Here is a 55,421-nt window from a genome sequence, read left to right as displayed (position 1 = left end):
CCCCCGACCCCGGCCCCCATCCCGAACCGTCGCCCGAACCGTCTCCCGCGAGGACCGAACCCTTGGACCGACCTTTGCTCACGCGCCGCTCCCTCGTCATCGCCGGAGCCGGCGGCATGGCTGCGGCCTCAACCGGCGCCCTCGCGCAGACGTCCCCGCCCGCGCCGCAGAAGCCCGGCGCGCTCACCGTCGCGCCGACCTCGCAGGCGGGCCTCGGACCCCGCCTGACGATGCATGCGATCGACAACTTCCACGGCACGCCCGGCGCCGGCATGGTCTGCGACCTGTCGATCCGCGACGGCGACGGCTACCGCCCGCTCAAGACCGTGACGACCTCGCCGACCGGACGGCCTGCGGACCCGCTGCTGGTGGACGACGCGCTCAAGGCCGGCCGTTACGAGCTGCTGCTGCATGTCGAGGCCTACTTCCAGGCGCTCGGCGTCAAGCTGCCGAGCCCGAACTTCCTCGGCCTGGTGCCGGTGCGCTTCGTCGTCCGCGACGTCACCCAGCGCTACCACCTGCCGATCCTGTTCTCGCCCTGGGGCTACTCGTACTACCGCGGAAGTTGAGGGCGCCCCGCCGTCTCCGACCCATCATCAGGAAAGTCGAAAACCATGGCCGGGATCAGCACGCACGTCCTCGATGCGCAGCGCGGGCGCCCCGCGGCAGGCGTCAGGATCGACCTCTCGATCAGGGAGGGCGACGGGTGGCGCTTCGTGAAGTCGATGACCACCAACGCCGACGGGCGCACCGACGGCCCGGTGGTCGCCGCCGCCGACGCGAAGGTCGGCGAGTACCAGCTCGAGTTCCACATCGACGACTACTTCAAGACGCTGCCCGACGCCGCCGAGCCGTTCGTCGACGACGCCGTCGTGCGGTTCGCGATCTTCGACGTGAAGCAGCACTACCACGTGCCGATGCTGTGCACGCCGGGCAGCTGCACCACCTATCGCGGCAGCTGAGGCCCGCGTGGACCCGATGCCGGACATCGCAGCCGTCGACGCCCTCGATCGCGACGGCTTCGTGGCGCTCCTCGCCGCCACGTTCGAGCACGCGCCCTGGGTGGCCGAGCGCGCCTACGCGGCCCGGCCGTTCGCGAGCGTCGCCGCCCTGCATGCGGCGATGGTCGCCGTCGTTCGCGCGGCGCCCGCGGCGGAACGGCTCGCCTTCCTCAACGGGCACCCCGAACTCGCGGGCGCCGCGGCGCGGGCACGGCAGATGACGGCGGACTCGGTCGCCGAGCAGGGCAGCGCCGGGCTGGACGCCCTCACCGTCGCCGACTTCGACCGCTTCGACCGGCTGAACGCGGCCTACCGCGAAAAGTTCGGCTTCCCGTTCATCATCGCGGTCCGCGGCCGGAGCCGGGAGGCGATCCTGGAGGTGTTCGAGCAGAGGCTGGCCCGCGACGCGGACACCGAGGCCGAGGCGGCGCTAAGCGAGATCGCGACGATCACGCGCATGCGCCTCGACCGGATCGTCGGCTCCGCCGGGTGACGGCGTCCGCCGGCGAAGGCAGCGACGGGGATGCAAACCGGGCGGATGTCGGCTAGGCCGGGCACGGTCCGGCCCCTGCCGCCGGGCGTTCCCGAGCCACGGCGCATGACGGCCTCCACCGCCTCGACCGCTCGCCTGATCCTGGTGCTCGCCGCGGCGGGCTTCTCCAGCACCTTCGCATGGCGCTCGGTCGAGCCGCTGGTCGGCGTGCTGGCGCGCGACCTCGGCAGCGACGCCCACACCGTGGCCCTGCTCTCGACCGCCTTCGCGCTGCCCTACGCGCTGATCCAGCCGATCCTCGGGCCGGTGGGCGACGCGGTCGGCAAGGAGCGGGTCATCGCCGCCTGCCTCGCGGTGCTGGTCGTGGCGCTCGCCGGCTGCGCCCTGGCCCAGGACCTGCGCCTGCTGTTCGGCCTGCGGATGGTGGCGGGCGCGGCCGCCGGCGGGGTGATCCCGCTGGCGCTCGCCCTGATGGGCGACCGGGTGCCGATGGAGCGCCGGCAGGTGGCGATCGGCCGGTTCCTCGTCGCGGTCATCCTCGGCCAGCTTTCCGGCTCGACCTTCGCCGGGCTGATCGAGGGGCGGGTCGGCTGGCACGGGGTGTTCGCGATCAACGCCGCCGTCGCCGTGCTCGGCTGCGCCGCGACGCTGTTCGGCTTCGACCGGAGCCAGCGCCTCCCGCCGCGGCGCCCCGAATTCGGCCTGGCGCTCACGCGCTACCGGACGATCGTCGCCGACCCCCGCGCCCGCGTGCTGTTCGCGGCGGTGTTCGTCGAGGCGATCGCGGTGTTCGGCATCTTCCCGCACCTCGCACCGCTGATCGAGGCCCGGGGGGAGGGCGGCCCGCGCGAGGCCGGGCTGGCGCTCGCGGGCTTCGCCGTCGGCGGGCTGATCTACTCCGCCCTGGTCGGGCTGCTGGTCCGGTTCCTCGGGATGCAGCGGATGCTGGTCGGCGGCGGCCTCGTCTGCGCGGCCGCGCTGACGACGATCGGCGTGGCCGGCCGCTGGCAGCTCGACGCGGCGGCGCTGGTCGCCATGGGGCTCGGATTCTACATGTTGCACAACACCTTCCAGGTGCAGGTGACCGAGGTCGCCCCCAAGGCCCGCGCCTCGGCGGTGGCGCTCCACGCGTTCTCGTTCTTCTGCGGCCAGGCGCTCGGCGTCGCGGTGCTCGGCGCGGCGCTGCAGGGCGTCGGCCAGTTCGCGGCCCTGGCCACCTGCGCCGTCACGATTTTGGCGGTGGGGATCGCGACGGCTGTGTTGCTGGCTCGGCCGGTGGTGCCGAGCGAGGTTTAGTTTCGCGCCAGTCCGATTCCGACGCGTGCTTCCCTCCGCCTTCTGCAGGCTATTGGGGTTTCGCCTCTCGTGACGGCCTCGGACGACGCGCGGGTTCCCCTCTCCCAGCGGGCGGGGAGAGGCCCGCACCGACCTCGTCGTCCGTGCGGGAAGCGAAGGCGAAGCCGAAGCGGCGGTGAGTGGGGGGCGAACGGAGGAGCCTCCTCCGGGGCGCGCCCCCTCACCGTCGGCTGCCGCCTCGCTTTGCCGACGACGAGGTCGGCAAAGCCCTCTCCCCCACCGAAGTCGGGCCTGCCCGATTTCGGCAGGTAGGTTCGGATCTCGGGCAAGCCCGAGATCCATGCGGGGCGAGCGGATGCGCGCAAAGCGAACCGCCAGAACCAGGCCTGTGTGAATCAGGAAGCCTCCGCAGGGGAGGGAGGACGCCGCAGCGGTCAGGCCGGCACGCGCGGCCGGGTCCGCGCCGCGAGGTTGCACGAAGCCGTCTCGCGCAGGGTCTGCTCGATGGCGGCGTTGGCGCGGCCGCGCAGCAGCTTGGTCGCCTCCGCCTCGTCGAACGTGTCGGGGAAGCGCCGCGCCAGCCAGAGGTAGGCGGCGGCGAGCTTCACCGTCCGCTCCAGGTATTCGAGCTCGCCGCCGACGTTGGCCCGCAACGCCGCGACGGGCGCGCCCGCCGCCCGCGCCTGGACCCAGCGGTCCAGCATGGCCGTCGAGGCCGGGTCGCGCCGGTCGATCGGGCAGACCGCGAAGGCGAAGGCCTCGCGGATCGGCAGGTGCGCCTTGTCGACCGCCCGCGCCGCCTCCAGCGCCTCCTCCATCGCCGAGGGCTGGAACGGGGAGCCGTCGTAGAAGGTCGCGCGCGAGAAATGCGTCAGCACCTCGGCGAGCGCGTCGGTGCCGAGTTCGGCCGCCGCCGCCTCGATCGCGATCAGGTCCGGCCGGACGTAGAAGCGGGTGTCGGCGGCGGGCGCCGTCGGCGCGCCGGCGAGCGCGTCGCGGATCGGGCCGAGGCTGGCGTCGTCGGTGGCCGAGACGTGGCCCTCGTCCTGATGTCCGAAGCGGCCGGCGCGTCCCGCGATCTGGCGGATCTCGGGGTTGGTGAGCGGGCGGGTCGCCGTGCCGTCCCACTTCGCGACGGCCGAGAAGATCACGCGCTTGAGCGGCCCGAGGTTCAGGCCCATGCCGATCGCGTCGGTGGTGACCAGCACCTCGGCCTCGCGGTCGCGGAAGCGCCGCGCTTCCGCCCGCCGCACCTCCGGCGAGAGCGCGCCGTAGATGGTGGCGACGCTGCGCCCGGCCGCCACCAGCGCCTCGCGGTTCTCGTGCACGGCCCGGCGCGAGAAGGCGACGACGGCGTCCCCCGGCTGCACGGATTCGAGCGGAACGGGCTCACCGAGCGCCACCAGCGGGGTCTTGCGCACGAAGGTGACCACGTCGAGGGATTCGCCCGCGGCCTCCGCCGCTCGGCGGACATGCGAGAGCGCGTCGTCCGAGCCGCAGACGATCACGGTCCGCGCCGGAATCCCGAACAGCGCGTTGGTCCAGGCCCAGCCGCGGTCGGGGTCGGACAGCATCTGGATCTCGTCGATCACCGCGACCTCGACCGGGCGGCGCAGGTCAGCGGTCTCGATGGTGCGCGCGGTGTGGCTCGGGTCCGGCTCGCCCAGGATCTCCTCGCCGGTGACCATGCCGGCGCGCAGGCCCCGCTCCAGCAGGGCCTCGTAGTTCTCCAGCGCGAGCAGGCGCAGCGGCGCGAGGTAGGTCCCGGTCGGCGCCTTCGCCAGCATTTCGAGCGCCGCGTAGGTCTTGCCGGAATTGGTCGGGCCCATGTGGAAGACGATGCGCCGGTTCAGCCGGCGGGCGGGCACGAACTTGTCGATGTAGGAGCCGAACCCGACCCGGTCGCGCAGGCGCCGCCGTCCGGATTCCTCGCGCGCCACCACCTTCGCCCGCGTCCGCACGGTCTTCAGGGTGTCGAGGATCGCGTGGGCGAGGTTCGGGGAGGGCGTGAAGACGCGGGCGCGCAGCGACCGGTCGAGGTGGGCGATGTAGGTGGGCGCGTCCGCCCCGATCTCGTGGAGGTCGTCGCGGATCTGGTCGCGCAGGCGCGCCACCGTCCGGTGGAGCGTGCGCGCGAACCCGGCCGCGGTCTCGGCAAGCGCCGCCCGCAGGTCGTCGAGCCGCCAGGCCGGATCGTTGCCGAGCGCCATCTCCTCCAGGATCTCGGCCGCCGCCTCGCCCGGCGGCGCGTCGAGGCGCAGGTCGAGGCGGCCGTCGTCGAGGAGCGGCAGGCTCACCCGGAGATGCCAGGCGAGGGCGCCGTCCCGCGCCGGCTCGGCCCGGAGCGCCGGCAGGGCGAGCCGCAGGGCCGCGACGCCGCCCTCGGTGAAGGCCCGCCGCGCGTCGCCGTCGCGGAGCGCGGCCGCCACGGCGGCGTCCTCGACGAACCCGTCCTGCTCAGGGAGCCCCAACGCCCGGCGCAACGCCTCGCGATCGACCGCGGCCGCCGCGATCCCGAGCCGGTGCAGGGCGTCGGCGAGGATGTCGGTGGTCAGGTGGATGCGCTTGCGAGCCATGCCCTACCTTCTCGGCCGCGGCCCACGGGATCAAGCGCGGCGACGGGTTCTCAACGGTTGCGCACCAGAAGGCGGGCGATGCGCGGACGCAGCGGCAGGAACGCGCGATAGGCGATCTCGGCCAGCGGCATCGCCAACGGAAGCCGCGCGAGCCCCGCGAGCCAGCGCCAGCCCGGCAGCGCGCTCCAGAGCCGGGCGAACCCGGCGGCCCCCGACCGGAGCCGGCCGTCGGCGTCGCGGACATGGAAGCGGGCGCGGGCCGCCGCCCGGTCGAGGTCCGGCCCGAGGGGCGCGCCGTCGGGCGCCACGTCGACGAAGGCGATGCGATCGGCCCCGCGGCAGCGGCGGTAATGCCCGATCTCCGCCCGGCAGAGCGGGCAGGCCCCGTCGTAATAGACGGTCAGCGTCTCGTCGGGCACGGAACGGTCCTCCTGCGATGTTTTAGGAGATAGGGGGCGGGGCCACGACGGCAGCGCGGCCGGACGCCGCGAGGCCGGGGTCGCAGATCCCGCTCAGGGGCCGGAGTTCAAGCGCGGGTCCCTTCTCCCGGGGGGAGAAGGACAGGATGAGGGGCGTGACCTTTCCAGGATCGCGCTGAGCACGGCGCGGCGCGCCCCCCCTCTCCCGTTCGGGAGACGTGGCGAGATGCGTGAAGACGATGGCGTCCGCCCTACCGGCGGTCGTAGGGGTCGAACGGCGCCAGCGCGTCGTCGAGCGCCTTCGCGGCCGGATCGCGCCGGAGGTCGAGTTCGCGGTCCAGCGCGCGCACGAAGCGTTCGCGGCCGGCTTCGAGTTCGCGGCCGAGGCCGCCGAAGGCCTCCGCGACCTCGACATGGGGCGGGCCGTCGGTGACGAGGTAGTCGATCCCGCAAGCCGGCTCGGCCGGGCGTCCGGCGGGGCGGAGCCAATAGCAGAGGCGGACGCGGGTGAACGGCTCGCCCGCACGCCGCTCGACCCGGGCCCGCGCCAGCCGGAAGCTTTGGGGCCGGGCCCGCTCGGCGTAGGCGAGGCTCTGGCCGACGGTGACGAAGCCGTGCGTGCGGTGCCCGCGCACCAGCGCCAGCACCCGCGCGTCGGAAACGTCCGCCGGCTGCGCGCGGGCGCCCGCGACCGACGCGAGCACGAGTGCGGTGGTCAGCGCCGCGCGCGGCGACCACGTCGCGAGTTGGCCGGCCTCGCCCGGCGTTGCGGCGCGGCTGCGCTTCACCATGTCTTGCTCCGAAATCCCGCTTCGCCTGCGTGAAGCCCCGATGCGTCCAGGAGCCTGTACCGTGCCGCGCTACTTCTTCAACACACGGATCGGCGACGATTGGGTGACCGACCCGGACGGCGCCGAGCTGCCGGACGCCGACGCGGCCTGGGAGACCGCCCGCGACACCGTCCTGGCGGCGCTCGGCGTCGGCCGGGACCAAGCCCGGCTGATGACGGCCGACCTCGTCGTCACCGACGCGGAGGGCGAGATCGTGCTGGAATTCCCCTTCGCCGAGGCGGTCGAGATCGACCCGGACCAAGGCGCGACGGTGCACTGAGCTCCGCGCCCTCCATCAGCGCTCGCCGCCCTTCTTGCGCAGCGGCCGCGTCATCCGGGTGCCGGCCGCGACGAAGCCGGTGGCCGCGCAGAAGGCTTCGAGGTCCGGCCGGTCCGGCGGCAGCAGCATCTCCAGCCCGTCGCATCCGGCGCTGCGCGCGGCTTGCGCCGCGGCCTTGAGCAGCAGGCGCCCGAGCCCGCGCCGACGGTCGTCGGGGGCGACGAGGAGCGTGGTGATCTGCGCGGTCGGCTCGGCCACCAGCGTATGATACCAGTGCAGCACGACGAGGCCGCCCGGCGGCCCCCATTCGACCGCGACGAGGGCCGCGCCGTCGCGGCCGCGCAGGGCCTCGATCCGCTCGGCGAGGTCGCGCACCGCGATGCCCCGCCCCGCCGCGCCGATCAAGGCGGCGAGCCCCGGCGCGTCGGCGGCGTTGGCTGCCCGGATCTCCAGCCCGTACCGTCCGCTCAAGCCCCGTCCCCATCCACGTCGTTCATCGTCATCCCACCGCCGATCGATGCGCAGCCTGCATCGATCCATTCAGCCTTTGAGTTGGACGCCGCGCCGAGCACGCCCTTAACCTGAGGTCGCAAGCGGTCGCCGGGACCCCGTCGAGGGGTCGTCAGAGAACGACCGCTGTCCGCACCGGCAACGGCCGGGCGGTCCGCCTTCAGGGAGAAGGTCGCCATGGGCGCGGGTCTCGCCATGACCGCGGTGAAGCGCAGCCGCGTGCGGCTCCTCATCGTGACGATGCTCTTCATCGCCACCACCATCAACTACGCCGACCGCGCCACGCTCTCCATCGCCGGGCCGTCGCTGGCCAAGGACCTCGGCCTCGACGCGGTGGCGATGGGCTACGTCTTCTCCGCCTTCGCCTGGTCCTACGTGCTGGCGCAGCTGCCCGGCGGCTGGCTGCTCGACCGCTACGGCGCGAAGTGGGTCTACGCCGGCGCGATCTTCCTGTGGTCGGCCTTCACGCTGATGCAGGGCGCCGTCGGCTTCTTCACCGGCTTCACCGCGGTGGCGGTGCTGTTCGGCCTGCGGCTCCTCGTAGGCCTCGCCGAGGCGCCGGTGTTTCCCGCCAACGCCCGGATCACAGCGGCGTGGTTCCCCACCGCCGAGCGCGGCACCGCCTCGGCCTTCTTCAACTCCTCGCAGTACTTCGCCACCGTGCTGTTCACGCCGCTGATGGGCTTCGTCGTCCACCATTACGGCTGGCACCACGTCTTCACCCTGATGGGCGCGCTCGGCATCGCCTTCGCCCTGCTGTGGACCCAGGTGATCCACGGCCCGAAGGAGCACCCCGCGATCAACCAGGGGGAGCGCGACTACATCGAGGCCGGCGGCGCCCTCCTCGACATGGACGGGCGCGACGCGGGCGTGGCCCAGGTCGACGCCGGCCGCACCATCCGGCAGCTGCTCGCCAACCGCATGCTGCTCGGGATCTATGTCGGGCAGTACTGCATCACCACGCTGACGTACTTCTTCCTGACGTGGTTCCCCGTCTACCTCGTGAAGGAGCGCGGCCTGTCGATCCTGCAGGCGGGGTTCGCCGCCGTGCTGCCGGCGCTCTGCGGCTTCGTCGGCGGCATCCTGGGCGGCTGGATCTCGGACCGGCTGCTCAAGCGCGGCTACTCGCTGACCGCCTCGCGAAAGATCCCGATCGTCGGCGGGATGCTGCTCTCGATGGTGATCGTCGGCTGCAACTACGTCGCCACCGACGCCCTCGTGGTCGGGCTGATGGCGCTCGCCTTCTTCGGCAAGGGCGTCGGGGCGCTCGGCTGGGCGGTGGTCTCCGACACCTCGCCGCGCCAGGGCGGCGGCCTCTCGGGCGGCCTGTTCAACACCTTCGGCAACACCGCCGGCATCACCACCCCGATCGCGATCGGCTACATCGTGCAGCAGACGGGGTCGTTCAACGGCGCGCTGGTGTTCGTCGGGCTGAACGCGCTCGTCGCCGTCTTCTGCTACCTCGTCGTCGTCGGCGAGATCCGGCGGGTGGAGCTGCGCTAGGGCCGGCTCGCGTCGGCAAGGCAACGCTTCAACGGCGACGTGTCTTCGGTCACGCGTCCCGATCGGTCGCAGGTTGCGCGGGACCGCACGGCACGCCTGCGCAACCTGCTCAAGCGGACCGCCGCCGCCACCCTTCGGGCGCGGGGTGGCGGGTATGCGCCTCGGCCAGAGCTTCGAGCCAGCGGGCGACATCGGGCGGGATCGCGGCATCCCCGGACGCCCAGCGGCGCACCAGGCGGTCATCGCAGGCCAGCGCCTGAGCAAAGCCCCGTTGCGACCAGCGCAGCCGGGCGAGCACGTCGCGGAGGCGGCTGGCGGTCACCCGCCCAGCACCTTGACGAAGGCGGCGTCCGCGCCGAACAGCGCAGCACCCGCGGCCATGCCGGACAGGGCGACCTGCCAGGGTGCCAAGGCACGCGCGCGCGCGAGCTTGTCCGCCTCGGCACGCAGCTTGGCCTGCTCCTCGATGAATTTTTGGGTCTCGGCGTTCGACCGGAGGACGCGGGCGACCTGCTCGGCGACGTTGAGGCTGTTCGGAGCGGACGTGCCGGCCATCGGAGTCATCCCGTGATGCGCCCGGGGAACCCCCGCGAACATGTCCGCAAAATGAGGGAGGCTCGGACGACCGTCAACGACGGCGACGACCGTCAAGCGCATCGCGGGGCAAGCCGACAGGACCGATCGGCGCCTTGCTGGCCTCGTCCGTCTGGCCGCGACCGTCAGCGCGATGCAAGGAAGTCCGGTACGCCCGAGAGCCGGTGGGTCCCGTCAGGAGCACGCATGTTCGACTTCAGCCAGCTCCGGTGCTTCGCGACCGTGGCCGAGGAGCTGCATTTCGGCCGGGCCGCCGCCCGGCTGAACATGACCCAGCCGCCGCTGTCGCGGCAGATCCAGGTGCTGGAGCGCGTTCTCGACGTGCAGCTCCTCGACCGCACCAGCCGCTCGGTGCGCCTCACCGCCGCCGGGCGCAGCTTCCTGCCCGAGGCGCAGCGCATCCTGCGGCTCGCCGAGACCGCGACCCACGTCACCCGCCAGGTCGCGGCCGGCCGGGCCGGGGTGCTGAAGCTCGGCTTCACGGCGGCCTCGGCCTACGACTTCCTGCCGCGCCTCGTCATCGCGGCCCGGGCCGAGCTGCCGGACGTGACGCTCTCGCTGCGCGAGATGGTGACCAAGGACCAGGTCGAGGAACTCCTGGGCGGGCGCATCGACGCGGCGCTGGTCCGCCCGCCGGTCACCCATCCCGACCTCGCCTCGGTGCGGGCGCTGGCCGAGCCGATGGTGGTGGCCGTGCCCGCCGGCAACCCGCTGGCCGAGCGTGCGACGCTGACGCTGGCCGACCTCGACCGCGAGCCGTTCATCGCCTACGCGCCCAACGAGGCGCACTACTTCCACGACCTCGTGCGCGGCCTGTTCGCCGAGGCCGGCATCCAGCCGCGCATCGTGCAGCAGCTGACGCAGATCCACTCGATCCTGGCGCTGGTGCGCGCGGGGCTCGGCGTCGCGCTGGTGCCGGCGGCGGCCGAGCGCCTGCGCTTCGAGGAGGTCGCGTTCCGCCCCTTGCGCCTGCCGGCGCCGCGCCCGGCCGAGCTGCACCTCGCGTTGCGCCGCGACGGCGACGACCCGCTGATCGCACGCCTCATCGCGATCCTGGCGGCGCTGCCGCCGGGATGATCGATGCCAAGATCGATGCCAAGATCGATGCACGCCACGCATCGATCGATCCAGCCTTTGGCTTGGACCCGCATCGGCATCCTTGCGAGAACTTCGCGTAGACGGCGCGCCAGACGCCGGTCCCGTCAACGCCCCGGGAGGCGACCATGCAGGCCGACGCCGTCGATGCCCCGTCGCGCGGATTCTCGCGCACCCCCACCGTCACCGCGATGCGGGTCGTGCCGGTCGCCGGCCGCGACAGCATGCTGCTCAACCTCAGCGGCGCGCACGGTCCGTTCTTCACCCGCAACCTGGTGATCCTCGAGGATTCCACCGGCGCGACGGGCCTGGGCGAGGTGCCCGGCGGCGAGCGCATCCGCGGCGTTCTGGAAGAGGCGCGCGAGCTGATCGTCGGGCGCCCGATCGGCGCCTGGCAGGCGGTGCTCAACGCGATGCGGGCGCGCTTCGCCGACCGCGATTCCGGCGGCCGCGGGCTCCAGACCTTCGACCTGCGCGTCACCATCCACGCGGTGACGGCGGTGGAATCCGCCTTCCTCGACCTGCTCGGCCAGTTCCTCGACGTGCCGGTGGCGGCGTTGCTGGGCGAGGGCCAGCAGCGCGACGCCGTCGCGATGCTGGGCTACCTGTTCTACGTCGGCGACCGCCGCCGCACCGATCTGCCCTACCGCGAGCCGACCGCCCGCGACGGCTGGATGCGGCTGCGCGACGAGGAGGCGCTGACGCCCGACGCCGTCGCCCGCCTGGCCGAGGCCGCGCACGAGACCTACGGGTTCGAGGACTTCAAGCTGAAGGGCGGCGTGTTCGCCGGCGAGGACGAGATCGCCGCCGTCACCGCGATCCACAAGCGCTTCCCCGACGCCCGCGTCACCCTCGATCCGAACGGCGCGTGGTCGCTCTCGGAGGCGATCCGCCTGTGCAAGGGGCGGGGCGACGTGCTCGCCTACGCCGAGGACCCGTGCGGGGCCGAAGACGGGTTCTCGGGCCGCGAGATCATGGCCGAGTTCCGCCGCGCGACGGGGCTCCCCACCGCCACCAACATGATCGCCACCGACTGGCGCCAGATGAACCACGCGATCCAGCTCGGCGCCGTCGACATCCCGCTGGCCGACCCGCATTTCTGGACGCTGGCCGGCTCGGTCCGCGTGGCCCAGCTCTGCCGCGACCACGGGCTGACCTGGGGCTCGCACTCGAACAACCACTTCGACGTGTCGCTAGCGATGTTCACCCACGTCGCGGCCGCCGCCCCCGGCAAGGTGACGGCGATCGACACGCACTGGATCTGGCAGGACGGCCAGCGCCTGACGAAGGAACCGCTCACGATCCGCGGCGGCCTCGTGCGGGTGCCGGAGCGCCCCGGCCTCGGCATCGAGATCGACATGGCCGAGGTCGAGGCGGCCCACGCCCTCTACCTGGACCACGGCCTCGGCGCCCGCGACGACGCGGCGGCGATGCGGTTCCTCGTCCCCGACTGGACCTTCGACAACAAGCGCCCCTGCCTCGTGCGGTGAGGGCGACATCCTCCCCCCGTCATTCCGGCGCTCGCCGAAGGCGAGCGCCGGAATGACGGGGGTGGGGCGTCGAAACCGTCCGATTCAAGACCGATTCCAACAGGAGACCATCCGATGGACGTCCTCACCAACCGCTTCAAGGCGGCGCTCGGCCAAGGCCATCAGCAGATCGGCCTGTGGTGCAGCCTCGCCAGCCCGATCTCCACCGAGGTCGTGGCCGGCTCCGGCTTCGACTGGCTGCTCCTCGACATGGAGCATTCCGCCAACGACCTGCGGGACGTCTACGCCCAGGTCCAGGCGATGATGGAGAGCCCCGCCCACGCCATGGTGCGGGTGCCGAGCGACGAGGCGATCACCATCAAGCGCATCCTCGACACCGGGGTGCAGTCGCTGATGATCCCCAACATCGACGACGCCGACCAGGCCCGCCGCGCCGTGGCCGCCACCCGCTACGCGCCGCGGGGCGTGCGCGGCTTCTCGCAGGCGCCGCGCGCCGCCCGCTTCGGCCGCATCCCCGACTATCACGCCCGCTGCGAGGCCGAGATCTTCGTGGCGGTGCAGATCGAGTCGCGCCGCGCGCTGGACAACCTCGACGAGATCGCCGCCGTCGAAGGCGTCGACGGCGTCTTCGTCGGCCCCGGCGACCTCTCGACCAGCCTCGGCTACCTCGGCCAGCAGAACCATCCGGACGTGGTGGCGATCATCGAGGAGACCGTCGCCCGCATCGGGAAGGCCGGCAAGCACGCCGGCATCCTCACCGCCAACGAAGAGCTCGCCCACCGCTACATCGCCGCCGGCACCCGCTTCACCGCGGTCGGCTCCGACATGGGCCTGCTCGCCCGCCAGTCCGAGGCGCTCGCCGCCCGCTTCAAGGGCTGAGCCGAGATCCTCGCCCTTCGCGGGCGACCGGGCTCACACGTCTCGCCGCGCATCCCGAAGGCAGCGCGGGTTCCCCTCTCCCCGCGCGCGGGGAGAGGCCCGGCTGCCCCCCGTCGTGCAGCTGGGGAGCGGAGGCGAAGCCGAAGCGGGGGTGAGGGGGCGCGACCGGATGAGCCTCCTCCGGGGCGCCCCCCCCCGCCGTCGGCTGCCGCCTCGCTTCGCCGACGACGAGGTCGCCGAAGCCCTCTCCCCCACCGAAGTCGGGCCTGCCCGATTTCGGCAGGCAGGTTCGGATCTCGGGCGAGCCCGAGATCCGTGCGGGGCGAGGGGATGCGCGCAAAGCGAACCGCCAGAATTCAGGGATGCGTGAATCCTGTCGCCCACGACGGGCGAGGGAGGACGCGCCGCGCCATTCCAGGAGACACCACCATGAACATCGGATTCATCGGCCTCGGCATCATGGGCGCCCCCATGGCCGGGCACCTGATCGCCGCCGGGCACAGCCTGTTCCTGAAGAGCCGCCGGGCGGTGCCCGAGGCCCTGGTCGCCGCCGGCGGCACGGCCTGCGCCACCGCCGCCGAGGTGGCGAGCCACGCCGACATCGTCATCCTGATGCTGCCCGACACCCCCGACGTCGAGGCGGTGCTGTTCGGCGCGGACGGCGTCGCCGACGCGATCAAGACCGGCAAGACCAGCAAGACCGTGGTCGACATGAGCTCGATCTCGCCGATCGCGACCAAGGACTTCGCCGCCCGCATCGCCGAGCGCGGCGGCGCCTACCTCGACGCGCCGGTCTCCGGCGGCGAGGTCGGGGCCAGGAACGCCGCCCTCTCGATCATGGTGGGCGGCGACGAGGCCGATTTCGGGCGCGTACAGCCGCTGTTTTCGGCCATGGGCAAGACCGTGACCCATGTCGGCCCGGTCGGATCGGGGCAGGTGGCCAAGGTCGCCAACCAGATCATCGTCGCGCTCACCATCGAGGCGGTGGCCGAGGGCCTGCTGTTCGCATCCAAAGCCGGCGCCGACCCGGCCAAGGTCCGCGAGGCCATCACCGGGGGCCTGGCCACCTCGCGCATCCTCGAGCTGCACGGCAAGCGCATGATCGACCGGACCTTCGATCCGGGCTTCCGCATCGGGCTGCACCAGAAGGACCTGAACCTGGCGCTGGAGGGCGCCCGCGCTCTCGGCGTCAGCCTGCCGGCGACCGCGCTGGCGCAGCAGCTGTTCTCGGCCTGCGTCGCCAACGGCGGCGCGGCGTGGGACCACTCGGCGATGGTCCGCGCCCTGGAGCTCATGGCCGACCACGAGGTCGGCGCCGCCTGACCCTGGCTCGATCGATCGATGCCGCGACGGCATCGATCGATCCATCGTTTGGATTGGAAGGTATCGACCGGGCGGACTAGTCTCGAACCCTGACGAAAACCGACCGCGACGGGCACGCATCCGTTGGGCGATTCCGCAGGAGGAAACCATGTCGCTGGCGATTCCGGTGCAGGCGGCGACGCGATTCCGCGTCCGCTACGTCATCCTCCTCGTGCTGTTCGCGGTCACGGTGCTGAACTACGCCGACCGGGCGATCATCTCGATCGCCGGCGTGCCGATCGCGCAGGAATTCGGCATCACGCCCGTGCAGATGGGCTACATCCTCTCCGCCTTTAGCTGGTCCTACGTCGCGGCCCAGCTCCCCGGCGGCTGGCTGCTCGACCGCTACGGCACCAAGTGGATCTATGCCGGCGGCGTGTTCTTCTGGTCGTTCTTCACCTTCGTCCAGGGCTGGGCCGGCTTCCTCGGCGCGGCTTCCGCGGTCACGGTGTTCTTCCTGATGCGGATGCTGGTCGGCGTCGCCGAGGCGCCGTCCTTCCCCGGCAACGCCCGCCTCGTCACCGCGTGGTTCCCGGCGGCCGAGCGCGGCAAGGCCTCGGCCGTGTTCAACGCCGCCCAGTACTTCGCGCCGGTGCTGTTCGCGCCGCTCACCGCCTGGGTCACCCAGAGCTTCGGCTGGCGCTACGCCTTCTTCGCCATGGGCCTGATCGGCCTCGTGATGGTGCTGCTCTGGGTCTGGCTGATCCACGACCCCGAGGACCATCCGAACGTCACGCCGGCCGAGCTCGACGAGATCGCCCGGGGCGGCGCGCTGGTGCAGGTCGGCGCAAGCCCGGCGGACCCCGCCAAGGCCGCGCGGGCCGACGCCGCACCGGCCGCCGGCACCGCGACGGTGAGCACCTGGGGCACCATCAAGCAGCTTCTGGGCAACCGGATGCTGCTCGGCATCTACGTGGCGCAGCACTGCATCAACGTGATGACCTACTTCTTCCTGACGTGGTTCCCGATCTACCTCGTCAAGCAACGCGGCATGAGCGTGCTCCAGGCCGGCTTCACCGCCTCCCTGCCGGCCCTGTGCGGCTTCGTCGGCGGCATCCTCGGCGGCGTGATCTCGGACGCCCTCCTGCGCCGGACCGGCTCGCTGAACATCGCCCGCAAGGTGCCGATCATCGCCGGCATGGTGCTCTCGATGGTGATCATCGCCTGCAACTACGTCGATTCCCAAGCCCTGGTGATCGGCCTGATGGCGGCGGCCTTCTTCGGCAAGGGCCTCGGGGCGCTGGGCTGGGCCGTCGTGTCCGACACCTCGCCCAAGGAGGCGGCGGGCCTGAGCGGGGCCTTGTTCAACATGTTCGGCAACACCGCCGGCATCACCACGCCGATCATCATCGGCTATCTCGTCCAGTCCTCGGGCTCGTTCGACACGGCGCTGGTCTTCGTCGGGATCAACGCGCTCGTGGCGATGAGCGCCTACCTCCTCCTCGTCGGCGACATCCGGCGGGTCGAGCTGCGTCGCGCCTGAGACCGACCGCCACCAGGGAGCATCCGATGCAGGACGCCGTGATCGACGCCGTGATCGAAGCCCCGCCGGCCCAGCCGGCCGGGCCCGCCTTGGGCGACGCCCCCCGCACCATCCGCCTGCATGCGAGCGACAACGTCGCCATCGTGGTCAACGCGTTCGGCCTGCCGGCCGGCACCGCGTTCCCGGACGGGCTGACCCTCGTCGAGTTCGTGCCGCAGGGCCACAAGGTGGCGCTCGCGGCGATTCCCGAGGGCGGCGCGGTGCGCCGCTACGGCGAGGTCGTCGGCATCGCGACGCAGGACATCCCTCGCGGCGCCTGGGTCGAGGAATCGCGCGTCGCCACCCCGACCGCGCCCGCGCTCGACGCCCTGGAGATGGCGACCCGCGTGCCGGCGCCCCCGGCGCCGCTCCAGGGCTACACCTTCGAGGGGTTCCGCAACCCGGACGGGTCGGTCGGCACCAAGAACATCCTGGCGATCTCGATCAGCGTGCAATGCGTCGCCGGCACCCTCGACGTGGCGATCCGCAAGATCAAGGCGGAGCTGCTGCCGCGCTTCCCCAACGTCGACGACGTGGTCGGGCTGACCCATGCCTACGGCTGCGGCGTCGCGATCAACGCGCCCCAGGCGGTGATCCCGATCCGCACCCTGCAGAGCCTCGCCCGCAACCCGAACTTCGGCGGCGAGGTGATGGTGGTGGGTCTCGGCTGCGAAAAGCTCGTCTCCGAGCGCCTGCTGCCGGACGGCGACGCGGCCGAGGACGGCGGCGTCGTGCGGATGCAGGACGAGCGCCACCAGGGCTTCGCGATGATGCTCGACAGCATCATGGCGATGGCGGAAGCCCGGCTCGAGATCCTGAACCGGCGCCGCCGCGAGACCTGCCCGGCCTCCGACCTCGTGGTCGGGCTGCAATGCGGCGGCAGCGACGCGTTCTCCGGCGTCACCGCCAACCCGGCGCTCGGCCATTGCGCCGACCTGATCGTCGCGGCCGGCGGCACGGTCATGTTCTCCGAAGTCACCGAGGTCCGCGACGCGATCCACCTGCTGACGCCGCGGGCCAAGAACCCGGCCGTCGCCGCGGCGCTGGTGCGCGAGATGGCCTGGTACGACGACTACCTCGCCAAGGGCGAGGCCGACCGGCGCGCCAACCCGTCGCCCGGCAACAAGAAGGGCGGGCTGAACAACATCGTCGAGAAGGCGCTCGGGTCGGTCGCCAAGTCCGGCACCTCGGCGATCTCCGCCGTGCTCGCCCCGGGCGAGCGGGTGACGGAGAAGGGCCTGATCTTCGCGGCGACGCCGGCGAGCGACTTCGTCTGCGGCACGCTGCAGCTCGCCTCCGGGATCACGCTGCAGGTGTTCTCGACCGGGCGCGGCACCCCCTACGGCCTCGCGCAATGCCCCGTCATCAAGGTCGCGACCCGCACCGAGCTCAGCCAGCGCTGGTCCGACCTGATCGACCTCGACGCCGGCCGCATCGCCACCGGCGACGCGACGATCGAGGAGGTCGGCGAGGAGCTGTTCCGCCTGATCCTCGACGTGGCGAGCGGGCGCAAGAAACCCTGGTCCGACCGCTGGGGCCTGTTCAACGACCTGACGCTGTTCAACCCGGCCCCGATCACCTGACAGCCTTCGCGACGCACGCTTGAGGGCGGAGGAGGCGCACGCCATGCGCCGGGCCCGCCGACGACGAGACGACATGCAGGCCGGGACGACGCCGGCCGGGAGGATCACCATGGGCGCCCTCGATCGCCGGACCCTGCTCGCGCTCGCGGGCGCCGCCACCCTCGGCCCAAGGGGCCGGGCGCTTGCCGCCTTCGAGCCCTCCGAGCGCCTGCCCGATCCGGCCATCGAGATCCTCGACCCGTCGTTCGCCAAGTACCGGATCTTCTCCGCGACGGTGGAGCGGATCGCCACGGGGTTTCGCTGGGCGGAAGGGCCGGTCTGGTTCGGCGACATGCGCTGCCTGCTGTTCAGCGACGTCGCGAGCGACGCGATCCTGCGGTGGGACGAGGCGACAGGCGCGACGAGCGTGTTCCGCAAGCCCGCGAACTACGCCAACGGCAACGCCCGCGACCGCCAGGGCCGCCTGCTCACCTGCGAGCACAAGACCCGCCGGGTCACCCGCACCGAGCACGACGGCACGATCACCACCCTGTTCGACGGCTTCGAGGGCAAGCCCGCCAACGCCCCGAACGACGTCGTCTGCCGCTCCGACGGCTCGATCTGGTTCACCGACCCGCCCTTCGGCCCCAACCCCTACGAGGCGATGGCCAGGCCCGAACGGCCGGGCCAGGTGTTCCGCCTCGACCCGCGGACCGGACAGGCCACGGTGGTGGTGGCCGACATCGCCGGCCCGAACGGGCTGTGCTTCTCGCCCGACGAGACAAAGCTCTACGTCATCGAATCCCGCGCCCAGCCGAACCGGCTCATCCGGGTCTACGACGTGGTGGAAGACGGCACGCGGCTGACCGACGACCGGGTGTTCTTCGATTGCGGCAAGGGCACCGCGGACGGGTTCCGGGCCGACGCCGACGGCAACCTCTGGTGCGGCTGGGGCATGGGCGCCGACCTCGACGGCGTCCTGGTGGTCTCGCCCGAGGGCAAGGCGATCGGCCGCATCCGCCTGCCGGAGCGCTGCGCCAACCTGTGCTTCGGCGGCGCCGACGGCAACCGCCTGTTCATGGCCTCGACGAAGTCGCTCTACGCGCTGTTCGTCAACACGCGAGGGGCGGTGCGGTAGGGGGTGTTTGCGACTTGGCGTTGCTGGTTCAAGACTGAAGCTGGGTACCGTCTGATAGGGATGGTCAGCCGAAATTAGACAGCGGCTGGGAAGCAGACCTTCGGCTTCGGCGATCGTACTAAAAGTCCTTAAGCGGACGGCTCGCCGTACGCGTCCTCGTAGAACTCAGAGATGGACCTGCCCTGGTAGCTCCAGAATGGGCCGGGCGCGACGCTGTATTCCAGCTGCATGACTTCACGGGTTGCCGCGGTAAGCGATAGCTCGTCTGTTCCGAGACGGACCTTTCGAGATCCGACGACGAACACCACGGCATCGTTCCGCGTACATTGCAACTCTGCACCGATAGGTATGCCCAAGACCGTGAAGTCTAGGTTTGGTCGGCGCGCGCGAAGCGCCCGTGTAGCCCCAAGTTCCTGTTCGGAAATCGAGGACGCCTGATCCTCGACGACCTGCGTCGCGTCTTCGATGTGTAGGAGACGGAGGATTGCGAGTGCCTGCTCCGGTTCTATGCGAAAGAACTCCCGTCGCGCGTTAACGCGTTGAGGAGCAAAGGCAATGTGCAGGGCCTGCTCTACGCGAACCGCGTCCTCGACCCGGCAAGCAAAAACCAGCTCGAATGGCACTGGCACGCCCGTCGTGTAGAGCTGATCAAGCCGTGCCTGGGCTGTGTCCTGTGCCGTGCGGCCGATCTTAACGAGCCCAGGCATCGCGGGATTGGTTAGTAGGTAGACGATGCTGAGACCCGAGCCTGAACTTGTACGATCGATGCTATCCATAATCATCTGATACAGGAAATCTGCGGACAATGGCAATGGATCAGTTTGCTGCGGTGGTCTTGCAGGTCTCTGACCAAGCTGCTGTAGTTGATCTATTCGACGGCCCAAAAACAGACCGTCTGATCGTCCGCACTTGGTCGCAAGCCAACTCTCGCGCGCACACCCAGCCCCCGATCTCCCCGATCAAGTCAGCTCGACGAACGCGAGCCGGTCCGTCACCCCGACGGTCAGCGTCCGGAGGGGCGCAAGCGTCTCCACGCTCACGGAGCCGTCGTCGGCGAAGCGGTGGAGGCGGGCCGCCTTCGGCTCGGCCGACAGCGTCAGGGCGACGGCTTGCGCCGGCGCGTCGGGCCGGGCCCGGCGCTTGATGGGGTCCCAGCCGTCGATCCCGAGCCAGAGGGGCACGAGGACGGCGCCGTCGGCGCGCAGGAAGCGGACGGCCTGGAGGTCGCGCGGGGCCGCCTCAATCGCCACGTCGAGGGGGGAGGCAGGGGCCGCGGCTCCGGCGCGGAACAGGCGCATCAGGTTGGCGACCGCCCGGAAGGTCTGGGTCGGCGCGCCGTCGAAGCGCAGCAGGCCGAAATGGCCTTCCGGGTCGGCCTCGCCCCGGTCGACCGAGGCGATCAGCTCGTAGAGGTAGGTGCGGCGGATGCCCAGGAGGAAGCTCCACAGCAGCAGGCGCGGGGTGTAGCGCGCCCGCACGGCCTCCGAGACCGGGAAGTGGAAGCTCCTGGTGGCGAGCGCGGTGTGGTAGCCGTTCTCGGTGGCGAGCAGCGGGGCGCGGCCGAAGATCGGCCGGGCGGCGGCAATGAATCGGCGCAGGTCGCCGTTTCCGGTGGTCTCCGGGTGCTCCATGCCGGGGTACGGGTGGATGTTGCCGAAGTCGACGGCGTTAGCCAGCGACTCGGCGGCCGCGACGTTGGCCTGGACGTAGCTCGGCCCGGCGACCTTCAGCGCGCCGCCGGCGTTGCGCGCCGCCCGGTAGAGCGCGCGCTGGTGCTCGGCCGAGGCCTGCGGGCGGCCGGCGCCGGCGGCGATGTTGGGCTCGTTGCTGCCCTCGGCGATCTCGAGCCCGCCCGCGCACCAGGCGGCGACGTCGGGCAGGCGCCGGGGCGGCACCAGCGGCCCGACGTCGAGCCCGTCGTAGAAGACCAGGCTGAACCGGTGGCCGGCCCGCGCCAGCTCGGCGATCCGCTGGAATTGCGGCGGCGCCGACGCCTCCGCCCCCGGCAGCACGATGTCGTCGCGCAGGTGCCGGATCCCGAGCTCGTCGAGCGCCGCCGCGCAGCGTGCGAACCGGTCGACGTAGGGGGTCCCGCCGTGCCCGAAATGGGTGTTGACGCCGACGGAGCCGGTGAAGTCCGCGCAGGCGTGGGACGGCAGCGCGCCGGCAAGCGCAGGGCGCGCGGCCAGCGCCGACGCGCCGGCCGCCAGCACGAGGCGGCGGGTCGGCCCCGACGAGGCCGGAGGGCAGGGCAGGGCGGGCCCGCGTGGCGGCATCGATCGCACCTCACTGCTTAGACCATGTCTCATGGGTCAGATCCCATGAGGTCCGGCGGACTTCCGCCGCCCCGCAGTCGCGGGGGCCGAACCTCGATGAGCCGGGCTCACCGAGGTTCGGTGTTACGGCGTCGCGGGGATGGGTACCGCCTCGGCGCGCGGCGCGGCGGCGGTGGCCAGGGCGGCCTTGCGGTTCAGGATCAGCGCGACGCTCCGGCGCAGCGGCGCGCGCAGGAACAGAAGCGCGAGGATGCCGTAGACCAGGATGCCGAGGCCGATCGCCGCCGCGAGGCCCTCGTGGTCGCCGAGCTGCGCATAGAGCCGTTCCTGCACCAGCGAGACGGCGGCGCCCATCGCCACCGAGCAGGCGAGGATCGGCGCCAGCAGGGCCGCGATCCGAAGGTTGCCGAGCGGCACGAACCGGCCGGCGGACCGCACCACCAGCGGCGAGAACAGGTAGGCGCGCACCACGTGCCCGACGACGAGGGCCGACAGGCCGAAAGGCGCCGTCACCATCGCGGCCAGGATCGTGATCGTGAACTGCCCCGCCGACAGCACCAGGGCGGTGCCGGTCCGGTCGGAGGCGGTGAAGATCATCCACAGCATCGAGGTCGCGACGAATTCCGGCCCGAGCAGCGCCAGGATGCGCAGCACCGGCACCGCCTCGCGCCACTGCTCGCCGAACAGAAGCGGCACGAGGTGGGGCGCCACCACGGCCATGCCGACGAAGGCCGGCAGCGCCAGCACCGCCGACATCGCGACGAAGCCGTCGAAGGCAGCGGCCAGCTCGCGCGGCCGGTCCTGCAGCCGGGCGTAGGTCGGCAGCGCCACGGCGGCCAACGGGATCACCGCGACCTGGCTGATCAGGTCGATGCAGCGCCACGCCATGCGCAGCAGCCCGATGTCGGCGGTGGAGAGGAAGTAGGCGGCGACCACCTCCTGGCTGCGGATGCTCAGCGTCAGGAGCAGTTGGGTCGAGAACACGCGCGAGCCGAAGGCGAGCTGGCGCCGGGCGTGGGCGCGCACGAAGCGCAAGCCCGGAAGCCAGGGAAAGGCCGCCCAGGTCAGCAGCGTCGTCATGCTGGTGGCGAGCAGGCGCTGGATCACCAGGCTCCAGACCCCGAAGCCGTTCAGCGCCAGCGCGATCGCCACGCTGCCGCCGATCAGGTTGGCGACGAGCGCCCGGATCGCGAGGCTGCGGAAGCCGAACCGGCGCTGCAGCCGCGCCTCGTGGATCACGCCGGCCGCCGCGATCACGAAGGTGGCCGCCAGCGCCGCCAGCACCGGCTGGAGCTCCGGGATGCGCAGCATCCAGGCGACCGGCCACGACAGCGCGACGAGCGCCAGCCCGTAGAGGCAGCCGGAGGCCAATGCCACCCAGAAGGCGGTGTCCACGAAGCCGTCGTCGAGCCGCTCGGTCTGGACCACGAGGTCGGGCAGGCCGCCCCGCGTGACGATGAGCAGGATGTCGATGAACACGACCGCGACGGCGACGAGCCCGAACTCGCTCGGGTCGAGCAGGCGCGCGAGCACCAGGAAGACCACGAAACTCAGGACGACGTTGCCGACCGAGCTGACGGCGACCCACCCGGCCGCCCGCACGGAGCGGCCCGCCACGTCCTCCGGCGCCGCCGCGTCCGCTGCCGCGGCGGGGCCGAGGGGGCTAGGCGCCATGATGGAGGCCGTGCGCCGCCGACGGGTCCGGTGCGGTGCCGCGGCGCTCGGCGAGGAGCTCGGCATAGAGGTCGAGGTACTTCTCGGCGACGCGCTCGGAGGTCGATTCCCGCAGGACGTGCTGGAACGCGCGCTCGTCCGGCAGGTTCAAACGGCCGTTGGCCAGCACCGTGCGGATGCGGGCGGCGAGGTCGGGCGCGTCGCCCGCCCGGAACAGCCAGTCGGCGTTGCCCTCGCCGATCAGTTCCGGGATGCCGCCGGAATCGGCGCCGATCACCGGCACGCCCATGGCGTAGGCCTCGTAGACCGTGCGCGGGGAGGGCTCGGCCCAGAACGAGGGCACGACGAGGACGTCGATCTCGGTGAGGAAGTCCTTGGGGTCGACCCAGCCGACGAACTCGATCGGCAGGCCTTCGGCCTTCGCCTTGAAGCGCTCGATCGAGTCGTCCATCGCCTGGCCCGCGATCAGGCAGCGCCAGACCCCGGAGCCGTTCCCGATCGCAGCGCGATCGGGAACGGCTCCGGGGTCTGGTTCAGAGGCGCACGCTTTCGCCGAACCGGGATCCACTTCGGCGGCGCGCGCGCGTGAGCCGACCTCGGCCAGCGCGTCGATCAGCGTGCCGACGCCCTTCTCGACGTTGATCCGCCCGAGATAGCCGAAGGTCATCGGCTTACCCGTGCGGTCGATGCGGCGGCGCGCCTCCGGGTCGCCGTCGGGCACCGTGCAGGAATAGTAGATCACACGGCGCCGCTCCGGGGCGAGGTGGCGGAACAGGCCGTGGTCGACATGGGTCTGGAGGATGCGGGTGCCGACGCTCGCCACCGCGTCGATCCAGCGGTTGGTGAGCTGCTTGGAGGCGTTCACGACCTTGCAGCCGAGGTGCCAGTGCGTGCACGGCGCGCCGTGCTTGAACATCGCGGCGTTGCCGCAGATCAGGTCGTACTCGCAGACCGTGTGGACGATCGGGATGGAGCGCTTGGCCGCCTCGCGCCAGACCAGGGTCGAGATGTCGAGGAGCGAGTGGGTGTTGACCACGTCGGGCCGGAAGTCGTCGAGCACCCGGCCGAAATCGGCCGCGACCGCGAAATTCCACTGCTGCTTCAGCTTGGCGGCGTTGCGCGCGAAGCGGCCGTGCTGCGCCCAGTCCTCGAGCCAGAAGTCGTTGTGGTGGGCCATGCGGTAGACCGTGACGCCGTTGCGCACGGTCTTCGCCTCGGCCTGCCGCTCGATGCAGGCGGCGGCGACCGTGTGCCCGAGGCCGGCGAGCTCCTCCGCCAGGTGCTCGACGGACCGCTCGGCGCCGCCGACGATGTGCGGCGGGTAGAGCGAGCTAAGATGCAGGATGCGCATGGCGCCTTGATCCTTGGAGTCGCGATCCGTCGGCGAGGGCGGGCTCAGGGCTGAGGAGGGTGCGGTAGAGGTCGAGGTAGCGGGCGGCGACCGCCTGCGGCCGGGTCCCGGCGGTGACCGCCGCCGCGTTGCCGAGGCCGGACGCGAGGCGGGCGGGGTCGGCCACGACCCGCGCCATCGCGACGGCCAGCGCCTCCGCGTCGCCAGGCGGCACGAGCCAGGCGGGATCGCTCGTCCCGACCTGCTCGGCGATGCCGCCGACGGCCGTGCCGATCACCGGCACGCCGCGGGCGTAGGCCTCGGCGACCGTGCGCCCGAAGGCCTCGGGCCAGACCGGGGGGACCACGAGGCAGTCGAGGCGGTCGAGGAAGGCGTCCGGCGCCACGAACCCGTCGAAGGCGACGGGCAGGCCGGCGGCGAGGCCGACGTAGCGGTCGAGCCCGTCGGCGGCGCGCCCGGCGATGCGTAGGCGCCAGCCGCCGGGGGGCAGGCGGCGGCAGGCCTCGAGCAGGGTGTCGACGCCCTTCGACGCCTCGATCCGGCCCATGTAGCCGAAGGTGATCCCATCCGAGGGCAGGGCGCACGGGGCCGGCGGCGACCCCGCCTCGATCGGGTTCCAGATCACCTGCCGCAGGGCCTCCGGCACGTCGCGGAAGTACCCGGCCGCGAGGTGGCGGGCCAGGATGTCCGCGCCGACGCCGACCACCGCCTCGACCGGGCGCTGGCAGACCCGGTGCAGCAGCGCGTAGGCGCGGCACTTGGCGTGCTGCCGTTGGCAGGCCCGGCCGTCGCGCACCATCGCGCCGTTGCTGCACAGGCTCGTGAAGTCGTGCAGCGTGTGGACGACCGGAACCCCGAGGCGGCGCAGCATCGGCCAGATCCGCGGGGTCAGCTCCGACAGGGAGTGGGTGTTCACCACGTCGGGGGAAAAATCGCGGACCGCCGCCTCCATCGCGGCGAGCGTGCGCCCGTCCCACTGCACGGCGAGCTTGTAGCGCAGGCGGTCGAGCCGTCCGTGCTCGGCCCAGTCGAGGACGTGGAACGGCGTCCCGTGGCCGAGGCGGTAGATCGTCGCCGCGTCCGACCGCTCGGGCGGCTGGGCCCGGCGCGACAGGCAGGCGACGCCGACCTGCGCCCCGAGGCCCGCCTGCATCCGCACGAGGGTCTCCACCATCAGCTCCGCCCCGCCGACCTGTTCGGGCTGAAACAGCGAGGTGATGTGGAGAATACGCATCTGTTCGATCTGGCGGTGCTAGATCGACCCTAGTGCGGGGTTATTGCCAGTCGATGAAGCGAATCCTCCTCAACATGCCGAGCCAGTTCGGGGGCAAGCCGTCGGGCGTCGCACGGGTCGCGTTCGCGCTCGTCGAAGAGCTCGTCCGGCGCCCGGACCTGGCCGTCGTGCTGCGCTCGCCCTGGACCCGCGACGCGCTCCCCGCCGCGTTCCGCGACGCCGTCGAGGTCGTGACCGTGCCGCGCCCGCGCATCATGGTCCTCGACGTTCTGGCCCAGCTCGTCACCGTCCCGGCCTGCTGCCGGCGGCACGCCATCGACGTGGTGCTGAACGTCGACCCCTACGGCGCGGGCGCCGGGGGGCGGGCGCGGGTGGTCGTGGTCCACGACCTGTACTTCCGCACGATCCCCGAGAGCGCCGGCCCGCGCGAGGCCTTCACCACCGACTGGATCTTCCGGCTGATGCTGGCGCGCAACCACGCCGTCGTCGCGGTCTCGGATGCGACCCGGCGCGACCTGGAGCATCACTATCCCGCGGCGCGCGGGCGCGTCCGCGTGATCCCGTCCGCCTCCGTGCTCGACTCCTCGGCGCTCGCCGTGATGGACCCCGCGGAGGTGGCGGGGCACTACGTGCTGGCGGTCGGAAACGCCACGCACAACAAGAACTTCGGCCTGCTCGCCGAAGCGGTGGCCGCGCTCGGGCCGAGCCATCCCGACCTCGCCGTCGTCCACGTCGGCGAGGACCCGGCCGACGCCGTCGCCGGGACGCTCCGGCGGCTCGGGGCGGCCACCCGGGTGGTCCGCCTGTCGCGCATCGACGACCGCCGGCTCGCTGCGCTCTACCGCGGCGCCCTATGCCTGTGCGTGCCGTCCTTCGCCGAGGGCTTCTGCCTGCCGGTGCTGGAGGCGCAGGCTTTGGGCTGCCCGGTGGTGTGCTCGGACCGTTCGGCGACGCCGGAGGTGGCGGGGGAGGGCGCGCTGACCTTCGATCCCAGCGACGCCGGCGCGCTGGCCGCATGCCTGCGCCGGCTCCTCGACGAGCCGGGCCTGCGCGAGGCCCTGGTCGCAAAGGGCCGCCGCAACGAGGCCCGCTACACCTGGGCCGCCACCGCCCGCGGCTACGCCGACCTGCTCGACGCCGTGCTCGCCGACGCGCCGCCCCGCCCGCGCTGACGGCGAGGCCCAGGCCGGCGCACGCGCCGTCCGCGTTTCCCGATGGCACGCGGCCTCGAATTCACGGCGATCGGTATAGTTAAGATTTACCACGTCGGGGAAATAGGCAGTCTTACGCCTGTCCTGCGGCCTTTCAGCGGTCGATATTTCTAAAACCGCAAACATCTCAACCTAACGAAAGCATAGGTCGCGATCGTTCAGGGCACTCAACCTGACGGTCGCATCCGCCAGCGGCGTCCCATCGCCGTCCCTCTCCTTCGAGGTCTCGAAGATGCGCGTCGCGGTCGTCCATGATTGGCTCTACGTCGTCGGCGGCGCCGAGAGGGTGCTGCGCGAGATCCTGGCGATCTATCCCGACGCGGACGTCTTCACGCTGTTCGACTTCCTGAGCCCGGCCGACCGCGCCCGGATCGGCCTCGGCGCCACGCAGACGAGCTTCCTGCAGAAGATGCCGTTCGTGCGGACCCGCCACCGGTCGTACCTGCCGCTGATGCCGATCGCCGTCGAGCAGTTCGACCTCTCGGCCTACGACCTCGTCATCTCGAGCAGCTACGCCGTCGCCAAGGGCATCCTGACCGGGCCGAACCAGGTCCACGTCTCCTACATCCATTCGCCCATGCGCTACGCCTGGGACATGCAGCACGACTACCTGCGGGAGAGCGGATACGACCACGGCGTCAAGAGCATGGTCGCCCGCATGATCCTGCACCGGATGCGCCTGTGGGACACCCGCACCGCGAACGGGCCGGACGCGGTGGTGGCCAACTCCGCCTTCGTCGCCCGGCGCATCCGCAAGGTCTACGGCCGCACCGCGGAGGTGATCCATCCGCCGGTGACGCAGTCGGCGACCCGCGCGGACCTGCCGCGGAGCGAACACTTCCTCGTGGCGAGCCGCCTCGTCCCCTACAAGAACGTGCTCGCGGTGGTGCAGGCCTTCGCGCTGATGCCCGACCTCAAGCTCGTCGTCGCGGGGACCGGTCCCGAGGAGGCGCGCCTGCGCGAGGCGGCCGGGCCGAACGTGACATTCGCCGGCTACCTCGCCGACAAGGAGCTCCGCCGGCTCATGATCACGGCGCGCGCCTTCGTGTTCGCGGCGGAGGAGGATTTCGGGATCATCCCGGTCGAGGCGCAGGCCGAGGGCACCCCCGTCCTGGCGCTCGGCCGCGGCGGCGCGCGCGAGACGGTGGCGACGCTGGCGCCCAACCGCTCGGGCATGTTCTTCGCCGAGCCCGAGCCCGCGGCGATCGCGGCCTGCGTCCGCGAGTTCATCGAGCAGGAGGGCACGTTCTCGCGCGCCGCCTGCCGCGCCCAGGCGGCGCAGTTCGCCCCAGAGGTGTTCCGCGCCGAGTTCGCCGGCTTCGTCGACGCGCAGATGGCCCTCCACCACGACCTCGGCGCCGGCCGGGAGCGCTCCGGCCACCGCCTCAAGGCGCTCGCCTGAGGTTCTGGCCCGGGCCCGAGGCCCCGGCCCGACGGCATCCGCCACCCCCGGCCCGCGCGACGCGGCCGGACCTTTCGCTCACCTCGCACGGCTTCCGCGCCCCTGCCCGCGGACCGGCACCAGACCCGGTGGTCGACGATGACGACGTCCTACCTCAGCCCGATCCAGACGGCCGGCCCGGCCCCTTCGCGGGCGGCCGAGAACGGCCAAGGTGCAGGCCAAGGTGCAGGCCAAGCTGCAGGCCAAGCTGCAGGCCAGGCGACCAACCAGGCCGCCGGCCTGGTCGCGGCGATCCTGCGGCGGCGCGGCCTGTTCGCGGCGGTCTTCGCCTCCGTGATGGCCGTCGCGATCCTGCTGCTGATGGCGGCGCCGACGCAGTACCTCGCGGTCGGCTCGGTGATCGTGGCCGAGCCGGAGCCCGGCAGCAACAACCCCAACGCCTCGGTCGCCTGGATCCAGAAGCTCGGCGACCCGGCCGACATCGAGAGCCAGATGCTGGTGATCCGCTCGCCGCGGATGATGCGCCTCGTCGCCTCGGGCGACGTGGTCGAGAAGGTCGTGGCCGAATGCCGGCAGAGTGCGCGCGGGGGCCTCCTCGCGGGCCTGATGCCGCAAAGGGACGACGGCTGCGACAGGCTGCGCGGCAACGCCGACCTGGTGGTCGACACCCTGCAGCGGCGCTTCGTCGTCACCGGCGCGGGCCGCTCGCGCGTCATCAACATCGCCTACCGGTCGCCGAACGCCGAGACCGCCCAGGCGCTGACCAACGCGCTGATCACGACCTTCCTCGACGACCAGCGCGGCGTCCTCGCCAACAGCCGCGAGGCGGCCACCGAGTGGTTGTGGAAGGAGGTCCGCCAGCTCGACGCGTCGTTGCGCGCCGACGAGGCCAAGATCCAGGCCTTCCGCCGCAGCAAGGGCCTGATGTCGGGCGCCAACGCGCCGATCACCTCCGAGCGGCTGAGCACCATCACCCAGCAGCTCGCGGCGGCCGAGACCGCCAAGGCCGACGCCGCCGCGCGCCTGGCCGAGATCAACGCCGACCAGGCCCGCGGCTCGATCGACGCCCCGGCGGTGCTGGCGAGCCGCACCATCGGCGACCTCAAGCAGCAGATGAACGTGGTGGCCGCGCAGATCGCCAACGCCGGCACGGTGCTGGGGCCGAACCATCCGACGCTGCAGGCGATGCGCACGGAGCTGGCCGGCCTGAAGCTGCGCGTCGAACGCGAGGTCGCGAGCATCGGCGCCGGCCTGAAGAAGACCTACGACGCGTCGAGCGCGCTCGCCAAGTCGCTGCGCCAGCAGATGGAGGGCGCCAGGACCGACGCCGCCGCCGCGATGGAGAACGAGTCGGTCGCCGCCGGCATGGTGCGCAACGCCGAGATCAAGCGGGGCCAGTACGCCGACCTGTACAAGCGCGCCAACGAGCTCGAGACCGAGCGCCGCATCCTCGTCGGCAGCACCCGCCTCGTCAGCCTCGCGGACGTCCCGGCCGCCCCCGTCACCCCGAAGCCGCCGCTGTACCTCGGCGCCGGCTTCGTGCTCGCCGCGGCGCTGGCCGCCGCCGCCGCGCTACTCCGCGACCGCGCCGACCGCAGCGTGCGCACCTCGACGCAGGTCGCCGCGGTCGCCCACGCCCCGGTCTTCGCCCAGCTGCCGCACCTGCGCGCGGCCGGCGGGACGGCGCGCCTCGGACGGATCGGCGCCGCCGGAGCCGACCTGCCGCTCGCCGCCGCCCTGCGCGACGCGCGCGCCGACCCGCTGATGCAGCAGGTGCTGCGCAACCTCGGCGCCCGGCTGATGCTGGCCGGCGCCGACGGCCGCAGCCGCGCGATCCTGCTGACCTCGGGGGCGCCGGGCGAGGGCAAGTCCTTCACCACCCTCGCGCTGGCCCAGCTCAACGCGGCGAGCGGACGCCGGGTGCTCGTGATCGAGGGCGACCTGCGCCGCCCGGTCTTCGAGGCCGCCCTGGACCTGCCCGCCGGCCCCGGCCTCGCCGGCATCCTGCGCGGCGAGGCCCTGCCGCGGGAGGCCGTGATCGCGACCGCGACGCAAAACCTCGATGCCATCCCCGCCGGCACGCCGACCACGGATTCGACGGAGCTGCTGATGGGCGCGCGCATGACCGAGCTGCTGGTCTGGGCGCGCAAGTACGACCTCGTGCTGATCGACAGCCCGCCGGCCGCGATCCTGATGGACGCCCAGATCCTGGCGCGGCAGGTCGACGGCGTCCTGTGCTGCACCCGCTGGGGCCGCTCGCAGGTCTCGGCGATCAGCGCCACCGTCGCGGGCCTGCGCGAGGCCGGCGGCGACGTGTTCGGGCTCGCGATCACGATGGTGCGTCCCGACGACCACCCGTTCTACGACACCGGGCACGAGCCGGCGCGCCGCTACCTCGGAGCCGCGTGATGCGCCGCCCGCGGGTCGTGTTCGTCAGCCACACCGGCACGATGTCGGGCGCCGAGATGGTCCTGTGCGACGCCGTCGCCCCCTGGCGCGGCGCGACCGCCTTCCTGTTCGAGGACGGGCCGCTCGGGCCGGCCTTGCAGGAGCGGGGGCTGACGCTCGTGCATGCGCGCCACGGGGCCGGGCTGTCGGCGCTCCGCCGCGACGGCTCGCTCTGGCGGTCGATCCCGCTCGCCGGCAGGCTCCTGGCGACGGTCCTCGCGCTGGCGCGATGCGCCAAGTCCCACGACGTGGTCTACGCCAACTCGCAGAAGGCCTTCGTCCTTTCGGCGCTCGCCACCGCGCTGGTGCGCCGCCCCCTGGTCTGGCACCTGCACGACATCCTCGATCCCGCGCATTTCGGGGCGGCGCAGCGCGGGCTCCAGGTCCGCCTCGCCAACGCCCGCGCGACCCGCGTCGTGGTGCCCTCCACCGCCGCGGCGGACGCCTTCGTCGCATCGGGCGGGCGCCGGGACCTCGTCGAGGTGGTGCCCAACGGCCTCGACCTCGACGGCGACCCCGGCGACCCGGCCGACCTGCGCCGGAGCCTCGGGCTGCCGGACGGGCCGCTGGTCGGCGTGTTCAGCCGGCTCGCCCCGTGGAAGGGGCAGCACGTGGTGCTCGAAGCCCTGGCCCGTTCGCCCGGCACCGCCTGCCTCGTCGCCGGCACCGCCCTGTTCGGCGAGGACGCCTACGCGGCCGGCCTGCATGCGCTGGCGGCCGAGCGCGGTCTCGCCGACCGCGTCCACTTCCTCGGCCAGCGCGAGGACGTGCCGCGCCTGATGCGGGCGGTGGACGTGGTGGTCCACCCCTCCACCGCCCCCGAGCCGTTCGGGCGCACCCTGGTCGAGGCGATGCTGGTCGGCACGCCGGTGATCGCCACCGACGCGGGCGCCGCGGCCGAGATCCTCGACCGGGGCGCGGCGGGAACCCTGGTGCCGCCCGGCGACGCCGCCGCGCTCGCCGACGCCATCGCCCGCGTCCTGTCGGCTCCGCCCGAGATCGGAGACCAGGTCGCCCGGGCGCAGGCGACCGCCCGCGCCCGCTACGGCGCCGCCCGGATGCAGGCGCGCCTGGCCGACCTCATCCGCCGCGCCGCGGGCGGCGAGGGAGCCTCCGCCGCGATCCCGGAGATTTCGGCCGACGCGCCGGCGAGGACGACGCGATGAGCACGGGACGCGCCGGCACCCTCGACCGGCCGGCGCGGCTCCACCGCCGCGACGGCGTGCAGAACCTGCGCCTCGACGGCCTGCAGATCCTGCGGGCGGCGGCGGCCGTGATGGTCGTCCTGCTCCACGCCGAGCTGCTGGTGTCGCTCCAGGCGGAGGCGCGCGGCCTCGCCATGCCGCGCCTGACCGCCCTGCCGCTCGGGGCCGGCGTCGACCTGTTCTTCGTCATCTCCGGGTTCGTGATCGTCTACGCCTCGGAGCCGCTGTTCGGCGCGCCCGGCGGGGCTGCGACCTTCCTGAGGCGCCGCCTGCTGCGGATCGTACCGCTGTACTGGTTCGCCCTCGCCCTGCGGCTCGCCGTGCTGCTGGCCTTCGCCGCCGCCGGCCATGCCGCCGCGCCGAGCCTGGCGGACGTGGCGACCTCGTACCTGTTCGTCCCGTTCGACACCCGCGGCTTCGGGCCGGACTACCCGTTCCCGATCCTCGATCTCGGCTGGACGCTGAACTACGAGATGCTGTTCTACCTCGTCTTCGCCGGGGCGATGGCGCTCGCCGCGCGGACGACGCCGAGCATGACCGCGACCGCACGCGAGCGGGCGGCGCTGGCCGCCGTGGCCGTCCTCGCCGGCGGCGTGGCCCTGGCCTGGCTGTGGCCGCCGGCCCTCGACCAGCTCCGGTTCTGGCTGCGCCCGATCGTCCTCGAATTCGCCGCCGGCGTCGGCCTGGCGCTGCTGTTCCGCCGAGGCGTCCGGCTCGGGCGCGCGGGCGGCGTCCTGCTCTGCGGCCTCGGCCTCGCCGTGTGGGCGACGATCGACCTGTCCGGGTTCGCCGGGTCGGACGCGCCCGGCAATTACGGCTGGGCGCGCACCCTGGTCTGGGGCGGCGGCGCGGTGCTGGTCGTCGCCGGCGTGGTCCTGGGCGACCTGCGCTTCGATGCGCCTCCGTTCCGGGCGATCGCGCGGATCGGCGACGCGTCCTACGCGCTCTACCTGCTGCACCCCTTCGTCTTCCTCGCCGCCAAGGCGATCCTGCCGCGGCTGCCGCTCGGCGCCGGGCTTCTCTGGCCGCTGGCGCTGCTCCTCGTCGCCGTCTCGGTCGCGGCGACCGAGGTCTTCCACCGCCGCGTCGAGCGGCCGGTGCTGCGCTGGCTGCAGGGCGGACCGCGCAGGCCCGCCGCACCGGGCGTGCGGGTGGGAGCCGGCGCATGACGGCGCCCGCGATCCCGGCCCGGGCCGCGCCCGGCCACACCTTCGCGCTGCTCGACGGGCTGCGCGGCGTCGCCGCGATCCTGGTGGTGGTCCGCCACGCGCCGAACCTGTTCGGCCTCCAGCCCGGCGCGGTGGAGACGCATCTGGCCGTCGACCTGTTCTTCGTGCTCAGCGGCTTCGTCCTGGCGCACGCCTACGCGGCGCGGGTCCGCGACGGGCTGCCGGCGCGCGCGTTCCTGCGCATCCGGGTGATCCGGCTCTACCCGCTCTACGCGCTCGGGCTCGCGCTCACCGTCGCGGTGGCTCTGCTCTCCTTCGCGGTCGGGCAGGGCCCGGGCTTCTCCCCCTCGGCGCTGGCGCTGTCGACCCTGTGCTCCGCGCTGATGCTGCCGACGCCCCCAGCGGTCTCGACCCTGCCGGCTGCGATCTTCCCGCTGAACTTCCCGTCGTGGTCGATCTTCTTCGAGCTGATCGCCAACATGGCGTTCTTCTACGGGCTGTCGGCCCTGTCGGCCCGGCGGCTCGCCGCCTTCGTGGCGCTGGCCTTCGCGGGCCTCTGCGCCGTCGCCCTCCAGGCCGGCGACCTCGACGTCGGCTACACCTGGAACGAGGTCCACGCCGGGCTGATCCGGGTGATGTTCGCCTTCCCGGTCGGCGTCCTGCTCTATCGCCGCTGGATCGCGCGCGCGAGCGGCGCCCCGCGCCGCCTCGCGTCGGGCAACGCCGGCGCGGTCGCCTGCCTCGCGGCGCTGACGCTGGTGCTGGTCGTGCCGGTCCCGGCCCTGGTCAAGCCCGTCTACGACGTGCTGGTGGTGGCTTTCGTGTTTCCGGCGCTGGTCTACGCCGCCGCCGGGATCACGCCCGGCCCGCGGCTGGCCGCCCTCTGCCTCAAGGCGGGCGCGGCCTCCTATCCGCTCTACATCCTGCACGCGCCCTGCGTCGCCTGGGTCGAGGCCGTCGGCCGGCGCATGCCGGGCGTCGCCGACCGGATCGCCGCCCCCTATGCCGGGCTCGCCTTTCTGGTCGTGCTGCTCGCGGCCTGCCTCGTCCTCGTCCGCGTCTACGACGCGCCCGCGCGCCGACGGCTCGGGCGCCTCGCGATCCCGAAGCCTGACCAAACCTTGCGGGCGGACCGGACCTTGCGGGCGGACCGGACCTTGCGGGCGGACATCGCGCGGTCCTGAGAGCGGCCGGCCCCGGCGGCCAACCCGCGCAGGCGGCCGCGGGCGGGGCGGCCTCGCTTTCCCCATCCGGCGACGCGGCGTATGAGGACGCCCCCGAACCGTTGCGAGACCCCATGTCCGTCTCACCCGTCGCGGCCCCTTCGATCGCCCCTCACGCGACCGGTCCCGCGCGCGACCCGGCCGCCGACGAGGCCCTCGACCCCGACGCGATGCGCCGGCCGCTGCCGGACGCGTGGTACTGCGTCGGCCAGGCCTCGGAGCTGACGGGCAAGGCGCTGCGCGCGGTCGAGCTGAACGGCGAGCAGATCGTGATCGGGCGCGACGCGTCGGGCGCGCCCTTCGCGCTCCGCGACCGCTGCCCCCACCGCGGCATGGCGCTGTCCAAGGGCGGCTTCGACGGCGCCGAGCTGGTCTGCCCGTTCCACGGCTGGCGCTTCTCCACCGAAGGCCGCTGCCGCGACGTGCCGACGCTCTCCGAGCACGACGCGGCCGACTTCTCGAAGATCGTGGTGCAGCGCTTCCCCGTGGTCGAGAGCGCCGGCTTCGTCTGGGTCAACCCGAACCTCGGGGCGCCGGGCGAGACCGCTTCCCTGCCGGCCCTCGACTTCGACCCCGTCGGCTCCCTCGTGGTCGAGCTCGTGGTCGAGGCCTCGTTCGACCTGACGACGCTGAGCCTCGTCGATCCCGGCCACGTCGCCTTCGTCCACGATTCCTGGTGGTTCCGGCCGTCGAAAGAACTGCGCGAGAAGAAGAAGACCTTCCGGCCGGTGCCGCACGGCTTCGTCATGTCGAGCCACGCCACGACGACGAGCTCGCCGGTCTACCGCCTGCTCGGCGGGGTGCCCGACGTCGAGATCGAGTTCCGCCTCCCCGGCGTGCGCCTGGAGCGGATCACGGCGGGGCCCAAGCGCCTCGCGAACTACACCTTCGCGACGCCGCTGACGGCGAACCGCACGTTGCTGACCAACGCGCTCTACTGGAACATCCCCGGCCTCAACCTGCTGAAGCCCGTCGCCCGCCCGCTGATGCGCCAGTTCCTGACCCAGGACCAGCAGGTGCTCCAGCACGCCCAGGCCGGCCTCGACCGGAAACCCACCATGGTGCTGTTCGGCCAGGGCGACCTGCCCTCGCAATGGTATTTCCGCCTGAAGCGCGAGGCGCTGGAAGCCGCCCGCGCCGGCCGCCCGTTCGAAAACCCACTGGAGACGCGGGAGCTGCGCTGGCGCTCGTGAGGGATGTCGGGGGAGACCCACGGCGTGTTCAAGCCGGGCGGATGCCGGCTCGCGCGAAGAGATTCGACCCCACGACGAGATAGGGCGTCCTCCGTGATCCGGAGGCCCTGGACGATGCTCTCGCGCTCGTCTTCGGGAGCGGGCTCCGCGCCGTGCGGGAAGCGGCCTTCGGCCTGTCGTCGCGAGTCAGACCAAATCCGGTCGATCCCTGCGGGATGGCGGATCCGGGCTTCGCTCAGGCGCCGCCCGGGCTGGCCTGAGACGGGCTCCGCTTCGATCGAGCGGAGGCGGCCGTCTCGGACGTTCCGCCTGCGACCCCTGTCGACGTTCCATGGACCGGGCGGCGGCTTCACGGGCGTCGCAGGGTACGATCCGACGGGTTCACTCCAAACCGTCCTCCTGCGGAACGGTGTCGCCGAACGGCACCGTGAGCACCCGGTCGCCGGCCTCGTCGGTGACCTCGAACGAACACACCATCCAGTCGCGGATCATCGTCAGGCGGTCCTGCGCGATCATCTTCCGGGCGACCGACAGGGCGTGCTCCCGGGCCGCCGCCACGTCGGCGAGCTCGTCACCCTCTTCATCGATCGCCAATCCCGAGACGCCGTCGCGGTGTCGAACGTTGAAGAAGAACCGGGGCATCAGGTACTCTCGATCAGCCGCGCATACTCACGCTCGGGCAGGCCGTAGCCTTCCTCCACAACCGCCTCCATCGCCGGGCGATCCAGGATCGTGATGCGACCTCGCCGCGCACGGATCAGGCCGTGCCCCTCCAGGGCTTGGATGGCCAGGGTGGTGGTGCTGCGCTGCGCGCCCAGCATCGTAGCGAGGAACTCGTGGGTGAGCGCGAGGTCGTCGCCGTCCAAGCGGTCGTGGCACATCAGCAGCCAGCGGGCGAGGCGCACGTCGATGTTGTACGCGGCGTTGACGAAGGCGGTCTGCGCCGTCTGGAGGATCAGGGTCTGGACGTAGCGCAGCAGCAGCTTGCGCAACGATGGGCTCGCGTCGACGGCCGCTTCCAGATCCGCGATGCCGATCGCCAGCATCTCGCCCGCGGACTGGATGAAGTGGTGGAACGGCGTCCGATCCCCGCCGAGCAGTACGGGCGAGGCGCCGACGAGGCCCTCGCGGCCGATCAACCCGACCTCGACCTTGCCGGCGCTTCCGCTGACGATCGAGGAAAAGCCGTTCTCCGGGAAGAACAACGACCGGATCGGCTCGTCGGGCGCGATCACCGTCTGGCGTAGCTCGGCGGTGAAGCGCTGCAGGTGCGGCTGGAGCAGCGCGAAATCGTCGGCAGGCAGGGCCTTCAGCAGGCGGTTGCGGACGGTGGCTTGCTGAGGCTGGGACACGGCGCTCTCTTGCGCGGGAAGGGCAAGAGCACGGTGGTCTCCTAAGCGACTGCGCCCGGAACCACCGGCAGACGACGGACGAAGTATCCGAGCATCTTCGATCTAGTCAAATGTCAGGACTAAGCTTTAACTTATGTGAAACGCAGCTGGACGGTGTGTTGGCTACCACACCAAGAGCAAGAGATATCTATCAAATACGATGGAGCACCGTTTATAACTTAGGTGCTGGAACCATGCGATCGGCAATTGGCTCTGCGGCGCAGTGAACGGGAGCTATGCATGGATCCGATGAGTCAGCAGCCGTCCGTACTGCTCGCGGAACCGGATGCGGTCGTCGCCATGGATCTCAGCGAAGCGCTGGAGACGGCGGGCTACCGCGTGCTCGGCCCCTGCGCGACGACGGCGGACGCCGTGCAGATCCTCGAGCGCGAGCAGCCGACCTTGGCCGTCCTCGACGTGCAGCTGCGGGACGGACCCTGCATCCCCCTGTCGCGCGAGCTGCGCCAGCGGGAGATCCCCTTCCTCGTCCACACCGGCATCCACCGCGACGAGCCGGCGGCCACCAGCTTTCGCAACGCGCCGTGGCTGATCAAGCCCGCCCTGCCTTGGGACGTGGTGACCCTGTTGGACGAACTCGCCCTCTCCAGCGCCGCACCTGTCAGCGCCGAGGCGCCGACACCGCTCCGGCTGTCCAAGGCTGCGACCGGCTGGAACAATCCGCTCGTGCGCAAGCTCAAGGGCTTCGCGCCCCTGTCGGAGGCCGACATGGCGGTGCTGGAGCGGATCAGCGCTCCGTCCCGGATCGTCCCGTCGCAGACCGACCTCGTCCGCGAGGGCGACGCGCCGGAGGGCGTGTTCCTGATCCTGGAGGGCATCGCCTGCCGCCACAAGGTGCGGGCGACCGGCGCCCGCCAGATCACCGCCTACCTCGTGCCGGGCGACTTCTGCGACCTCGACGTGGCGTTGCTCGACAAAATGGACCACGCGATCACCACCCTGTCCGCCTGCCGCGTGGTCCGCATCGCACCGGAGACGGTTGCCGAGGTGATGGAGCATCATCCTCAGATCGCGCGTGCGTTCCGGGTGAGTACGCTGGTGGACGAGGCGACGCTGCGCGAGTGGCTGGTCAACGTCGGCAGCCGCTCGGCCTTGGAGAGGCTCGCGCATCTGCTGTGTGAGCTTCGGGTCCGACTCCAGGTGGTGGGACTGGTCGAGAACAACAGCTTCGACCTCCCGCTCACGCAGGAGGTCTTGGCCGACACCACCGGCCTGTCGAACGTGCACCTCAACCGGACGCTGCAGGAACTCCGGCGGCGGGGGCTGATCGAACTCCGCTATCGCCGACTGACCATCCTCGACCTCCCGCGCCTCAAGGCGTTGGCCGAGTTCAAGGCCAACTACCTGCATCTGGGGGAGCGTGTTGCGGCATGACCCTTCAGTTACAGCCTGTGCAGGTCGCCACGGGAAGCGACGACCAGGAAAGCCGGCTCGTCTTCGCCGACGGGTTTCTGGCTGCGATCCTGGTGCAGTTGTCGGAGCAGCATGGGGAGGACGCGGGCAAGTGGTTCCTGGAGGCGGGCTTCGGCCGCGTCGATGATTATCGAGCGCCGATCTTCGCCAGCCTCGACGCGGCGCAAACCTGGATCGAAGCGCGCCTCGCCGGCATCGGCGACATCGGTTCGTAGCGCCGATCGACAGGCCGGATCGGGCCAGCCCGCGCGGCGCCCGAGGGAAGCCCGAATCCGCCATCCCGAAGGGATCGACCGGATCGGGTCTCACACGCCCAGAAGCGTCGTGTGCAGCCGCTTCGTGGAACGGCTTTCAACCCGGCACGGCCGTCGGCTCGCATCCTCGAGACGCCCGGAAGCGGACTTGCGAGGCTCTGCGAGGGGTCGCGAAGCCGCCGTCTCGGCGGCCGAAGCCACCCCTATCGCGCCTTCCCTCGCGTCGCCTCGTCCTTGCACGGGACGATCGCCTTCGGGTCGGGCCGCTCGCCCGCCGCGGGCGCCGTGAACACCGCGAGGTAGCCGACGCCGCCGTCGAGCACCGAAAAACTCGTCTCGCGATATCCCGCGGCCGACAGCTCGCAGCGCAGGAGTTTCGGCGGCGTACCGTGGCGCGACGGGATGTCGTCGGCGTCCACGATCCCGACCCGGCCGCCGGGCTTCATCGCGGCGGCGAGGTTGTGGAGCAGGCCGTAGGGCTGGGTGATCTCGTGGTACATGTGCACCAGGATCGCGGCGTCGACGGAGTCGGCTGCGAGGCGCGGGTCGTGCGGCTCGCCGCGCACCACCGTGACGTTGGTCAGGTCCGCCTTGCGCAGGCGGGCCTCGAGGTCGGCGAGGTAGCGCGGCGTCACGTCCTCGGCGAGCACGCGGCCCTGCGGCCCGACCAGCGGGCTCAGCCGCGTGACGTAGTAGCCGCTGCCGGCGCCGACGTCGGCCACCGTCTCGCCGGGCTTGAAGCCCATCAGGCGGGCGACCTGCCCGAACTCGTCGGCCTTCTCGCGGTCCTTTTCCAGCGCCCATTGCGCCGCCACGATCTCGGCCACCGGCCGGTCGGGTTTCGGGAAGGCCGCGGCCGGCGCGCCGGGGGGCCCGAGGGGTTCGGCGGCCTGCGCCGCGAAGGTCAGGGCGAGGAGGGCGGCGCAAGCGGATCTGATCATCGCAGTCCGAACGCGCGAGGGCGGCACCAAGTGCCGTGGTGTCGGCCGCGGCGTTGACCGCGCAGGCGTCGCGGCGCCATCAAGCGGCCATGACCGCCCCGACCATGACCACCTCGACCATGACGACCCCGACGCCGAACGCGCGCCCCTGGCGGGCGACGATCCTGACGCTCTATCCCGAGATGTTTCCCGGGCCGCTCGGCGCCTCGCTGTCGGGGAGCGCGCTCGCCCGCGGCGACTGGGTCTGCGAGGCCCGCGACATCCGCGAGCACGGGCTCGGCCGCCATCGCAACGTCGACGACAACCCGGCCGGCGGCGGCGCCGGCATGGTGCTGCGCTGCGACGTGCTCGCCGCGGCGATCGACGCGGCGACGGGCCCGGACGACGCGCGGCCCCGCCTGCTCATGTCCCCGCGCGGAAGACCGCTGACGCAGGTGCGGGTGCGGGCCTTGAGCGCGGGGGAGGGCGCGGTGATCGTCTGCGGCCGGTTCGAGGGGGTGGACGAGCGGGTGATCGCGGGGCGCGGCCTCGAGGAGGTCTCGATCGGCGACTACGTGCTCTCGGGCGGCGAGATCGCGGCGATCACCCTCGTCGACGCCTGCGTGCGCCTGCTGCCCGGCGTGATGGGCAAGGCGGCCTCGGGCGACGAGGAAAGTTTTGAGGGCGGACGCCTCGAATACCCGCACTACACCCGGCCCCGCGACTGGGAGGGCCGCACGATCCCGGACGTCCTCACCGGCGGCGACCACGGCGCGATCCGCGCCTGGCGCCGCGCGGAATCCGAGCGGATCACCGCCGAGCGCCGGCCGGATCTGATGGGGAAGCCGCGCGGGTAGTGCGTCCGTCACGTCCGAATGGTCGAAGAACCGAGATCGCGTGCCGATCTTTCGCATCGTCGGTTGCGAGTCCGACGGAGATCTCAATAGGACCTCAGGCTCGCCGGACCTTCCTCTGCCAAAAAACAAAAACATTAAGAACGACCAGCATTCCGATCAGCTGCTTCGGTTTTTGGACTGCGCCGTCATCAACCACCTTCACGCATGATCGATCAATCGTGCGACGAAGACTTGGACCTCGAACCCTACGATACGGTGAGGGGAATTTTTACCGAGGGCGGCGAACTCTATCCCGGGTCGGGATTCAAGCAAAAGAGCCATACGCAGATCGCGGTGCGAAATCCGCGTTGTATTCGTGGCCTCTTCATTCCGGTATCCGAGCCGATCTGATGCCGGACCGGCGTCGGGGGCGCCGAACCGGGACGCCCGGTGAAGATTTTTCCAAGCCCCCCATGATTGCGCCGATGCTCGGATCGGCGCATCCCGGCGGCGGGACACGCCTCCCCGACGAGGTGCGCCCATCTGTAAGGATGGATCTGATGTTGCGCCGACCCGACACACGCCCGCGCTTACCCCATTTCTCGTCCGGCCCCTGCGCCAAGCGCCCCGGCTGGACGCCGGCGGCCTTGGCCGACGCGCCGCTCGGCCGCTCGCACCGCTCGCCCGCGGGCAAGGCCAAACTGAAGCAGGCGATCGACCTGACGCGGGCGGTGCTGCGGGTGCCGGCCGACTACCGAATCGGCATCGTCCCGGCCTCCGACACCGGCGCCGTCGAGATGGCGATGTGGTCGATGCTCGGGCCGAAGACCGTGGAGGTGGCGGCCTGGGAGGCGTTCGGCTCCGAATGGGTCACCGACACCCTGAAGCAGCTCAAGATCAGCCCCCGCATCCACCAGACGCCCTACGGCGTGCTGCCCGACCTGTCGGCGATCGACACGAAAGCCAACGACGTGGTCTTCACCTGGAACGGCACCGCCGCCGGGGTGAAGGTGCCGGACGGCGACTGGATCGCCGCCGACCGCGAGGGCATCACGATCTGCGACGCGACCTCGGCCGCCTTCGCGCAGGCGCTCGACTGGGACAAGCTCGATGTCGTGACCTTCTCCTGGCAGAAGGTGATGGGCGGCGAGGCGGCGCACGGCATGCTGGTGCTCTCGCCCCGCGCCGTCGCCCGCCTGGAGAGCCACGTCCCGGCCTGGCCGCTGCCGAAGGTGTTCCGCCTCACCAAGGGGGCTAAGCTGATCGAGGGGATCTTCTCCGGCGACACCATCAACACGCCCTCCATGCTCGCGGTCGAGGACTACCTCGACACGCTCGCCTGGGCGCAATCGCTCGGCGGGCTCGACGCCCTGCACGCGCGGGCCGACGGGAACGCGAAGGTGATCCACGATTGGGTCGCGCGCACGCCCTGGATCGCCAACCTCGCGGTCGACCCGGCGACCTACTCCAACACCGGCGTGTGCCTCGTCATCGCCGACGCGGACGTGCTCGCGCTGGGCGACGCCGTGGTGGAGCGGGTCGCCAAGGGCATCGTCGAGACCCTGGAGCGCGAGGGCGTGGCCCTCGACATCGGCGCCTACCGCGACGCGCCGCCCGGCCTGCGCATCTGGTGCGGCGGCACGGTGGAGCGGAGCGACCTGGAGGCCCTGACGCCGTGGCTCGACTGGGCCTTCGCCCAGCAGAAGGCGGCGCTGACGCAGGCCGCCTGAGCGCGGACCGCCTCGCCCGGCAGGCCGGACGAGGCGCAGACGAAGAAGGGGCGGCGCATCGGCGCCGCCCCTTCTTCGTTCGGTCGCAAGTGCGGGACCGGATGAGCGGTCCCGCGCGGTGCCGGCCTCAGAAGGTGATGCCGGTCTCGACCATGTAGCGGTCCTGCGAGGTGCGGTTGCCGGTGCGGCCGAAGCCGGTGCCGAGCGTGCCGAGGGCGAGGTTGCCGCGGCTGATGTCGTAGAGCTCGACCCGCGAGTATTCACCGCGGAGGAAGTACTGGCCGAAGGTGAAGGTCGGCGTGACGGTGAAGGACAGCGCCTCGCTGCCCGGGCCGTACAGCACGGAGGTCGCGGGGATCACGCTGAAGCGGCTGCCGGTCTGGGCGATGTACTCGAAGCGCCCGGCGAGCGCGAAGTTGTCGGTGAAGGCGTAGCTCGCCAGGATCGCGCCGCCGAAGGTCTCGGCGCCGTTGAGCCCGAAGGCGGCGTTGCGCTCGACGTTGGTGTACTGGATGTAGGGCGTCACGATCCAGGGGCCGGCCGCGTAGGTGTAGTTCAGGCTGACGATGCTGCTGTTCTGCAGCGCCAGGGGGGTGGCGTACTGGAAGCGCAGGCTCTGCAGGCCGGAGTTGAAGCTGCTGAAGTGCGTGCCGCCGTTGATGCCGATCGTGTTGGCGTCGTCGATCTTGTAGGTGATCAGGCCGGTGATCCAGTTGAGCTCGCCCGAGAAGAAGCCGTCGGTCGCAGCCAGCGAGGCCGCCCACGGGCCGCTGGCGTAGTTCACCTGCACGCCCTGGTTGATCACGTTCTCCTGGTTGAACAGCAGGCCGCGGGAGATGTTCAGGTTCTGGAAGGTGAACGGCAGCTCCGAGCCGATGTTGGTCGGCATGCGGCCGCCCTGCAGCGACCACTCGTCGTTGATCTGATACTTGCCGAACGCGATCGAGACCGGGGTGAAGAGCAGGTCGGTCTGGTCGAAGGCGCTGTAGATCGGCGCGCCGAGGCCGGGGATCGTGTAGGCGCCGACCGCCACGTAGAACTGGAACGGGCCGTCGGCCTTCTGGATGAAGCCCTGCAGGTTCGAGAAGTCGACGCGGCCGGCGCGGTCGTTGGGCACGCCGGGGGGCGTGACGAGCGTGTTGAACGGGTTGGTCTGGGTGTAGGCGTAGCCGGTCACCGCGCCGCCGACGTAGATCTCGCCGAGGCCGCCGATGGTGAAGCAGCTCGGGTTCGGGTTCTGCTTGATCACGCCGCCATAGGCCGGGAAGGTGATCGCGACCTTGCAGGCTTCCGGCACGGGCGGCGGGGCGGGCCGAGCCGACAGGTCGGCGGCCGACACCTGTCCGACGCAGAGCAGCGTGGCGATCGACGCCGTGGCGCCCTGGAGGAACAGCTTCAAGGTCATAGTCCGAGCCCCGTTTGTTTTTTGCTGCGGCCAAGGTGCCGAAAGTTCCCAACCTCCGCAAAAACATCTTGCGGGCAATTGCCTAGCAAAGAGGCAATCCAGAGCTGGACAGTTCTATCGCCAAGATGTGTTGCCGTCGCACCACAGCCGAACGCACCGTCAGGAGTTGATCTTCCGGAATTCCGTGCCGCTTCGTTAACGCATCGTTACCAAGCGGCGGCGGAACGAGCCGGGATCGACTGCATCGGCGAATCGCTCGACGCCGGAGGACTGGTCCGCGGCGCGATCGCCTGCCTCGGGATCAGGCTTCCGCACCGGTCTCGCCGAGCGGACCCGTCGGCGGACCCGTCGGAGGGCTGATGGGCATGCTCGCCGGCGGCTCGCTGGAACGAAAGAAGCCCCGGTGCGGGGCACCGGGGCTTCCTTGGACGTCTCGGGGACGTCGACGGCTCAGTAGTTGTAGGCGCGCTCGCCGTGGTCGGCGATGTCGAGGCCTTCGCGCTCCTCGTCCTGGGTCACGCGCAGGCCGATGGTCAGGTCCACGAGCTTGTACAGGATCGCCGAGCCGACGCCCGACCACAGCAGGGTGAGGCCGACGGCCTCCGCCTGGATGATGAACTGGCTCATCATGTCGTAGGTGCCGAGCACCATCTCGCCGGGCTTGGTCGCGTAGTCGGGGATGCCGACGCCGCCGAGCTTCGGGTCGACCAGGATGCCCGTCGCCAGGGCGCCGAGGATGCCGCCGATGCAGTGCACGCCGAACACGTCGAGCGAGTCGTCGTAGCCGATCGCGTTCTTCACGGTGGAGCACATCACGAAGCAGACGCCGCCGGCGACGAGGCCGAGGACGATCGAGCCCATCGGGCCGGCGAAACCGGACGCCGGGGTGACGGCCACGAGGCCGGCGATGGCGCCGGAGACCATGCCGAGCAGCGACGGCTTGCCCTTCATCGCCCACTCCACGAACAGCCAGGACACCGCCGCCGCCGCCGTGGCGACGAAGGTGTTGATCATGGCGAGGCCCGTGGTGCCGTTCGACTCGAGGTTGGAGCCGGCGTTGAAGCCGAACCAGCCGACCCAGAGCAGCGAGGCGCCGATCATGGTCATGGTCAGCGAGTGCGGGGCGAGCAGGTCACGGCCGTAGCCGATGCGCTTGCCGAGCATCAGGCAGCCGACGAAGCCGGCGATGCCCGCGTTGATGTGCACGACGGTGCCGCCGGCGAAGTCGAGGGCGCCCTTCTTGAACAGGAAGCCCGCGTCGGCGTTGACGGCGTCGAGGGCCGCCTGCGCGGTCGCCTTCGAGGCGTCGTCGGTGGCGGCAGCCAGGGCCTTGGCGGCGTTGCCGACCGCGTCCGGGCCGCCCCAGTACCAGACCATGTGCGCCATCGGGAAGTAGATCAGCGTCACCCAGAGGATGGTGAACACCACGAGCGCGGAGAACTTCATCCGCTCGGCGAAGGCGCCGACGATGAGGGCCGGGGTGATCATCGCGAACGTCATCTGGAAGCAGATGTAGACGTATTCCGGGATGACGACGCCGTTGGAGAAGGTCGCGACGGTCGAGTTCGGGTCGACGCCCTTCAGGAACGCCTTCGAGAAGCCGCCGACGAAGTCGTTGATGCCGCCGCCGTTGGTGAAGGCGAGGCTGTAGCCGTAGAACACCCACAGCAGGCAGACGATCGAGACGATCGCGAAGACCTGCGTCAGGACCGAGAGCATGTTCTTGGTGCGCACGAGGCCGCCGTAGAACAGGGCCAGGCCCGGCACGCTCATCATCAGCACGAGGGCCGAGGAGATCAGCATCCAGGAGGTGTCGCCCTTGTTGGGCACCAGGGCGGCGGGCGCGGGCGCGGAGGCCGCCTCGGGCACCGGCGTCTGCGCGAGGGACGGCTCGACGAGGACGAGGGCGAGCGCGGCCCCTCCCAGTCCGAGCGCGAGGGCGTTACGAAGTTTCATGGACACGAGACTCCCGGGTCGCGGTGCTGTCAGGATGGATGCGAGGCAGAATGGAGGGAGGGACGGCGTCTGTCGCCGGCCGCTCAGAGCGCGTCGGCGTCGGTCTCGCCGGTGCGGATCCGGACGGCCTTCTCCAGCGGCATGACGAAGATCTTGCCGTCGCCGATCTGGCCGGTGCGGGCGGCGCCCGCGATGGCGTCGATCACCGTGCTGGTCAGGTCGGCGGCGACCGCGACCTCGATCTTCAGCTTGGGCAGGAAGCTCACGGCGTATTCCGCGCCGCGGTAGATCTCGGTGTGGCCCTTCTGGCGGCCGTAGCCCTTGACCTCGGTCACCGTCAGGCCGTGCACGCCGATGCCGGTCAGCGCGTCGCGCACCTCCTCCAGCTTGAACGGCTTGATGATGGCCATCACGATTTTCATGGGTGGCGCCCCCTGCTGTGGCTTGGGAACCGTCCGCCGCAGCCGACGCTCGGCAGGGGGCCCCGGTCCGGGAATGGTCGCGCAGGGCCGGAATGGCCCCGCGATCGCCGGGCCGTCATTCAAGGACTATGCCAGGGCCGACGTTTTCGGGAACCTTTTCGCATCCGTCCCGAATGCACACGCATTGGTCGCGCACTGGCGCGGCGGCGGGCGCAAGCTGAGCAGTAGATGCCTCCTGAGCAGGCATCTTGCTCGATCGAAGCTCAATCGAACGGCCACCAAGGCCGCCGCCGAAGGGTTTGGCGCGAAACTAGGCCGACCGCGGGCGGATCAGGCCCTCCTGCGCCACCGACGCCACCAGCGTCCCGTCGCGCGAGAAGATCTGGCCGCGGGCGAAACCCCGGGCGCCCGCCGCGTTGGGGCTGTCCTGCGCGTAGAGCAGCCAGTCGTCGGCCCGGAACGGGCGGTGGAACCACAGGGCGTGGTCGAGGCTCGCCGACTGGATGTCGGCATCGAACACCGAGCGGCCGTGGGCGATCAGCGTGGCGTCGAGCAGGGTCATGTCCGAGGCGTAGGCGAGCACCGCCTGGTGGATCGCCGGGTCGTCGGGGAGCGTCGAGGCCGCGCGCAGCCAGACATTGCACAGGGGCGCCTGCGGCCCGCCTTCGAGGTAGCGCCGCAGGTCGACCGGCTTCAGCTCGATCGGGCGGGGACGGCCGAAATAGCCGGCCACCGCCGCGGGGATGCCGGGCACGCCCTTGGCGAGCAGGGACTTGGTGTCGGGCAGCGATTCCGGCGGCGGCGCCTCGGGCATCGCCGCCTGGTGGGCGTGGCCGGATTCCGTCACCTGGTACGAGGCGGTCATCGCGAAGATCGCGCGGCCGTGCTGGATCGCCTTGACCCGGCGCGTGGTGAAGCTCTGGCCGTCGCGGATGCGCTCGACCTCGTAGACGATCGGCACACTGGGATCGCCGCCGAGGAGGAAGTAGGCGTGGAGCGAGTGCGGCGCCCGGGCGCTCGGCACCGTGCGGGTCGCGGCGACCAGCGCCTGCCCCACCACCTGCCCGCCGAACACCCGCTTCCAGCCGTTCTGCGGGCTGACGCCGCGGAACAGGTCGGTCTCCAGCCGCTCGAGGTCGAGGATGGCGAGGAGTTCGGCGACGATGTCGGAGTTGGTCGGCGAGGCCGGCTCGGGCGGCAGGACGGGATCGGACGGCATGGCGGTGCGGCGGGCTTTCTCGGCGGGGACGCCTCCGCCATAGCATCCGCACGGCCCGCCTCGCCATCGCGCCCGCCATCGCGCTCGGCCTGCGACGGCGCCACTCCGGGACCGCCCGCCCGCGCCGGGCGTTGCCTGCGGGCGGAAGCGGTGTCACTGCCGGGACGCCGCGAGGCGGGATGCACGAACGATGAGGACGAGGCGATGAGGGGTTCGACGACCCGCCCGGGCAGCCGCCACCTGCTGCTCGCGGGCGCGGGCATCCCGGGCCTGTCGCTGGCCCTGGCCCTGCGCCAGGCGCACGGGGATGCGCTCGCGGTCACGGTCTGCGATCCGGGGCTCGCGCAGGCGGCCGTGCGGCAGCGGGGCCGGGCCTTCGCCATCGCGGCGGGCGGCCGGCGCATGCTGGAGCGGCTCGGGATCTGGGACGGGCTCGGGGCGGCGGCCGCACCGATCACCGAGATGGCGATCAGCGACAGCCGGCTCCCCGACCCGGTGCGCCCGGTCTTCCTCACCTTCGCGCAGACGCCGCGGGACGCCGACGGCCCCTTCGCCCACATGGTCGAGGCGGAGGCGCTTGTGGAAGCCCTTCGCGCGGCCTGCGAGGCGGCCGGCGTCGCGCTGGAGCCGGTCGGGATCGCCCGCGCGACGCCCGACGGCGACACCATCCGCGCCACGCTCGCCGACGGGCGCGACCTGCGGACGGCCCTGCTCGTGGCCGCCGACGGAGCGCGCTCGCGCCTGCGCGAGGCGGCCGGGATCGGCTGGGTCGGCTGGTCGTACCCGCAGGTGGGCATCGTCGCGACGGTACTGCACGCCCGCCCGCACGGCGGCCGGGCGACCGAGCACTTCCTCCCGAGCGGCCCGTTCGCGATCCTGCCGCTGGCCGACGGGCCGCAGGGCCACCGCTCCTCGATCGTCTGGACCGAGCGGGCCGCCGACGTCGACGCCCTGCTCGGGGGCGAGCCCGACGCGGTGCTGGCCGAGATCGAGCGGCGGTTCACGCCTCAGCTCGGGCAGCTGGCGCTGGAGCAGGGGCCGAGCGCCCACCCGCTCGCCTTCGGCATCGCCCGGCGTTTCCACGGCGAGCGCCTGGCGCTGCTGGGGGACGCCGCCCACGTCATCCATCCGATCGCGGGCCAGGGGCTGAACCTCGGCCTCGCCGACGCGGCGGCGCTGGCGGAGGCGGTCACCGGCGCCCTGCGCCTCGGGCTCGATCCGGGCGCGGCCGACGTGCTCGTCGCCTACGAGCGGGCGCGCCGGTTCGACACGCTGGCGATGGCGGCGGCCACCGACGGCCTCAACCGCCTGTTCTCGAACGACGCCCTGCCGGTCCGCATCGCCCGCGACCTGGGCCTCGGCCTCGTCGACCGACTGCCCGGCCTCAAGCGCTTCTTCGTCGGCGAGGCCGCCGCCTCGCGCGGCACCCAACCGCGGCTGCTGCGCGGCGAGGCGCTGTGAGGCGCCTCAGGTCGTGGCGGTAACGCGCTCGGTTTCCCCGCCGCTCTGCCGACGGAATTCAGACATCCCGGCTTCTGGCGATGCACTCTACGCGCATCCCCTCTCCCCGCATGCGGGGAGAGGGCTTTGCCGACCTCGTCGTCGGCAAAGCGAGGCGGCAGCCGACGGTGAGGGGGCGACGCCGGACGTGGCTCTTTCGGAAGCTCCCCCTCACCGCCGCTGCGGCTTCGCCTTCGCTTCCCGCACGGACGACGAGGTCCGTGCAGGCCTCTCCCCGCCCGCGGGGAGAGGGGAACCCGCGGGTCGTCCGAGGCCGTGACGACATGTGTGACTACGGGAGCCCGTCTGCGGGGGGAGGGAGGAGGCGCGCGGCCTTCGAATCAGGCCGCGCGGAACTCCCTCAGGCCTTTGCAGCTCAGCCCTTGGCCTTGGTGGCGCGGTCGATGCCTTCCTGGATCAGGCGGTGGGCCTCGGTCTTGTCGCCCCAGCGCACGAACTTGACCCACTTGCCGGGCTCGAGATCCTTGTAGTGCTCGAAGAAGTGCTGGATCTGCTCGATCGTGATCTCGGGCAGGTCGGTGTAGTTCTCGATCCGGTCGTAGCGCTTGGTCAGGTGGCGCGAGGGCACGGCGATGATCTTCTCGTCCTCGCCGCCCTCGTCCTCCATCACCATCACGCCGACCACGCGCGCGCTCATGATCGCGCCCGGCAGCACGGCGCGGGTGTTGGCGATGAGCACGTCGCAGGGGTCGCCGTCGCCGGACAGGGTGTGCGGGATGAAGCCGTAATTCCCCGGGTAGAACATCGGGGTGTAGAGGAAGCGGTCCACGACGAGCGCGCCGGCCTCCTTGTCCATCTCGTACTTGATCGGCTCGCCGCCGAGCGGCACCTCGATGATGACGTTGACGTCGTGCGGCGGATTCTTGCCGATCGAGATGTTGTCGATGATCATGGCGCTGGCGTCCCGTGGATCGGGGCCTCGCCCCGTTGGGCCGGTCTCTTAAAGCGCCTCGGCGCCGAAGCAAATCCGGGCCGCGCCGCCGCCCGCGACGAACGCGGAGAAGCGTCAGCCGAACAGGTAGCCGACCTTGGGCAGCGGCACGCCGGCGAGGCGGTCGAGCGCCCGCGGGCCGGGCCGACCGCCCAAGGCCGCGTAGAACTCGGCGGCGCGGGCGTTGTCCTCCAGCGTCCAGGCGCCGACCCGGGTCAGGCCGTGGTCGGCCAGGTCGTTGCGCACCGCCAGGAACAGGCGCCGCCCGAGGCCCACGCCCTGGTATTCCGGCCGGAGGTAGAGCTCGTCGACCTCGCCCTCGACGCCGAGCGACCGGCTGCGGGCCCGGCCGTAGCCGGCGTAGCCGACCACCGTGTCGGCGGTCTCGACCACCGCGATCGGCCGCCCGCGCCTCAGCGCGGCGCGCCACCACGCGCCGTCGCGCTGGGCGATCAGCCGCTCCAGGGCGACGCCCGGGATGATCCCGCGATAGGCCTCGCGCCACGCCGCATCGAACACCGCCGACAGCGCGCCGACATCCGCGTTGCGGGCCCGGCGGATGCTCGTGGTGCGGGTGCTCATGGCCGGACCCTTCCGTTCGGTCGTGCGGTTCGCGAGGGGCAACCCGCGTCGGGCCGTCAGGTTCTCCCGCGATCGGGGCGAACAGAAGGCAGCCGACGACAGGCAAGGGCGATGCCGAATTGCCGCCCACCGGGTGCGGTGATAGGGCCTGCCCCGCGACGCAGCCCCGAGAGCCCGTGTTCAACCGCTTCCTCAGCCCCGAGACCCGCTACGCCCGCCGCATGGCCCGCATCGAGCGCTTCGCGCGCCCGATCAGCGGCGCGCCGGCACGCCTCGGCGCCTGGGCGAACATGCTGTTCGTCGACCACGGCATCTTCCGGATGGCCTACCTCAACCGCCATCCCGTCGGCACGGGCAAGATGTGGCGCGCGGCCCAGCCCGGGCCGCACCAGCTCGCGCGCTTCCGCGCCGAGGGGGTGCGCACGGTGGTCTCGCTCCGCGGCGGGCGCGAGCACGGCTCGTGGCCGCTGGAGCGCGAGGCCTGCGAGCGCCAGGGGCTCAAGCTCGTCGAGTTCGTGCTGCGCTCCCGCGAGGCGCCCTCGCGCGAGACGATCCTGGCGGCGCGCGACTTCTTCGCCGGCCTCGAATACCCGGCGGTGATGCACTGCAAGTCGGGCGCGGACCGGGCGGGCCTCGGCGCCGCCCTCTACCTGATCCTGCACGAGAACCGCCCGGTGGCGGAGGCGGCGCGCCAGCTCTCGGCCCGCTACGGCCATTTCCGCTTCGCCAAGACCGGCATCCTCGACGCGTTCTTCGCGCGCTATCGCATCGAGGGGGAGGCGCGGGGCCTCGACTTCCTGACCTGGGTCGAGACCGTCTACGACCCGGAGGCGCTGAAGCGCGGCTTCCGGCCGGGCTTCTGGTCCGACGTGGTGGTCGACCGGGTGATCGGGCGGGAGTGAGCTATTCCGCCGCCGGCCGCGCCGCGTCACGGAACGGGTGGGCCGGATAGGTCCCGACGATCCGCAGCTCGCGCGAGAAGTACGCCAGCTCGGCGAGCGCCCGGGCCAGCCCCGGCTCCTCGGGGTGGCCGTCGACCTCGGCGTAGAACTGCGTCGCGGTGAACTCGCCGTCGACCATGTAGCTCTCGAGCTTCGACATGTTGACGCCGTTGGTGGCGAAGCCCCCGAGCGCCTTGTAGAGCGCCGCCGGGATGTTGCGCACCCGGAAGACGAAGCTCGTCACCATCGGCCGGTCGTCCGAAGCCGCAGGCAGGGCGTCGGGCCGGAACACCACGAACCGGGTGGTGTTGTGGGCCTCGTCCTCGACATCGCGGGCGAGGATGTCGAGGCCGTAGACCTCCGCCGCCAGAGCCGGCGCCAAGGCCGCGCGGGACGTATCGCCGGCCTCCATCACCTCGCGGGCGGCGCCCGCGGTGTCGCCGGCCACCACCGCCTTGAGGCCGAGCCGCCGGATGATGCGGCGGCACTGGCCGAGCGCGTGGACGTGGGTGTGGACGGACTTGAGGTCTTCCAGCTTCGTGCCCGGCAGGACCATCAGCTGGAAGTGGATCGGCAGGAAGTGCTCGGCGACGATGTGGAGCGCCGAGGTCGGGATCAGGTGGTGGATGTCGGCGACGCGGCCCGCGATCGAGTTCTCGATCGGGATCATCGCGGCCTGCGCCCGGCCTTCGGTGACCGCCGCGAAGGCGTCCTCGAAGGTGGGGCAGGGGAGCGGCGTCCAGTCCGGGTAGGCCTCCGCGCAGATGATGTGCGAGTTGGCGCCGGGCTCGCCCTGGTAGCTGATGGTCTTCGGATCGGTCATCGGATCGTCAGTTGAGGCGGCGGGCGCCGAGCAGGGCGCGGGCGCGCTCCAGGTCGGCGGGGGTGTCGACGCCGAGCGGCAGGTCGTCGACGATCGCGGCGTCGATGCGCATCCCGGCCTCCAGGGCGCGGAGCTGCTCCAGCTTCTCGCGGGTCTCGAGCTCGCCCGGCGGCAGCGCCATGAAGCGCGTCAGCGCCCGGCGGCGGTAGGCGTAGAGGCCGATATGGTGGAACAGCGGCCCGTCGCCCCACGGAGCGCGGGCACGGGTGAAGTACAGCGCGCGCAGGCGCTCCGGCCCGACCGTGTGGCCGACGAGCTTGACCACGTTCGGGTCGTCGGCCTCGGCCGGATCGGTGATCGGCGCGCACAGCGTCGCGATGTCGACCGCCCGGTCGGCGAGCAGCGCCACCGCCGCGCCGATGGCGCGCGGGTCGATCGTCGGCAGGTCGCCCTGCACGTTGACGACGACGTCGTGGTTCCCCTGCGGGTCGACGATCTCCAGGGCCTCGGCGAGCCGGTCGGAGCCCGACGGGTGGTCGGCCCGCGTCATCACCGCGACGCCGCCCACCGCCTCGACCGCGGCGGCGATCTCCGCGGTGTCGGTGGCGACCACCACCGGGCCGATGCCGGCCTCGACCGCGCGGCGCCAGACGTGGACGATCATCGCCTCGCCGGCGATCAGCGCCAGAGGCTTGTTCGGCAGGCGCGTCGCCGCGAGGCGGGCGGGAATCAGGACGAGGGGATCGGACATCCGTCGGCGATCTCGGGCGAGCGACTTTGAGGCGGCGATTTGGGGCCAGCGATCCGGCCGCGGACGGGTGCTTAACAGGCGCCCGCCGCCTTGTCATCGAAGGCGCCGGCGCGCGGTCGTACGCCCCGCTGGGTGTACGCCAAACGCCCCGCGGGGGCACGCCACAGGCCCGGTTCGGGCACCCGAGGGCGCCCGGGCGCGTTGGGTGGCGGGCGGCGTGCGACCAATCGTGTGGCCGTCGTCACCCGATCCGCCATTGTCAAGGTCGGCTTGGAGCGGCTAAGCACCCTCGAAATCTTCCAAAGTCCGGCGCTGGCACGCCGGGCGTGGGCCGGCCCGCCGCGCAGCGCGACAGGAGTTGAAGAGAGCATGGACTCGTTCGAGCTGAACAAGGTGGCCGGTGCGGTCCTCGGCGCCCTGCTGTTCGTGGCCGGATCGGGCTTCGTCGCCGAGCTGATCTACCACCCCAAGCCCGCGGGCAAGGCCGGCTACGACCTGCCGGAGGCCAAGGAAGAGAGCGCCGCCGCGCCCGAGGCCGCCAAGGTCGAGCCGATCGCGGTGCGCCTGGCCTCGGCCAACGTCGAGAAGGGCCAGGGCGGCACCAAGGCCTGCCAGGCCTGCCACAGCTTCGAGAAGGGCGGCCCGAACAAGGTCGGCCCGGACCTGTGGGAGGTGGTCGAGCGCAAGAAGGGCGGCCACGAGGGCTTCGAGTACTCGGCCGGGATGAAGGAGAAGGGCGGCGCCTGGACCTACGCCGACCTCGACGAATTCCTCACCAGCCCGAAGGCCTACGTGAAGGGCACGAAGATGGCGTTCGCCGGCATCTCGTCGCCGCAGGAACGCGCCAACGTCATCGCCTACCTCCACACCCTGTCGGACAGCCCGAAGCCGCTCCCGGTGGCCGAGAAGGCGGCGGAGGCCAAGCCTGCGGACGCGGCCAAGCCGGCCGACGCGGCGAAGCCCGCGGACGCCGCCAAGCCCGCCGAGAAGCCGGCTGATGCGAAGGCTGCCGAGAAGCCGGCCGACAAGCCGACCTCGGAGAAGCCGGCCGCCGGCAAGGCCTCCGAGGGCAAGGACAGCCCGGCCAAGCCCGCCGACGTGAAGACCGACAAGCCCGTCACCGAGAAGCCGCCGGGCGCGCCCGCCGGCGCCGGGTCCGAGAACCGCAACGCGGTCGAGCAGAAGTCGGCGCCCGAGAGCAGCGGGCCGTCGCCCTCCTCCGACACGGCGCCCGCGCCGACCGCGCCGCCGGCGCCCGCGACCACCGACGCGCCGGCCAAGGCCGACCCTGCGGCCGAGCAGAAGGCCCAGGACCTGAAGGCCAACGGCAGCGTGCAGGGGGTCCCGGCCGACAAGCCGCAATAGCCCGGCCCGAACGGGATCGGACGACGGAGGCCGGGCGGCGACGCCCGGCCTTTTCGTTTCCCGCCGCGACGGTCGGCCCCGTCCGCCATGCGCCGGCGCGTGTTGACCCGCGGGGCGATCTGACCGCAAACCCGACCCCACACGGCCCGCCCGGTGCGCCCCGCACCCGGACGGCCCATCGCGATCACCGCGTCGCGACCCCACCCTCGCGAACAAGGACGCGACCCGTGACCCTGTCTCCCCCTCCGAACTCGTTCCGCACCGGCCCCGACGAGCGCGGCCGGTTCGGCATCTTCGGCGGCCGCTTCGTCGCCGAGACGCTGATGCCGCTGATCCTCTCCCTGGAGGAGGCCTACGCCGCGGCGAAGGCCGACCCGACGTTCCAGGCCGAGATGGACGGCTACCTGAAGCACTATGTCGGCCGGCCGAGCCCGCTCTACTTCGCCGAGCGGCTGACCGAGCATTGCGGCGGCGCGAAGATCTACTTCAAGCGCGACGAGCTGAACCACACCGGCTCGCACAAGGTGAACAACGTGCTGGGGCAGATCCTGCTCGCCCGGCGGATGGGCAAGAAGCGGATCATCGCCGAGACCGGCGCCGGCCAGCACGGCGTCGCCACCGCGACCCTCTGCGCCCGGTTCGGCCTGACCTGCGTCGTCTACATGGGCGCCGTCGACGTGGCGCGCCAGGCGCCCAACGTCTTCCGGATGAAGATGCTCGGCGCCGAGGTGATCCCGGTCGAGTCCGGCACCAAGACCCTCAAGGACGCGATGAACGAGGCCCTGCGCGACTGGGTCACCAACGTCGCCGACACGTTCTACTGCATCGGCACGGTCGCCGGCCCGCATCCCTATCCGGCGATGGTGCGCGACTTCCAGTCGATCATCGGCCGCGAGACCAAGGAGCAGATGCTGGAGGCCGAGGGGCGGCTGCCCGACTCGCTCGTGGCCTGCATCGGCGGCGGCTCGAACGCGATGGGGCTGTTCCACCCGTTCCTCGACGACCGCGAGGTCGAGATCTTCGGCGTCGAGGCCGCCGGGCACGGCGTGTCCTCCGGCCTGCACGCGGCCTCGCTCTCGGGCGGCCGGCCGGGCGTGCTGCACGGCAACCGCACCTACCTGCTGATGGACGACGACGGGCAGATCGCGGACGCGCACTCGATCTCGGCCGGCCTCGACTATCCGGGCATCGGCCCCGAGCACGCGTGGCTGCACGAATCCGGCCGCGTCACCTACCTCTCGGCCACCGACCAGGAGGCGCTGGGCGCGTTCAAGCTGTGCTCGATGCAGGAAGGCATCATCCCGGCGCTGGAGCCGGCCCACGCGCTGGCCAAGGTGCTGGAGATGGCCCCGAACAAGCCCGCCGACCACCTCATGGTGATGAACCTGTGCGGCCGCGGCGACAAGGACATCCCGCAGGTGGCGGAGATCTTTGGGACGAAGCTCTGAGGCGGCCTCGTCTCGCGGACAGGGTTTCGCAAAACATCCCCTCCGTCGTTCCGGGGCCGCGCAGCGGAGCCCGGAATCTAGAAACGGCGAGTCAACAAGTCATAGAGTCGATGGGTAGTAGGTCGGTTCGAAATCCGACTTCGAACGGTTGAGGCTCGCGTTCCTGTTCCGGTCCGTCGCGCGATAACTAACGCTGGCGTATACTTGCCGCCGATCAGGAGATGGGTATGGCCGAGCAAGCATCAAGCTTTGTGCGCGACTGGATCGCTTCGAATATCCGGAATGATCCCGCTCGGTGGGACGCCCGGCTAGATGATTGGGCTGCTGATGAGGTTGAGAAATTGAGGGCTGCCGCAAAGACAGCGGGCCTCGATCTGAGCGATCCAGAGCTTGATGGCGATGTGCTGCACGACGAAATAGCCGCAGCTATTGAGTGTCTGTCCGGCGACATATTGAGTGAGGTGAGGGGTTTGTGATTCAAGGCTGCCTGTGTGGAGGCTGCCGATGTGGACGACTGAGAACCGGACCCGCTACGATCGAAGCGAGCTTCGTTATCCGA

53 protein-coding genes are annotated in these 55,421 nt (G+C 71.7%); 30 read left to right on the top strand and 23 right to left on the bottom strand.

Annotated elements, in window-relative coordinates; translation table 11 throughout:
- Positions 1-116: 116 nt before the first annotated feature.
- The 4 genes from uraH (FV234_RS12875) to FV234_RS12860 all read left to right on the top strand — a co-directional run bounded on the left by uraH (FV234_RS12875) (position 117) and on the right by FV234_RS12860 (position 2,790).
- Positions 117-569: a hydroxyisourate hydrolase gene (gene uraH / locus FV234_RS12875; RefSeq protein ID WP_147754551.1), complete on the top strand. Its 453-nt coding sequence runs from the start codon at positions 117-119 to the stop codon at positions 567-569.
- A gap of 45 nt (positions 570-614) precedes the next feature.
- A complete protein-coding gene (uraH, locus tag FV234_RS12870) occupies positions 615-962 on the top strand; it encodes a hydroxyisourate hydrolase (RefSeq protein WP_147754550.1) in 348 nt (115 codons plus the stop codon).
- A 16-nt stretch (positions 963-978) separates the two neighbouring features.
- Complete coding sequence (gene uraD, locus FV234_RS12865; protein WP_147754549.1) at positions 979-1,494, top strand: 2-oxo-4-hydroxy-4-carboxy-5-ureidoimidazoline decarboxylase; 516 nt, start codon at positions 979-981, stop codon at positions 1,492-1,494.
- A gap of 105 nt (positions 1,495-1,599) precedes the next feature.
- A complete protein-coding gene (locus FV234_RS12860; RefSeq protein WP_147754548.1) occupies positions 1,600-2,790 on the top strand; it encodes an MFS transporter in 1,191 nt (396 codons plus the stop codon).
- A 434-nt stretch (positions 2,791-3,224) separates the two neighbouring features.
- Here the strand turns inward: FV234_RS12860 and FV234_RS12855 are convergent, their stop codons facing one another.
- The 3 genes from FV234_RS12855 to FV234_RS12845 all read right to left on the bottom strand — a co-directional run bounded on the left by FV234_RS12855 (position 3,225) and on the right by FV234_RS12845 (position 6,576).
- The gene (locus tag FV234_RS12855) at positions 3,225-5,366 is read right to left on the bottom strand and encodes a helicase-related protein (protein ID WP_147829649.1); all 2,142 of its coding nucleotides are present in this window, start codon (positions 5,364-5,366) and stop codon (positions 3,225-3,227) included.
- 50 nt (positions 5,367-5,416) lie between these two features.
- A complete protein-coding gene (locus FV234_RS12850; RefSeq protein WP_147761841.1) occupies positions 5,417-5,785 on the bottom strand; it encodes a DUF393 domain-containing protein in 369 nt (122 codons plus the stop codon).
- Positions 5,786-6,036: 251 nt separating this feature from the next.
- Complete coding sequence (locus FV234_RS12845; protein ID WP_238273267.1) at positions 6,037-6,576, bottom strand: hypothetical protein; 540 nt, start codon at positions 6,574-6,576, stop codon at positions 6,037-6,039.
- A 61-nt stretch (positions 6,577-6,637) separates the two neighbouring features.
- Here FV234_RS12845 and FV234_RS12840 point away from each other — a divergent pair, with 61 nt between their 5' ends.
- On the top strand, positions 6,638-6,895 hold the full coding sequence (locus FV234_RS12840) for a hypothetical protein (protein ID WP_147753497.1): 258 nt from the start codon (positions 6,638-6,640) through the stop codon (positions 6,893-6,895).
- Between the two features lie 15 nt (positions 6,896-6,910).
- On the opposite strand, the gene FV234_RS12835 is transcribed toward FV234_RS12840, so the two are convergent.
- Both FV234_RS12835 and FV234_RS26480 read right to left on the bottom strand, forming a co-directional pair.
- Positions 6,911-7,366: a GNAT family N-acetyltransferase gene (locus FV234_RS12835; protein ID WP_147753498.1), complete on the bottom strand. Its 456-nt coding sequence runs from the start codon at positions 7,364-7,366 to the stop codon at positions 6,911-6,913.
- A complete protein-coding gene (locus FV234_RS26480; protein ID WP_187277428.1) occupies positions 7,363-7,584 on the bottom strand; it encodes a hypothetical protein in 222 nt (73 codons plus the stop codon). The genes FV234_RS12835 and FV234_RS26480 overlap by 4 nt, the downstream gene beginning before the upstream one ends.
- On the opposite strand from FV234_RS26480, the gene FV234_RS12830 reads away from it, so the two are divergent.
- Positions 7,583-8,908 carry an MFS transporter gene (locus FV234_RS12830; protein ID WP_147753499.1) on the top strand — a complete coding sequence of 442 codons (1,326 nt, stop codon included), beginning with the start codon at positions 7,583-7,585 and terminating at the stop codon, positions 8,906-8,908. The two genes, FV234_RS26480 and FV234_RS12830, sit on opposite strands and share 2 nt — an antisense overlap.
- Positions 8,909-9,017: 109 nt before the next feature.
- Here FV234_RS12830 and FV234_RS12825 read toward each other — a convergent pair whose 3' ends face one another.
- Both FV234_RS12825 and FV234_RS12820 read right to left on the bottom strand, forming a co-directional pair.
- The gene (locus FV234_RS12825) at positions 9,018-9,230 is read right to left on the bottom strand and encodes a hypothetical protein (protein ID WP_147753500.1); all 213 of its coding nucleotides are present in this window, start codon (positions 9,228-9,230) and stop codon (positions 9,018-9,020) included.
- Positions 9,227-9,463 carry a hypothetical protein gene (locus FV234_RS12820; RefSeq protein WP_147753501.1) on the bottom strand — a complete coding sequence of 79 codons (237 nt, stop codon included), beginning with the start codon at positions 9,461-9,463 and terminating at the stop codon, positions 9,227-9,229. Before FV234_RS12820 ends, FV234_RS12825 begins: the two co-directional genes overlap by 4 nt.
- 225 nt (positions 9,464-9,688) lie before the next feature.
- Here FV234_RS12820 and FV234_RS12815 point away from each other — a divergent pair, with 225 nt between their 5' ends.
- The 7 genes from FV234_RS12815 (at position 9,689) to FV234_RS12785 (ending at position 18,550) form a co-directional block, all read left to right on the top strand.
- Positions 9,689-10,579, top strand: coding sequence for a LysR substrate-binding domain-containing protein (locus tag FV234_RS12815; protein ID WP_147753502.1), 891 nt, complete (start codon positions 9,689-9,691; stop codon positions 10,577-10,579).
- Positions 10,580-10,725: 146 nt separating this feature from the next.
- The gene (gene gudD / locus FV234_RS12810; RefSeq protein WP_147815307.1) at positions 10,726-12,087 is read left to right on the top strand and encodes a glucarate dehydratase; all 1,362 of its coding nucleotides are present in this window, start codon (positions 10,726-10,728) and stop codon (positions 12,085-12,087) included.
- A gap of 114 nt (positions 12,088-12,201) precedes the next feature.
- A complete protein-coding gene (locus FV234_RS12805; RefSeq protein WP_147753504.1) occupies positions 12,202-12,966 on the top strand; it encodes an HpcH/HpaI aldolase/citrate lyase family protein in 765 nt (254 codons plus the stop codon).
- A gap of 429 nt (positions 12,967-13,395) precedes the next feature.
- Entirely contained in the window at positions 13,396-14,289 is an 894-nt protein-coding gene (locus tag FV234_RS12800) for a 2-hydroxy-3-oxopropionate reductase (RefSeq protein ID WP_147753505.1), read from the top strand.
- A 148-nt stretch (positions 14,290-14,437) separates the two neighbouring features.
- Positions 14,438-15,811, top strand: a complete 1,374-nt coding sequence (locus FV234_RS12795; protein ID WP_147753506.1) for an MFS transporter — start codon at positions 14,438-14,440, stop codon at positions 15,809-15,811.
- Between the two features lie 26 nt (positions 15,812-15,837).
- Positions 15,838-17,433 (top strand): galactarate dehydratase, encoded by a 1,596-nt coding sequence (garD, locus tag FV234_RS12790; RefSeq protein ID WP_147753507.1) that lies wholly within the window; start codon positions 15,838-15,840, stop codon positions 17,431-17,433.
- A 109-nt stretch (positions 17,434-17,542) separates the two neighbouring features.
- The gene (locus FV234_RS12785) at positions 17,543-18,550 is read left to right on the top strand and encodes an SMP-30/gluconolactonase/LRE family protein (protein WP_147753509.1); all 1,008 of its coding nucleotides are present in this window, start codon (positions 17,543-17,545) and stop codon (positions 18,548-18,550) included.
- A gap of 128 nt (positions 18,551-18,678) precedes the next feature.
- On the opposite strand, the gene FV234_RS12780 is transcribed toward FV234_RS12785, so the two are convergent.
- The 5 genes from FV234_RS12780 to FV234_RS12755 all read right to left on the bottom strand — a co-directional run bounded on the left by FV234_RS12780 (position 18,679) and on the right by FV234_RS12755 (position 25,085).
- Positions 18,679-19,326: a GIY-YIG nuclease family protein gene (locus FV234_RS12780; RefSeq protein ID WP_147829651.1), complete on the bottom strand. Its 648-nt coding sequence runs from the start codon at positions 19,324-19,326 to the stop codon at positions 18,679-18,681.
- Between the two features lie 183 nt (positions 19,327-19,509).
- Positions 19,510-20,826, bottom strand: a complete 1,317-nt coding sequence (locus FV234_RS12775) for a hypothetical protein (protein WP_147829647.1) — start codon at positions 20,824-20,826, stop codon at positions 19,510-19,512.
- Between the two features lie 123 nt (positions 20,827-20,949).
- Positions 20,950-22,500 (bottom strand): lipopolysaccharide biosynthesis protein, encoded by a 1,551-nt coding sequence (locus FV234_RS12770; protein ID WP_238273141.1) that lies wholly within the window; start codon positions 22,498-22,500, stop codon positions 20,950-20,952.
- A complete protein-coding gene (locus FV234_RS26660; protein ID WP_246685670.1) occupies positions 22,490-23,851 on the bottom strand; it encodes a glycosyltransferase family 4 protein in 1,362 nt (453 codons plus the stop codon). The genes FV234_RS12770 and FV234_RS26660 overlap by 11 nt, the downstream gene beginning before the upstream one ends.
- On the bottom strand, positions 23,832-25,085 hold the full coding sequence (locus FV234_RS12755) for a glycosyltransferase family 4 protein (RefSeq protein ID WP_147829645.1): 1,254 nt from the start codon (positions 25,083-25,085) through the stop codon (positions 23,832-23,834). The genes FV234_RS26660 and FV234_RS12755 overlap by 20 nt, the downstream gene beginning before the upstream one ends.
- A 53-nt stretch (positions 25,086-25,138) precedes the next feature.
- Here FV234_RS12755 and FV234_RS12750 point away from each other — a divergent pair, with 53 nt between their 5' ends.
- The 7 genes from FV234_RS12750 (at position 25,139) to FV234_RS12720 (ending at position 34,936) form a co-directional block, all read left to right on the top strand.
- Positions 25,139-26,257: a glycosyltransferase family 1 protein gene (locus FV234_RS12750; RefSeq protein ID WP_147750524.1), complete on the top strand. Its 1,119-nt coding sequence runs from the start codon at positions 25,139-25,141 to the stop codon at positions 26,255-26,257.
- Between the two features lie 271 nt (positions 26,258-26,528).
- A complete protein-coding gene (locus FV234_RS12745) occupies positions 26,529-27,698 on the top strand; it encodes a glycosyltransferase (protein WP_147750525.1) in 1,170 nt (389 codons plus the stop codon).
- A 138-nt stretch (positions 27,699-27,836) separates the two neighbouring features.
- On the top strand, positions 27,837-30,107 hold the full coding sequence (locus FV234_RS12740; RefSeq protein WP_147750526.1) for a polysaccharide biosynthesis tyrosine autokinase: 2,271 nt from the start codon (positions 27,837-27,839) through the stop codon (positions 30,105-30,107).
- Complete coding sequence (locus FV234_RS12735; protein WP_147750527.1) at positions 30,107-31,312, top strand: glycosyltransferase; 1,206 nt, start codon at positions 30,107-30,109, stop codon at positions 31,310-31,312. The genes FV234_RS12740 and FV234_RS12735 overlap by 1 nt, the downstream gene beginning before the upstream one ends.
- Positions 31,309-32,520 (top strand): acyltransferase, encoded by a 1,212-nt coding sequence (locus tag FV234_RS12730; RefSeq protein WP_147750528.1) that lies wholly within the window; start codon positions 31,309-31,311, stop codon positions 32,518-32,520. The genes FV234_RS12735 and FV234_RS12730 overlap by 4 nt, the downstream gene beginning before the upstream one ends.
- On the top strand, positions 32,517-33,704 hold the full coding sequence (locus FV234_RS12725; protein ID WP_147829632.1) for an acyltransferase: 1,188 nt from the start codon (positions 32,517-32,519) through the stop codon (positions 33,702-33,704). The genes FV234_RS12730 and FV234_RS12725 overlap by 4 nt, the downstream gene beginning before the upstream one ends.
- A 209-nt stretch (positions 33,705-33,913) precedes the next feature.
- A complete protein-coding gene (locus FV234_RS12720) occupies positions 33,914-34,936 on the top strand; it encodes an aromatic ring-hydroxylating dioxygenase subunit alpha (protein ID WP_246686186.1) in 1,023 nt (340 codons plus the stop codon).
- Positions 34,937-35,317: 381 nt separating this feature from the next.
- On the opposite strand, the gene FV234_RS12715 is transcribed toward FV234_RS12720, so the two are convergent.
- Positions 35,318-35,578, bottom strand: a complete 261-nt coding sequence (locus FV234_RS12715) for a hypothetical protein (protein ID WP_147750531.1) — start codon at positions 35,576-35,578, stop codon at positions 35,318-35,320.
- A complete protein-coding gene (locus FV234_RS12710) occupies positions 35,578-36,288 on the bottom strand; it encodes a Crp/Fnr family transcriptional regulator (RefSeq protein ID WP_147750532.1) in 711 nt (236 codons plus the stop codon). The genes FV234_RS12715 and FV234_RS12710 overlap by 1 nt, the downstream gene beginning before the upstream one ends.
- Before the next feature lie 279 nt (positions 36,289-36,567).
- Between FV234_RS12710 and FV234_RS12705 the strand changes: the two genes are divergently transcribed.
- Together FV234_RS12705 and FV234_RS12700 are read left to right on the top strand one after the other, a co-directional pair.
- Positions 36,568-37,719 (top strand): helix-turn-helix domain-containing protein, encoded by a 1,152-nt coding sequence (locus FV234_RS12705; protein WP_147829628.1) that lies wholly within the window; start codon positions 36,568-36,570, stop codon positions 37,717-37,719.
- Positions 37,720-37,736: 17 nt separating this feature from the next.
- Positions 37,737-37,973, top strand: coding sequence for a hypothetical protein (locus FV234_RS12700; RefSeq protein ID WP_306422439.1), 237 nt, complete (start codon positions 37,737-37,739; stop codon positions 37,971-37,973).
- A gap of 242 nt (positions 37,974-38,215) precedes the next feature.
- On the opposite strand, the gene FV234_RS12695 is transcribed toward FV234_RS12700, so the two are convergent.
- Entirely contained in the window at positions 38,216-38,953 is a 738-nt protein-coding gene (locus tag FV234_RS12695; protein ID WP_147750535.1) for a methyltransferase domain-containing protein, read from the bottom strand.
- Positions 38,954-39,072: 119 nt separating this feature from the next.
- On the opposite strand from FV234_RS12695, the gene trmD reads away from it, so the two are divergent.
- From trmD to FV234_RS12685, 3 genes are all read left to right on the top strand, one after another.
- Positions 39,073-39,789 carry a tRNA (guanosine(37)-N1)-methyltransferase TrmD gene (gene trmD / locus FV234_RS12690; protein WP_147750577.1) on the top strand — a complete coding sequence of 239 codons (717 nt, stop codon included), beginning with the start codon at positions 39,073-39,075 and terminating at the stop codon, positions 39,787-39,789.
- A 204-nt stretch (positions 39,790-39,993) separates the two neighbouring features.
- Positions 39,994-40,179, top strand: coding sequence for a hypothetical protein (locus FV234_RS26205; protein ID WP_187275045.1), 186 nt, complete (start codon positions 39,994-39,996; stop codon positions 40,177-40,179).
- A 149-nt stretch (positions 40,180-40,328) separates the two neighbouring features.
- Complete coding sequence (locus FV234_RS12685; protein ID WP_147750536.1) at positions 40,329-41,498, top strand: phosphoserine transaminase; 1,170 nt, start codon at positions 40,329-40,331, stop codon at positions 41,496-41,498.
- A gap of 127 nt (positions 41,499-41,625) precedes the next feature.
- Here FV234_RS12685 and FV234_RS12680 read toward each other — a convergent pair whose 3' ends face one another.
- The 4 genes from FV234_RS12680 to tesB form a co-directional block, all read right to left on the bottom strand.
- On the bottom strand, positions 41,626-42,903 hold the full coding sequence (locus tag FV234_RS12680) for an outer membrane beta-barrel protein (protein WP_147750537.1): 1,278 nt from the start codon (positions 42,901-42,903) through the stop codon (positions 41,626-41,628).
- A 450-nt stretch (positions 42,904-43,353) separates the two neighbouring features.
- A complete protein-coding gene (locus FV234_RS12675) occupies positions 43,354-44,859 on the bottom strand; it encodes an ammonium transporter (RefSeq protein ID WP_147750538.1) in 1,506 nt (501 codons plus the stop codon).
- Between the two features lie 83 nt (positions 44,860-44,942).
- Positions 44,943-45,281 (bottom strand): P-II family nitrogen regulator, encoded by a 339-nt coding sequence (locus FV234_RS12670; RefSeq protein ID WP_147728184.1) that lies wholly within the window; start codon positions 45,279-45,281, stop codon positions 44,943-44,945.
- Between the two features lie 310 nt (positions 45,282-45,591).
- Positions 45,592-46,500: an acyl-CoA thioesterase II gene (tesB, locus tag FV234_RS12665; RefSeq protein WP_147829626.1), complete on the bottom strand. Its 909-nt coding sequence runs from the start codon at positions 46,498-46,500 to the stop codon at positions 45,592-45,594.
- A 204-nt stretch (positions 46,501-46,704) separates the two neighbouring features.
- On the opposite strand from tesB, the gene FV234_RS12660 reads away from it, so the two are divergent.
- Positions 46,705-47,961, top strand: a complete 1,257-nt coding sequence (locus FV234_RS12660; RefSeq protein WP_147750540.1) for an FAD-dependent monooxygenase — start codon at positions 46,705-46,707, stop codon at positions 47,959-47,961.
- 415 nt (positions 47,962-48,376) lie between these two features.
- Here FV234_RS12660 and ppa read toward each other — a convergent pair whose 3' ends face one another.
- Complete coding sequence (gene ppa / locus FV234_RS12655) at positions 48,377-48,913, bottom strand: inorganic diphosphatase (protein ID WP_147750541.1); 537 nt, start codon at positions 48,911-48,913, stop codon at positions 48,377-48,379.
- Between the two features lie 114 nt (positions 48,914-49,027).
- Positions 49,028-49,534 (bottom strand): GNAT family N-acetyltransferase, encoded by a 507-nt coding sequence (locus tag FV234_RS12650; protein ID WP_147750542.1) that lies wholly within the window; start codon positions 49,532-49,534, stop codon positions 49,028-49,030.
- Positions 49,535-49,710: 176 nt separating this feature from the next.
- Here FV234_RS12650 and FV234_RS12645 point away from each other — a divergent pair, with 176 nt between their 5' ends.
- Positions 49,711-50,436, top strand: a complete 726-nt coding sequence (locus tag FV234_RS12645; protein WP_147750543.1) for a tyrosine-protein phosphatase — start codon at positions 49,711-49,713, stop codon at positions 50,434-50,436.
- A 1-nt stretch (position 50,437) separates the two neighbouring features.
- Here the strand turns inward: FV234_RS12645 and FV234_RS12640 are convergent, their stop codons facing one another.
- Together FV234_RS12640 and FV234_RS12635 are read right to left on the bottom strand one after the other, a co-directional pair.
- Positions 50,438-51,298 (bottom strand): prephenate dehydratase, encoded by an 861-nt coding sequence (locus tag FV234_RS12640; protein ID WP_147750544.1) that lies wholly within the window; start codon positions 51,296-51,298, stop codon positions 50,438-50,440.
- Positions 51,299-51,305: 7 nt separating this feature from the next.
- On the bottom strand, positions 51,306-52,049 hold the full coding sequence (locus tag FV234_RS12635) for a 3-deoxy-manno-octulosonate cytidylyltransferase (RefSeq protein ID WP_147750545.1): 744 nt from the start codon (positions 52,047-52,049) through the stop codon (positions 51,306-51,308).
- Positions 52,050-52,418: 369 nt separating this feature from the next.
- Here FV234_RS12635 and FV234_RS12630 point away from each other — a divergent pair, with 369 nt between their 5' ends.
- The 3 genes from FV234_RS12630 to FV234_RS12620 all read left to right on the top strand — a co-directional run bounded on the left by FV234_RS12630 (position 52,419) and on the right by FV234_RS12620 (position 55,338).
- Positions 52,419-53,414 (top strand): cytochrome c family protein, encoded by a 996-nt coding sequence (locus FV234_RS12630; RefSeq protein WP_147750546.1) that lies wholly within the window; start codon positions 52,419-52,421, stop codon positions 53,412-53,414.
- Positions 53,415-53,641: 227 nt separating this feature from the next.
- On the top strand, positions 53,642-54,862 hold the full coding sequence (trpB, locus tag FV234_RS12625; protein WP_147750547.1) for a tryptophan synthase subunit beta: 1,221 nt from the start codon (positions 53,642-53,644) through the stop codon (positions 54,860-54,862).
- 227 nt (positions 54,863-55,089) lie between these two features.
- Positions 55,090-55,338, top strand: a complete 249-nt coding sequence (locus FV234_RS12620) for a hypothetical protein (RefSeq protein WP_147829624.1) — start codon at positions 55,090-55,092, stop codon at positions 55,336-55,338.
- Positions 55,339-55,421: the final 83 nt, after the last annotated feature.

The organism is Methylobacterium sp. WL8, from assembly GCF_008040045.1.
Lineage (GTDB): Bacteria > Pseudomonadota > Alphaproteobacteria > Rhizobiales > Beijerinckiaceae > Methylobacterium > Methylobacterium cerastii.
This window is presented reverse-complemented; position numbering and strand designations above follow the sequence as displayed.

Excerpts from the sequence above, each read along its gene's own strand:
- uraH (WP_147754551.1), top strand. The coding sequence starts at position 117 with ATGGCTGCGGCCTCAACCGGCGCCCTCGCGCAGACGTCCCCGCCCGCG.
- uraH (WP_147754550.1), top strand. The coding sequence starts at position 615 with ATGGCCGGGATCAGCACGCACGTCCTCGATGCGCAGCGCGGGCGCCCC.
- uraD (WP_147754549.1), top strand. The coding sequence starts at position 979 with ATGCCGGACATCGCAGCCGTCGACGCCCTCGATCGCGACGGCTTCGTG.
- FV234_RS12860 (WP_147754548.1), top strand. The coding sequence starts at position 1,600 with ATGACGGCCTCCACCGCCTCGACCGCTCGCCTGATCCTGGTGCTCGCC.
- FV234_RS12855 (WP_147829649.1), bottom strand. The coding sequence starts at position 5,366 with ATGGCTCGCAAGCGCATCCACCTGACCACCGACATCCTCGCCGACGCC.
- FV234_RS12845 (WP_238273267.1), bottom strand. The coding sequence starts at position 6,576 with ATGGTGAAGCGCAGCCGCGCCGCAACGCCGGGCGAGGCCGGCCAACTC.
- FV234_RS12830 (WP_147753499.1), top strand. The coding sequence starts at position 7,583 with ATGGGCGCGGGTCTCGCCATGACCGCGGTGAAGCGCAGCCGCGTGCGG.
- FV234_RS26480 (WP_187277428.1), bottom strand. The coding sequence starts at position 7,584 with ATGGCGACCTTCTCCCTGAAGGCGGACCGCCCGGCCGTTGCCGGTGCG.
- FV234_RS12820 (WP_147753501.1), bottom strand. The coding sequence starts at position 9,463 with ATGGCCGGCACGTCCGCTCCGAACAGCCTCAACGTCGCCGAGCAGGTC.
- FV234_RS12815 (WP_147753502.1), top strand. The coding sequence starts at position 9,689 with ATGTTCGACTTCAGCCAGCTCCGGTGCTTCGCGACCGTGGCCGAGGAG.
- gudD (WP_147815307.1), top strand. The coding sequence starts at position 10,726 with ATGCAGGCCGACGCCGTCGATGCCCCGTCGCGCGGATTCTCGCGCACC.
- FV234_RS12805 (WP_147753504.1), top strand. The coding sequence starts at position 12,202 with ATGGACGTCCTCACCAACCGCTTCAAGGCGGCGCTCGGCCAAGGCCAT.
- FV234_RS12800 (WP_147753505.1), top strand. The coding sequence starts at position 13,396 with ATGAACATCGGATTCATCGGCCTCGGCATCATGGGCGCCCCCATGGCC.
- FV234_RS12795 (WP_147753506.1), top strand. The coding sequence starts at position 14,438 with ATGTCGCTGGCGATTCCGGTGCAGGCGGCGACGCGATTCCGCGTCCGC.
- garD (WP_147753507.1), top strand. The coding sequence starts at position 15,838 with ATGCAGGACGCCGTGATCGACGCCGTGATCGAAGCCCCGCCGGCCCAG.
- FV234_RS12785 (WP_147753509.1), top strand. The coding sequence starts at position 17,543 with ATGGGCGCCCTCGATCGCCGGACCCTGCTCGCGCTCGCGGGCGCCGCC.
- FV234_RS12780 (WP_147829651.1), bottom strand. The coding sequence starts at position 19,326 with ATGGATAGCATCGATCGTACAAGTTCAGGCTCGGGTCTCAGCATCGTC.
- FV234_RS12775 (WP_147829647.1), bottom strand. The coding sequence starts at position 20,826 with ATGCCGCCACGCGGGCCCGCCCTGCCCTGCCCTCCGGCCTCGTCGGGG.
- FV234_RS12770 (WP_238273141.1), bottom strand. The coding sequence starts at position 22,500 with ATGGCGCCTAGCCCCCTCGGCCCCGCCGCGGCAGCGGACGCGGCGGCG.
- FV234_RS26660 (WP_246685670.1), bottom strand. The coding sequence starts at position 23,851 with ATGCGCATCCTGCATCTTAGCTCGCTCTACCCGCCGCACATCGTCGGC.
- FV234_RS12755 (WP_147829645.1), bottom strand. The coding sequence starts at position 25,085 with ATGCGTATTCTCCACATCACCTCGCTGTTTCAGCCCGAACAGGTCGGC.
- FV234_RS12750 (WP_147750524.1), top strand. The coding sequence starts at position 25,139 with ATGAAGCGAATCCTCCTCAACATGCCGAGCCAGTTCGGGGGCAAGCCG.
- FV234_RS12745 (WP_147750525.1), top strand. The coding sequence starts at position 26,529 with ATGCGCGTCGCGGTCGTCCATGATTGGCTCTACGTCGTCGGCGGCGCC.
- FV234_RS12740 (WP_147750526.1), top strand. The coding sequence starts at position 27,837 with ATGACGACGTCCTACCTCAGCCCGATCCAGACGGCCGGCCCGGCCCCT.
- FV234_RS12735 (WP_147750527.1), top strand. The coding sequence starts at position 30,107 with ATGCGCCGCCCGCGGGTCGTGTTCGTCAGCCACACCGGCACGATGTCG.
- FV234_RS12730 (WP_147750528.1), top strand. The coding sequence starts at position 31,309 with ATGAGCACGGGACGCGCCGGCACCCTCGACCGGCCGGCGCGGCTCCAC.
- FV234_RS12725 (WP_147829632.1), top strand. The coding sequence starts at position 32,517 with ATGACGGCGCCCGCGATCCCGGCCCGGGCCGCGCCCGGCCACACCTTC.
- FV234_RS12720 (WP_246686186.1), top strand. The coding sequence starts at position 33,914 with ATGCGCCGGCCGCTGCCGGACGCGTGGTACTGCGTCGGCCAGGCCTCG.
- FV234_RS12715 (WP_147750531.1), bottom strand. The coding sequence starts at position 35,578 with ATGCCCCGGTTCTTCTTCAACGTTCGACACCGCGACGGCGTCTCGGGA.
- FV234_RS12705 (WP_147829628.1), top strand. The coding sequence starts at position 36,568 with ATGGATCCGATGAGTCAGCAGCCGTCCGTACTGCTCGCGGAACCGGAT.
- FV234_RS12695 (WP_147750535.1), bottom strand. The coding sequence starts at position 38,953 with ATGATCAGATCCGCTTGCGCCGCCCTCCTCGCCCTGACCTTCGCGGCG.
- trmD (WP_147750577.1), top strand. The coding sequence starts at position 39,073 with ATGACGACCCCGACGCCGAACGCGCGCCCCTGGCGGGCGACGATCCTG.
- FV234_RS26205 (WP_187275045.1), top strand. The coding sequence starts at position 39,994 with ATGATCGATCAATCGTGCGACGAAGACTTGGACCTCGAACCCTACGAT.
- FV234_RS12685 (WP_147750536.1), top strand. The coding sequence starts at position 40,329 with ATGTTGCGCCGACCCGACACACGCCCGCGCTTACCCCATTTCTCGTCC.
- FV234_RS12680 (WP_147750537.1), bottom strand. The coding sequence starts at position 42,903 with ATGACCTTGAAGCTGTTCCTCCAGGGCGCCACGGCGTCGATCGCCACG.
- FV234_RS12675 (WP_147750538.1), bottom strand. The coding sequence starts at position 44,859 with ATGAAACTTCGTAACGCCCTCGCGCTCGGACTGGGAGGGGCCGCGCTC.
- FV234_RS12670 (WP_147728184.1), bottom strand. The coding sequence starts at position 45,281 with ATGAAAATCGTGATGGCCATCATCAAGCCGTTCAAGCTGGAGGAGGTG.
- tesB (WP_147829626.1), bottom strand. The coding sequence starts at position 46,500 with ATGCCGTCCGATCCCGTCCTGCCGCCCGAGCCGGCCTCGCCGACCAAC.
- FV234_RS12660 (WP_147750540.1), top strand. The coding sequence starts at position 46,705 with ATGAGGGGTTCGACGACCCGCCCGGGCAGCCGCCACCTGCTGCTCGCG.
- ppa (WP_147750541.1), bottom strand. The coding sequence starts at position 48,913 with ATGATCATCGACAACATCTCGATCGGCAAGAATCCGCCGCACGACGTC.
- FV234_RS12650 (WP_147750542.1), bottom strand. The coding sequence starts at position 49,534 with ATGAGCACCCGCACCACGAGCATCCGCCGGGCCCGCAACGCGGATGTC.
- FV234_RS12640 (WP_147750544.1), bottom strand. The coding sequence starts at position 51,298 with ATGACCGATCCGAAGACCATCAGCTACCAGGGCGAGCCCGGCGCCAAC.
- FV234_RS12635 (WP_147750545.1), bottom strand. The coding sequence starts at position 52,049 with ATGTCCGATCCCCTCGTCCTGATTCCCGCCCGCCTCGCGGCGACGCGC.
- FV234_RS12630 (WP_147750546.1), top strand. The coding sequence starts at position 52,419 with ATGGACTCGTTCGAGCTGAACAAGGTGGCCGGTGCGGTCCTCGGCGCC.
- FV234_RS12620 (WP_147829624.1), top strand. The coding sequence starts at position 55,090 with ATGGCCGAGCAAGCATCAAGCTTTGTGCGCGACTGGATCGCTTCGAAT.